The organism is Salinibacillus aidingensis, from assembly GCF_039522525.1.
GTDB lineage: Bacteria > Bacillota > Bacilli > Bacillales > Alkalibacillaceae > Salinibacillus > Salinibacillus aidingensis.
Genome location: NZ_BAAADO010000003.1, coordinates 288358 through 344215 on the forward strand (window position 1 = coordinate 288358; position 55858 = coordinate 344215).

Annotated in this window: 77 protein-coding genes (2 of these 77 running past the window's edge); 70 read left to right on the forward strand and 7 right to left on the reverse strand. The window is 38.3% G+C overall.

Translation table 11 applies throughout. From position 1 onward, the window contains the following. Positions 1-402: the 5' portion of an SCO family protein gene (locus tag ABD006_RS08195; RefSeq protein ID WP_343839650.1), read on the reverse strand. Its footprint begins 186 nt before the window's first position; only the first 402 of its 588 coding nucleotides appear in the window; its start codon is at positions 400-402; its stop codon lies off the left edge, out of view. A gap of 371 nt (positions 403-773) precedes the next feature. Between ABD006_RS08195 and ABD006_RS08200 the strand changes: the two genes are divergently transcribed. Beyond that, entirely contained in the window at positions 774-989 is a 216-nt protein-coding gene (locus tag ABD006_RS08200) for a competence protein ComK (RefSeq protein ID WP_343839652.1), read from the forward strand. Here the strand turns inward: ABD006_RS08200 and ABD006_RS08205 are convergent. The 3 genes from ABD006_RS08205 to ABD006_RS08215 form a co-directional block, all read right to left on the reverse strand. Further along, the gene (locus ABD006_RS08205) at positions 986-2422 is read right to left on the reverse strand and encodes a recombinase family protein (protein WP_343839653.1); all 1437 of its coding nucleotides are present in this window, start codon (positions 2420-2422) and stop codon (positions 986-988) included. The genes ABD006_RS08200 and ABD006_RS08205 overlap by 4 nt on opposite strands. After that, positions 2419-2877 (reverse strand): ImmA/IrrE family metallo-endopeptidase, encoded by a 459-nt coding sequence (locus ABD006_RS08210; RefSeq protein ID WP_343839654.1) that lies wholly within the window; start codon positions 2875-2877, stop codon positions 2419-2421. Before ABD006_RS08210 ends, ABD006_RS08205 begins: the two co-directional genes overlap by 4 nt. 96 nt (positions 2878-2973) lie before the next feature. Then, a complete protein-coding gene (locus ABD006_RS08215) occupies positions 2974-3315 on the reverse strand; it encodes a helix-turn-helix domain-containing protein (protein ID WP_343839655.1) in 342 nt (113 codons plus the stop codon). 191 nt (positions 3316-3506) lie between these two features. On the opposite strand from ABD006_RS08215, the gene ABD006_RS08220 reads away from it, so the two are divergent. The 58 genes from ABD006_RS08220 (at position 3507) to ABD006_RS08505 (ending at position 39845) form a co-directional block, all read left to right on the forward strand. After that, complete coding sequence (locus ABD006_RS08220) at positions 3507-3737, forward strand: helix-turn-helix transcriptional regulator (protein ID WP_343839657.1); 231 nt, start codon at positions 3507-3509, stop codon at positions 3735-3737. Positions 3738-3755: 18 nt separating this feature from the next. Continuing rightward, positions 3756-3905 (forward strand): hypothetical protein, encoded by a 150-nt coding sequence (locus ABD006_RS08225; protein WP_343839658.1) that lies wholly within the window; start codon positions 3756-3758, stop codon positions 3903-3905. A 174-nt stretch (positions 3906-4079) separates the two neighbouring features. Further along, positions 4080-4784, forward strand: coding sequence for an ORF6C domain-containing protein (locus tag ABD006_RS08230; protein ID WP_343839660.1), 705 nt, complete (start codon positions 4080-4082; stop codon positions 4782-4784). Continuing rightward, on the forward strand, positions 4784-4909 hold the full coding sequence (locus ABD006_RS08235; protein WP_343839662.1) for a hypothetical protein: 126 nt from the start codon (positions 4784-4786) through the stop codon (positions 4907-4909). The genes ABD006_RS08230 and ABD006_RS08235 overlap by 1 nt, the downstream gene beginning before the upstream one ends. A 90-nt stretch (positions 4910-4999) precedes the next feature. After that, entirely contained in the window at positions 5000-5287 is a 288-nt protein-coding gene (locus tag ABD006_RS08240; protein WP_343839663.1) for a helix-turn-helix domain-containing protein, read from the forward strand. Next, positions 5284-5574 (forward strand): hypothetical protein, encoded by a 291-nt coding sequence (locus ABD006_RS08245; protein WP_343839665.1) that lies wholly within the window; start codon positions 5284-5286, stop codon positions 5572-5574. Before ABD006_RS08240 ends, ABD006_RS08245 begins: the two co-directional genes overlap by 4 nt. 326 nt (positions 5575-5900) lie before the next feature. Further along, on the forward strand, positions 5901-6023 hold the full coding sequence (locus tag ABD006_RS08250; RefSeq protein ID WP_343839666.1) for a hypothetical protein: 123 nt from the start codon (positions 5901-5903) through the stop codon (positions 6021-6023). Positions 6024-6064: 41 nt separating this feature from the next. Next, complete coding sequence (locus tag ABD006_RS08255) at positions 6065-6238, forward strand: hypothetical protein (protein ID WP_343839667.1); 174 nt, start codon at positions 6065-6067, stop codon at positions 6236-6238. A gap of 14 nt (positions 6239-6252) precedes the next feature. Next, positions 6253-7206 carry a DnaD domain-containing protein gene (locus tag ABD006_RS08260; RefSeq protein WP_343839668.1) on the forward strand — a complete coding sequence of 318 codons (954 nt, stop codon included), beginning with the start codon at positions 6253-6255 and terminating at the stop codon, positions 7204-7206. Continuing rightward, complete coding sequence (locus ABD006_RS08265; RefSeq protein ID WP_343839669.1) at positions 7148-8020, forward strand: ATP-binding protein; 873 nt, start codon at positions 7148-7150, stop codon at positions 8018-8020. The genes ABD006_RS08260 and ABD006_RS08265 overlap by 59 nt, the downstream gene beginning before the upstream one ends. A gap of 32 nt (positions 8021-8052) precedes the next feature. Further along, complete coding sequence (locus ABD006_RS08270) at positions 8053-8220, forward strand: hypothetical protein (protein ID WP_343839671.1); 168 nt, start codon at positions 8053-8055, stop codon at positions 8218-8220. Next, positions 8198-8419 (forward strand): helix-turn-helix domain containing protein, encoded by a 222-nt coding sequence (locus tag ABD006_RS08275; RefSeq protein ID WP_343839673.1) that lies wholly within the window; start codon positions 8198-8200, stop codon positions 8417-8419. The genes ABD006_RS08270 and ABD006_RS08275 overlap by 23 nt, the downstream gene beginning before the upstream one ends. Position 8420: 1 nt before the next feature. Beyond that, positions 8421-8600 (forward strand): Fur-regulated basic protein FbpA, encoded by a 180-nt coding sequence (locus ABD006_RS08280; RefSeq protein ID WP_343839675.1) that lies wholly within the window; start codon positions 8421-8423, stop codon positions 8598-8600. A 136-nt stretch (positions 8601-8736) separates the two neighbouring features. Then, positions 8737-9354: a dUTP diphosphatase gene (locus ABD006_RS08285; protein WP_343839677.1), complete on the forward strand. Its 618-nt coding sequence runs from the start codon at positions 8737-8739 to the stop codon at positions 9352-9354. After that, positions 9354-9515, forward strand: coding sequence for a hypothetical protein (locus tag ABD006_RS08290; protein ID WP_343839679.1), 162 nt, complete (start codon positions 9354-9356; stop codon positions 9513-9515). The genes ABD006_RS08285 and ABD006_RS08290 overlap by 1 nt, the downstream gene beginning before the upstream one ends. Then, positions 9512-9940, forward strand: coding sequence for a RusA family crossover junction endodeoxyribonuclease (locus ABD006_RS08295; protein ID WP_343839681.1), 429 nt, complete (start codon positions 9512-9514; stop codon positions 9938-9940). The genes ABD006_RS08290 and ABD006_RS08295 overlap by 4 nt, the downstream gene beginning before the upstream one ends. Next, entirely contained in the window at positions 9940-10368 is a 429-nt protein-coding gene (locus ABD006_RS08300; protein ID WP_343839683.1) for a hypothetical protein, read from the forward strand. The genes ABD006_RS08295 and ABD006_RS08300 overlap by 1 nt, the downstream gene beginning before the upstream one ends. Then, entirely contained in the window at positions 10368-10532 is a 165-nt protein-coding gene (locus ABD006_RS08305; protein WP_343839685.1) for a hypothetical protein, read from the forward strand. Before ABD006_RS08300 ends, ABD006_RS08305 begins: the two co-directional genes overlap by 1 nt. A 33-nt stretch (positions 10533-10565) precedes the next feature. Beyond that, positions 10566-11300: an NUMOD4 domain-containing protein gene (locus tag ABD006_RS08310; protein WP_343839687.1), complete on the forward strand. Its 735-nt coding sequence runs from the start codon at positions 10566-10568 to the stop codon at positions 11298-11300. A 305-nt stretch (positions 11301-11605) separates the two neighbouring features. Further along, positions 11606-11923, forward strand: coding sequence for a hypothetical protein (locus tag ABD006_RS08315; RefSeq protein ID WP_343839689.1), 318 nt, complete (start codon positions 11606-11608; stop codon positions 11921-11923). A 36-nt stretch (positions 11924-11959) separates the two neighbouring features. After that, positions 11960-12205, forward strand: a complete 246-nt coding sequence (locus ABD006_RS08320; protein WP_343839690.1) for a hypothetical protein — start codon at positions 11960-11962, stop codon at positions 12203-12205. A gap of 64 nt (positions 12206-12269) precedes the next feature. After that, the gene (locus tag ABD006_RS08325) at positions 12270-12443 is read left to right on the forward strand and encodes a DUF3954 domain-containing protein (protein WP_343839692.1); all 174 of its coding nucleotides are present in this window, start codon (positions 12270-12272) and stop codon (positions 12441-12443) included. 14 nt (positions 12444-12457) lie between these two features. After that, complete coding sequence (locus ABD006_RS08330; RefSeq protein ID WP_343839693.1) at positions 12458-12808, forward strand: hypothetical protein; 351 nt, start codon at positions 12458-12460, stop codon at positions 12806-12808. A gap of 100 nt (positions 12809-12908) precedes the next feature. Next, the gene (locus ABD006_RS08335) at positions 12909-13082 is read left to right on the forward strand and encodes a hypothetical protein (RefSeq protein ID WP_343839695.1); all 174 of its coding nucleotides are present in this window, start codon (positions 12909-12911) and stop codon (positions 13080-13082) included. Positions 13083-13221: 139 nt separating this feature from the next. Continuing rightward, on the forward strand, positions 13222-13671 hold the full coding sequence (locus ABD006_RS08340) for an ArpU family phage packaging/lysis transcriptional regulator (RefSeq protein WP_343839696.1): 450 nt from the start codon (positions 13222-13224) through the stop codon (positions 13669-13671). Continuing rightward, complete coding sequence (locus ABD006_RS08345; protein ID WP_343839698.1) at positions 13668-14210, forward strand: site-specific integrase; 543 nt, start codon at positions 13668-13670, stop codon at positions 14208-14210. Before ABD006_RS08340 ends, ABD006_RS08345 begins: the two co-directional genes overlap by 4 nt. A 210-nt stretch (positions 14211-14420) precedes the next feature. Further along, the gene (locus ABD006_RS08350; protein WP_343839700.1) at positions 14421-15290 is read left to right on the forward strand and encodes a toll/interleukin-1 receptor domain-containing protein; all 870 of its coding nucleotides are present in this window, start codon (positions 14421-14423) and stop codon (positions 15288-15290) included. Between the two features lie 258 nt (positions 15291-15548). After that, entirely contained in the window at positions 15549-15710 is a 162-nt protein-coding gene (locus ABD006_RS08355; RefSeq protein WP_343839702.1) for a hypothetical protein, read from the forward strand. 387 nt (positions 15711-16097) lie between these two features. Next, the gene (locus tag ABD006_RS08360) at positions 16098-17123 is read left to right on the forward strand and encodes a Kiwa anti-phage protein KwaB-like domain-containing protein (RefSeq protein WP_343839703.1); all 1026 of its coding nucleotides are present in this window, start codon (positions 16098-16100) and stop codon (positions 17121-17123) included. A gap of 19 nt (positions 17124-17142) precedes the next feature. Further along, entirely contained in the window at positions 17143-17748 is a 606-nt protein-coding gene (locus tag ABD006_RS08365) for a hypothetical protein (RefSeq protein ID WP_343839704.1), read from the forward strand. A gap of 55 nt (positions 17749-17803) precedes the next feature. Continuing rightward, positions 17804-17947, forward strand: a complete 144-nt coding sequence (locus ABD006_RS08370) for a hypothetical protein (protein WP_343839705.1) — start codon at positions 17804-17806, stop codon at positions 17945-17947. Positions 17948-18021: 74 nt separating this feature from the next. Beyond that, the gene (locus ABD006_RS08375) at positions 18022-18345 is read left to right on the forward strand and encodes an HNH endonuclease (RefSeq protein WP_343839707.1); all 324 of its coding nucleotides are present in this window, start codon (positions 18022-18024) and stop codon (positions 18343-18345) included. A gap of 3 nt (positions 18346-18348) precedes the next feature. Beyond that, the gene (locus tag ABD006_RS08380) at positions 18349-18483 is read left to right on the forward strand and encodes a hypothetical protein (protein ID WP_343839709.1); all 135 of its coding nucleotides are present in this window, start codon (positions 18349-18351) and stop codon (positions 18481-18483) included. A 109-nt stretch (positions 18484-18592) separates the two neighbouring features. Next, positions 18593-18922: a P27 family phage terminase small subunit gene (locus ABD006_RS08385; RefSeq protein WP_343839711.1), complete on the forward strand. Its 330-nt coding sequence runs from the start codon at positions 18593-18595 to the stop codon at positions 18920-18922. Between the two features lies 1 nt (position 18923). Further along, a complete protein-coding gene (locus tag ABD006_RS08390; protein WP_343839714.1) occupies positions 18924-20573 on the forward strand; it encodes a terminase TerL endonuclease subunit in 1650 nt (549 codons plus the stop codon). A gap of 12 nt (positions 20574-20585) precedes the next feature. Continuing rightward, positions 20586-21716 carry a phage portal protein gene (locus ABD006_RS08395; RefSeq protein ID WP_425542201.1) on the forward strand — a complete coding sequence of 377 codons (1131 nt, stop codon included), beginning with the start codon at positions 20586-20588 and terminating at the stop codon, positions 21714-21716. A gap of 11 nt (positions 21717-21727) precedes the next feature. Further along, positions 21728-22480, forward strand: coding sequence for a head maturation protease, ClpP-related (locus tag ABD006_RS08400; RefSeq protein ID WP_343840291.1), 753 nt, complete (start codon positions 21728-21730; stop codon positions 22478-22480). 20 nt (positions 22481-22500) lie between these two features. Next, the gene (locus ABD006_RS08405; protein WP_343839716.1) at positions 22501-23697 is read left to right on the forward strand and encodes a phage major capsid protein; all 1197 of its coding nucleotides are present in this window, start codon (positions 22501-22503) and stop codon (positions 23695-23697) included. Positions 23698-23755: 58 nt separating this feature from the next. Beyond that, positions 23756-24031 carry a phage gp6-like head-tail connector protein gene (locus ABD006_RS08410; protein ID WP_343840294.1) on the forward strand — a complete coding sequence of 92 codons (276 nt, stop codon included), beginning with the start codon at positions 23756-23758 and terminating at the stop codon, positions 24029-24031. A gap of 4 nt (positions 24032-24035) precedes the next feature. Further along, complete coding sequence (locus tag ABD006_RS08415) at positions 24036-24404, forward strand: phage head-tail adapter protein (RefSeq protein ID WP_343839718.1); 369 nt, start codon at positions 24036-24038, stop codon at positions 24402-24404. After that, positions 24401-24793: a hypothetical protein gene (locus ABD006_RS08420; protein ID WP_343839720.1), complete on the forward strand. Its 393-nt coding sequence runs from the start codon at positions 24401-24403 to the stop codon at positions 24791-24793. Before ABD006_RS08415 ends, ABD006_RS08420 begins: the two co-directional genes overlap by 4 nt. Beyond that, complete coding sequence (locus tag ABD006_RS08425) at positions 24793-25167, forward strand: hypothetical protein (RefSeq protein ID WP_343839722.1); 375 nt, start codon at positions 24793-24795, stop codon at positions 25165-25167. The genes ABD006_RS08420 and ABD006_RS08425 overlap by 1 nt, the downstream gene beginning before the upstream one ends. A gap of 35 nt (positions 25168-25202) precedes the next feature. After that, positions 25203-25877, forward strand: coding sequence for a major tail protein (locus ABD006_RS08430; protein ID WP_343839723.1), 675 nt, complete (start codon positions 25203-25205; stop codon positions 25875-25877). Between the two features lie 14 nt (positions 25878-25891). After that, the gene (locus tag ABD006_RS08435; protein WP_343839724.1) at positions 25892-26962 is read left to right on the forward strand and encodes a hypothetical protein; all 1071 of its coding nucleotides are present in this window, start codon (positions 25892-25894) and stop codon (positions 26960-26962) included. Positions 26963-27002: 40 nt separating this feature from the next. After that, positions 27003-27356: a phage tail assembly chaperone G gene (gene gpG / locus ABD006_RS08440; RefSeq protein ID WP_343839726.1), complete on the forward strand. Its 354-nt coding sequence runs from the start codon at positions 27003-27005 to the stop codon at positions 27354-27356. Positions 27357-27391: 35 nt separating this feature from the next. Then, positions 27392-27538: a phage tail assembly chaperone GT gene (gpGT, locus tag ABD006_RS08445; RefSeq protein ID WP_343839728.1), complete on the forward strand. Its 147-nt coding sequence runs from the start codon at positions 27392-27394 to the stop codon at positions 27536-27538. A 15-nt stretch (positions 27539-27553) separates the two neighbouring features. Continuing rightward, a complete protein-coding gene (locus ABD006_RS08450; protein WP_343839730.1) occupies positions 27554-30838 on the forward strand; it encodes a phage tail tape measure protein in 3285 nt (1094 codons plus the stop codon). Next, positions 30838-32262 carry a distal tail protein Dit gene (locus tag ABD006_RS08455; protein WP_343839732.1) on the forward strand — a complete coding sequence of 475 codons (1425 nt, stop codon included), beginning with the start codon at positions 30838-30840 and terminating at the stop codon, positions 32260-32262. The genes ABD006_RS08450 and ABD006_RS08455 overlap by 1 nt, the downstream gene beginning before the upstream one ends. Before the next feature lie 16 nt (positions 32263-32278). Next, a complete protein-coding gene (locus ABD006_RS08460; protein ID WP_343839733.1) occupies positions 32279-32659 on the forward strand; it encodes a phage tail fiber protein in 381 nt (126 codons plus the stop codon). A 12-nt stretch (positions 32660-32671) separates the two neighbouring features. Further along, entirely contained in the window at positions 32672-34528 is a 1857-nt protein-coding gene (locus tag ABD006_RS08465) for a hypothetical protein (protein WP_343839735.1), read from the forward strand. Between the two features lie 235 nt (positions 34529-34763). Then, the gene (locus ABD006_RS08470) at positions 34764-35030 is read left to right on the forward strand and encodes a hypothetical protein (RefSeq protein WP_343839737.1); all 267 of its coding nucleotides are present in this window, start codon (positions 34764-34766) and stop codon (positions 35028-35030) included. 12 nt (positions 35031-35042) lie between these two features. Then, a complete protein-coding gene (locus ABD006_RS08475) occupies positions 35043-35183 on the forward strand; it encodes a hypothetical protein (RefSeq protein WP_343839739.1) in 141 nt (46 codons plus the stop codon). A 14-nt stretch (positions 35184-35197) separates the two neighbouring features. Continuing rightward, complete coding sequence (locus ABD006_RS08480; RefSeq protein ID WP_343839741.1) at positions 35198-35485, forward strand: hypothetical protein; 288 nt, start codon at positions 35198-35200, stop codon at positions 35483-35485. Positions 35486-35567: 82 nt separating this feature from the next. Continuing rightward, positions 35568-38189, forward strand: a complete 2622-nt coding sequence (locus tag ABD006_RS08485) for a phage tail spike protein (protein WP_343839743.1) — start codon at positions 35568-35570, stop codon at positions 38187-38189. After that, entirely contained in the window at positions 38182-38376 is a 195-nt protein-coding gene (locus tag ABD006_RS08490) for a hypothetical protein (protein WP_343839745.1), read from the forward strand. Before ABD006_RS08485 ends, ABD006_RS08490 begins: the two co-directional genes overlap by 8 nt. A gap of 4 nt (positions 38377-38380) precedes the next feature. Beyond that, positions 38381-38539 (forward strand): hypothetical protein, encoded by a 159-nt coding sequence (locus tag ABD006_RS08495; RefSeq protein ID WP_343839747.1) that lies wholly within the window; start codon positions 38381-38383, stop codon positions 38537-38539. Between the two features lie 38 nt (positions 38540-38577). Further along, positions 38578-38973 (forward strand): phage holin family protein, encoded by a 396-nt coding sequence (locus ABD006_RS08500; protein WP_343839749.1) that lies wholly within the window; start codon positions 38578-38580, stop codon positions 38971-38973. Beyond that, positions 38973-39845, forward strand: a complete 873-nt coding sequence (locus ABD006_RS08505) for a peptidoglycan recognition protein family protein (RefSeq protein WP_343839751.1) — start codon at positions 38973-38975, stop codon at positions 39843-39845. Before ABD006_RS08500 ends, ABD006_RS08505 begins: the two co-directional genes overlap by 1 nt. 266 nt (positions 39846-40111) lie before the next feature. On the opposite strand, the gene ABD006_RS08510 is transcribed toward ABD006_RS08505, so the two are convergent. Beyond that, positions 40112-40366 carry a hypothetical protein gene (locus ABD006_RS08510; protein ID WP_343839753.1) on the reverse strand — a complete coding sequence of 85 codons (255 nt, stop codon included), beginning with the start codon at positions 40364-40366 and terminating at the stop codon, positions 40112-40114. Positions 40367-40541: 175 nt separating this feature from the next. On the opposite strand from ABD006_RS08510, the gene ABD006_RS08515 reads away from it, so the two are divergent. From ABD006_RS08515 to ABD006_RS08535, 5 genes are all read left to right on the forward strand, one after another. Further along, entirely contained in the window at positions 40542-41378 is an 837-nt protein-coding gene (locus ABD006_RS08515; RefSeq protein ID WP_343839755.1) for a ParM/StbA family protein, read from the forward strand. Further along, positions 41375-41593 carry a hypothetical protein gene (locus ABD006_RS08520; protein WP_343839757.1) on the forward strand — a complete coding sequence of 73 codons (219 nt, stop codon included), beginning with the start codon at positions 41375-41377 and terminating at the stop codon, positions 41591-41593. Before ABD006_RS08515 ends, ABD006_RS08520 begins: the two co-directional genes overlap by 4 nt. Before the next feature lie 89 nt (positions 41594-41682). Continuing rightward, on the forward strand, positions 41683-42207 hold the full coding sequence (locus ABD006_RS08525; protein ID WP_343839759.1) for a hypothetical protein: 525 nt from the start codon (positions 41683-41685) through the stop codon (positions 42205-42207). Between the two features lie 137 nt (positions 42208-42344). Beyond that, a complete protein-coding gene (locus ABD006_RS08530; protein WP_343839761.1) occupies positions 42345-43016 on the forward strand; it encodes a hypothetical protein in 672 nt (223 codons plus the stop codon). 58 nt (positions 43017-43074) lie between these two features. Continuing rightward, positions 43075-43416 carry a competence protein ComK gene (locus tag ABD006_RS08535; RefSeq protein ID WP_343840296.1) on the forward strand — a complete coding sequence of 114 codons (342 nt, stop codon included), beginning with the start codon at positions 43075-43077 and terminating at the stop codon, positions 43414-43416. Positions 43417-43465: 49 nt separating this feature from the next. On the opposite strand, the gene ABD006_RS08540 is transcribed toward ABD006_RS08535, so the two are convergent. Then, entirely contained in the window at positions 43466-43843 is a 378-nt protein-coding gene (locus tag ABD006_RS08540) for a YhjD family protein (protein WP_343839763.1), read from the reverse strand. A 206-nt stretch (positions 43844-44049) separates the two neighbouring features. On the opposite strand from ABD006_RS08540, the gene ABD006_RS08545 reads away from it, so the two are divergent. Continuing rightward, a complete protein-coding gene (locus ABD006_RS08545) occupies positions 44050-44769 on the forward strand; it encodes a TVP38/TMEM64 family protein (RefSeq protein ID WP_343839765.1) in 720 nt (239 codons plus the stop codon). Positions 44770-44841: 72 nt separating this feature from the next. On the opposite strand, the gene ABD006_RS08550 is transcribed toward ABD006_RS08545, so the two are convergent. Next, positions 44842-46011 (reverse strand): MFS transporter, encoded by a 1170-nt coding sequence (locus ABD006_RS08550; RefSeq protein ID WP_343839767.1) that lies wholly within the window; start codon positions 46009-46011, stop codon positions 44842-44844. Between the two features lie 83 nt (positions 46012-46094). On the opposite strand from ABD006_RS08550, the gene addB reads away from it, so the two are divergent. The 5 genes from addB to ABD006_RS08575 form a co-directional block, all read left to right on the forward strand. Further along, the gene (gene addB, locus ABD006_RS08555; protein WP_343839769.1) at positions 46095-49586 is read left to right on the forward strand and encodes a helicase-exonuclease AddAB subunit AddB; all 3492 of its coding nucleotides are present in this window, start codon (positions 46095-46097) and stop codon (positions 49584-49586) included. Next, positions 49587-53324: a helicase-exonuclease AddAB subunit AddA gene (gene addA / locus ABD006_RS08560; protein WP_343839771.1), complete on the forward strand. Its 3738-nt coding sequence runs from the start codon at positions 49587-49589 to the stop codon at positions 53322-53324. It begins immediately after the preceding gene. 640 nt (positions 53325-53964) lie between these two features. Beyond that, positions 53965-54558, forward strand: coding sequence for a hypothetical protein (locus tag ABD006_RS08565; protein WP_343839773.1), 594 nt, complete (start codon positions 53965-53967; stop codon positions 54556-54558). 203 nt (positions 54559-54761) lie between these two features. Further along, the gene (locus ABD006_RS08570; RefSeq protein ID WP_343839775.1) at positions 54762-55250 is read left to right on the forward strand and encodes a hypothetical protein; all 489 of its coding nucleotides are present in this window, start codon (positions 54762-54764) and stop codon (positions 55248-55250) included. A gap of 142 nt (positions 55251-55392) precedes the next feature. Continuing rightward, positions 55393-55858, forward strand: partial view of a hypothetical protein gene (locus tag ABD006_RS08575; protein ID WP_343839777.1) — the 5' portion only. It continues 182 nt past the right edge of the window; 466 of the gene's 648 nt are visible here — the first part of the coding sequence; it begins with the start codon at positions 55393-55395; its stop codon lies beyond the right edge, outside the window.

Consider the following 55858-nt stretch of genomic DNA (forward strand, 5'->3'; position numbering starts at 1 on the left):
CAGACTGCCTCTCAAAAACGTCCAGCCATCATTTGGCTTAATTCCATAGCGTTCCATATAGCCGGTTAATGCCTCTCTCGTATCATTTTCCGGATCAATAGTAATAGAGACAAATTCAATGTTGTCTTTAAATAAGCCATCCTTCTCAAACTGCTTCTTTAAGTGCATCATCCGCTGAGTTGTAAGCGGGCAGACATCAGGACATTTGGCATAAAAGAACTCAACCAATCTTACTTTAGGTTCCATATCCTGAAATGAATAACTTTCCCCCGAAACAGTTTCCATGGTTACGTCCTCTGGAAGTTCGATCCCTGCATCGCGCCAGAATTCAATGTACATAATCCCTAATCCTATACCTATAGCAATAATAGCAGCAAACAGAGCATAATATTTTTTCTTCATGAAAATCTCCCCCAGAATCAATCAGATAGTGTAAAACTGCGATCAGTGGGATCCATTGAGGGCCACTGATTATGAAATTTCTATTTCATTCCATGATAAGGTAAATCAAAATGCGTAAGGCGGAGATTGTGTGAAGAAACTTCGACGATTGTTCATCTGTTTTGTGAATGGTATTAGCTAAGCCGAAAAAAACTTTAAAATTCATTTTTTGAGCAACTGAGAAGAACGGAAAACGAAAAATCTATCTGTAAAAATTCATTTTCCCATAATCTGTTCTGTGATTTTTTGAAGAAACAACCCTAAGGCCAATGTATCCATTTTCTTAATTTTGTGTTATATTATGGATATTAACAGGAGAAAGGAATGATAATATGAAATCTCAGAAACAAACTGAATATGAAATTTCCCCTTTTACTTTAGCTATTGTTCCAGATTATCAGGATAACGTGGTGAATGGTTCGATAGCGCTTGAGGAAAAGAATGAGTACAGGCTGTGCCAATCTCCCCGCAAAATGGTTGATGATGCCTGTAAGTACTTTGGAAGCAGCCTTAGAGGTCTCAAGGTTATGGGAGTGCTCAAAATTTAATAAAAATCCACACTTTTAACGTAAAATTCCTTATTCTCATCGTAACCATATTTAATTTCCTTTACCACTAATTGAACAAGGCTCTTTTTCTTTCGATCATCTAATTCAACCCAATTCGAATAGAAGTTTTTCAGTACGTTTTTTAATTCATCATGATCCATTGTAGTTTCTTCTTCAAGTTCCAAATGTTCTAAAATTTTTTTGGCTTCATCCTCAATTTGATTTTCTTCTCTCATTCTTTTCTCGAAGTCCGCATCTGTCATCATTTCATTTGCCCAGGCATATTGCCACTTCTTTTTCCGTTTCTCCACCTGTTCCAAGTCCTTTTTAGCTCGATTGATCTCAACACTATTATCCTTAATATCTATATTTTTATTAGATATTTCGTTCGCCTCACTTTCAAGGTTGATATTTTTCATGAAATTGATGAAGGCCTTCTCTAGTTTTCTTTCCGAGATCGTTTTAACCCCTGTGCATTGACCGGTTTTTTTATGAAGACACCTATAATTTTTATAGGATACCTTTTCACCTTTAGCATTTTTTATATATACTCGGTATCCTGTTAATGTATATCCGCATTTTAAACATTTCAGTTTGCTTGAAAAAATGTGGTCACTGTGAATCTGCATAGGAGACTGGGCCCTGCGTTTTTTGAGGGTCTGTTGGACTCTTTCAAATGTAGTTTTATCTATAATAGCTGGATGCGCATCTTCAATTTTTATTTCGTTTTCTGTACCTCTTAACCAAGTTGCTGTTCCCTTATAAGTAGGATTGCGCAGTATTTGGATTAAGGGCTTATCATTCCAAGTGTTTCCGTCTCTGGTAGTGATGTTCCTAGCATTTAAGTACTTACAAACACTATTGGCCCCTTTACCATCTAAATAAAGATTAAAAATAAGGCGTACGATTTCTGCTTCTTCTTCATTGATGGTTAATATTCCATCTTTGAGGTTGTATCCAAAAGGGCGCTGATTATGGGTATATTTTCCTTGCCTTGCTTTTTCTTGCAGACCCATGCTGATACGTTCTGCCATATTCTCACGTTCCCATTGTGCAAGCGCAGCAACTAACGTTATAAACAATCGTCCCATTGCTGTTGTAGTGTCATAGACTTCGGTAGCGGATTTGAATTTACAACTATACTTTTCAAAGGTTTCTAACAGCTTGTACAAATCTAATACAGACCTGGTCAGTCTGTCTAAACGGTACACGAGCACGCATTCTATTTCTCCTGTTTCTATATCTTTTAACATGCGTTTTAATTCAGGACGATTAGTATCTTTCGCTGATATTCCTTCATCAACATAATAACCAACTATATCCCAGTTTTGAGCAACACAATAAGCCTGGAGTCTCTCTCTCTGGGCTGAAATTGAATATCCTTCTTTTACCTGTTCCTCAGTACTTACCCTTATATAAATACCTGTTTTCATAAAACTTCACCTGCAAAAAATTTATTTTGATACATCTCTAACCGACGTGCCGCAAAACCATATTCCACATTAAATAATTTCATAATTTTATAGATATTAAGCTCAGTTAATCCTTCCAGCATAAATGTCGGGACACAAAAGTGATAAGAAAAGTAGTTGGCTTGCCATTCTTGCAGCTGCCTAAAAGGAAAGGGCATTTGCAGTTGATGGCCAACATGCCATAGTACATGACATAATTCATGTCCAAAATCCTGCCATTGTTTCTGTATCGAAGTATTAATGTTTAAAAAGATAATGTATTTTTCGTTTCTACTAATCGCTTCGCTGGTAAAATCCCAAAAATTCACTTTAACAGGGAGAGTTTCTAATAATTTGTTAATGGATAATTGAGTTGGATGAGTTATCTTTTGTGATAGGTAAAAGTGCTTAACATATTTCTCTGTTCGATTGTCCATAGAGATTTCCCCCTTTTGTTCTCGCGACAGGAACACACGTTCTGTTTTTAGTTATAAAATTTGGTGCACAATTATGTACACCTTTCTAAAATGCTGCTATTCCTCATCCTTAAAGGCTTCCCAAATCTTGCGGAGGCGTCTCAGATCTTCCTCCTTAGACTTAGGAAGCTCTTTGTACCATCTTTCTAATTCTGGATCATTAATAAATGCATCAAACGCTTCTTCCTCGGTCATCTCAGGATTGTCTGATCTACCTAATAGATAGTCTGTTGTAACCTCAAAAAAATCAGCTATCTTTTCTAATACTTCGTAATCCGGATTACGCCTACCTTGCTCATACATAGCGTATGTAGTTCTAGCTACACCTATCTTCTTTGACATTTCATCCTGGTTAAAGTTGTGTTTTTTTCTAAGGTAGGACAACCGTTTACTTAACATAGTATATTCCCTCTCACTACTGTAATTTTTATCTATTTGTCTCTATCAATTATAACGTCACAAAATGTGTCATAAAAGTATTTACGCAAATAGTGTATTTTTTTAATAAAATACATTGACATTACACTTTATGTGTCATATACTGATATCAAGAAATTACACGATATGTGTATAAAGGAAGGAGAAATCTTATGCGAAAATGGCTTCTCGACATCAGGAAAAAGCAAAATCTTACTCAAGCTCAGGTTGCAGAACAGTCTGAAATCGCTCGTACAACATACTCTATGATTGAGCTTGGAGAAAGAGGAGTCACTGTTGAAAACGCAAAGAAAATCTCATGTGTTTTAGGTTTTCATTGGACTCTTTTTTTTGAAGATAAAATACACGAAATGCATCAAAAAGAAAAACAGGAGGTGATCTAAATACCTACCATCACAGAATTGCAAGAAACTTACGCTATTGCAGCTGAAATCCTCGAAGTAGTTGACAGCTTAAAGGAAGATGCCAGCTATTCAAAAGAGGAAGCTGCGAACGATTTGGTTCAGGCTCTTCAAAAGCATAGTTTAATCCAGGAGGTGAAGGTCGAGTGAATTTCGATGATTTCAAAAATTTAACTGAAGAGCAACAACGCCACTTTCCACTTTTTGAAGGGTTGCGTGAGAGCTCTTGATGATGAAGTTAACAGAAAAAAAGGACAAACCTTTCAAGAAGCTTATCAATTCGCTTTGGATAGAAATACCTAAATACAAAGGGGAGTAATTAATATGAGTCAATTACAAGTTTTTGAAAATGAATTATTTAAAGTTTCTGCAAAAACGGAAGATGAACAAATTTTATTTGATGCAGAACAAGTTGCTAAAAGTTTAGGCTTTACTGAAACGAAAGGAAACAAGCTATATGTCCGTTGGCGCAGCATTAATGGATATCTGGATAAATATATTTCGCAACATCTTGCGAAAGGTGATTTCATCCCAGAGCCATTGGTTTACAAATTAGCTTTTAAAGCTTCTAACGAAGTTGCAGAAAAATTTCAAGACTGGTTAGCGATTGAAGTTATTCCAGCAATCAGAAGAACTGGATCCTATGAGCTGGAAAAACCTAAAAGCGAACTGGAAATCTTGCAAGGGACCGTTAATGAATTAGTGAGCCAAGATAAAAGAATCACAAACCTGGAAGAAACCATGCGCATTGATGGTGGACAAGAGTTCCAGATTAGATCTAAAGCAAATTCAGTTGTCATAGAAGCGCTGGGCGGCAAAGAATCAAGTGCATACAATCAATTAAGCAGAAAGGCTTTCACTGAGTTCTGGAGAGACTTCAAAAAGCACTTTTCTCTTCCAAGATACGGCGACTTGCCTAAGAAACAGTTTGAAGATGGATTGCGTTTTATAGATATGTGGCAACCATCAACAGGATTAAGAATTGAAATCGAAAACGCTAATAAACAACAAACGATGAGGGTGATCTAATGAAAGATGTCAAAACACCTGAAATCAGTCATGAAACCAAACTAACAATTGTTCAGTTTTTCGCTGAACATTCAGCGCCAAAAATATTGGCCAAAAAGAACAAGGACAAGAGTAAGGCTGTCTAAGCCTATAATTCTATGATACTAGCAATCTTTGATGAATACTGTGCAGCTCTTGCAATCGTGCACTAACTGCACATTGAGGAGGTGAAAAAATTGGAATATGGTCAAATGCTGCGAAAGATGCGGAAAGGGGCGGATTTAAGCCAGGAAGAGATAGCTGAGAGATTACATATATCAAGAAGCAACGTGTCGAGGCTGGAAAGCAACAAATTGAAGCTATCCTTTGAAGATGCAGTCAGGTGGGCAAGAACGACAGACTCCCAAGACATGATGGTTGCAATGATATGCAACGTAGATGTATCGGTAGCGAGCGACATGTTGAATCAGATCATTCAAATATCTGCCACAATACTATTTCCGTTTTTAGGAGGTTTATTATGAAAGAATTTGAAAAGCAATTTTTACCTCAAGATGTAGAGAGGGCAAAGAAGGAACGGGCATGCGGAATTTATCTCATTGAGCGTATGAAGTTGGAGTTTGAATACGGAAACCTAGAATCAGTTGAATACTTTTATCGCGATTTAAAAAATACGCTTAAAACCCTTAATTATATGCGTAACAACAAAATCATCAGTGAGCGTGAAAAGCATCAAGTGATGGTAAAGGCAGTTTCGGTAAATCCCATTACGGCGCAGCAACTATTAAAGGGGAATTTCCATGAGCGATAAATCGGTCGATCGTTGGATGTATTTATTCGGGGCATTGGTTCTCATCGGATTATATATTGCTTTAGCCAAAAGCGCATAAAAAAATCAGCAAGCTAAAAAGCTTACTGAAAACTCGTTGAATTAAGTTTACCAAAACTGAATATAAACAGCAAGGGTTTGGCCCTTGCTTCAGGCTCGGGAATGATATTCACCTCCTCCTTTTATGTTATAGATTAGCGTCTAGTTTTAAATGATCGAATGTTCCGGATTGCCCCTATCCTTGAATGTTGACAGCCATACATTCCTGGGCCTGAAGGTGGTGCCAAACACCAGAAAGGAGGGTAATTATGCGCTTGGAAGAATACTTAAATCCTAACAAATCAGGCGGTTGGAAAGGTTGGCTGGTGAACGCTAACAAAGATGTGATTGGCTTTGTAAAGACTAATGGCGAAATTGTTTTTAGCTGGTAACAAAAGGGGCGGGCATTGCTCGCCTGGTGAAAAGTGGATGGATGCAGATGATAGGAAACAATATTGCAAAAGTGCGCCTGCCGAACTGGATTTTCGAGCAGGCGCAGGATAAAGAGCAACTTAAACAACTTGTACTACAGTATATGCAGCGTTATCCAAATTATACCGTAAAACAGGTGAAAAATAAATTTGCAATTTGTGAGATTGCTAGGTGAGGAGGGGTGGTTAAATGGCTAGATATCGCCAAGTACACATTGATTTTTGGCAAGATGGTTTTGTTTTAGATCTGACTCCAGAAGAGAAGTATTTTTATTTGTACCTTATGACAAATAGCAAAACCACTCAATGCGGCATTTATGAGCTGCCAAAAAGGATTATTGAAACAGAGACAGGCTACAACAGAGAGACTGTGGAAAAGCTTTTAAATCGATTTACTGAATACGGAAAAATCATTTATCACGAACCAACGAGAGAAATTATGATGGTCAATTGGATTAAATACAATTGGATCAATTCGAAAAAGGTGTTTTCTTTAATCAGTAAAGAGCTTCATAAAGTAAAAAATCATGAGTTTATTAAGGTGTTCATTGAAAAATGCAAAGAGTACGGATACCGTATCGATACCCTATCCATACCCCATGCAAACGATATAGAAGAAAAAAACGAGGAATCGCTCAATGACAAGGGTTCAATACCGTATCAATACCCTACGGATAGTCCTTCCATAGACCTGGGGGAAGAAGTAGAAGAAGAAGAAGAAAGAGAAGTAGAAAGAGAAAGAGAAAAAGAAAGAGAAGTAGAAGAAGAAAACGCAACTTCTACTCCTTCTGATGCTATTCAATTCTATCAAAATAATTTTGGAGTGATTTCGCCTTACGTGTCCGAGGACATGATTTCCTGGATTGAAGATTTAGGAGATGAAATGGTTATTGAAGCCCTTAGACGATCATTAGAGCGAAATAAAGCAAGTTGGGGTTATGCAAAGAGTATTTTGCAATCTTGGTTTAAAAAAGGAATCAAATCTCTTGAACAAGCAAAGGCGGAGGAAGTTGAGTATAAAAATCAGCAAGCTGCTAAACACGAAAAGGTCGTAGAAATACCAAACTACAAAGAAGGTGGTCCTGATGAAAGAAGCAATGGACAACATTCTGAAGAAAGCGGGAATGTACGACTCTACAAGTAACCCAGAACCCGTGAAGTGCAAATATTGCGGAAAAGAAAAGCCTTTAACACAAATAAAACATCCGTTTACTGGAGAAATGAAATGGGTCGTATGCGCTTGTCCTTGTGAAATAAAAGAGTTAGAAGACTTTAAAAAAGAACAGGAGGCAAAAGAAAAACGAGTTCGAATCAATAGGATCTTGCAATTAAGCAGCCAGATGGAAGACATAAAATCTATGACCTTTGAAAATTATAAACCTCGTAAAGGGACTGAAGAAGCTTATGAGGAAATCAAGTCAGCTGTTCATAATTTTTCTAATCGAGGTAAACTGGGTGTTTTCATCTTCGGTGAAACCGGAAACGGAAAAAGCCATTTAACCGCAGCTGGTGGGAATGAGTTAATCAAACAAGGATATGCGGTTATCTATATTACCGAAAAAGATTTGTTCAGTCGGTTACAAGCCACGAAAGATTTTAAGAACAATGAATCATTTCAGGAAATCATGGGAGCTTGTTTAGATGCGGATTTATTAATTTGGGATGATTTCTTGAGTAGCCAGAAGTTAACCTACGAGGAAAAGGATTGGATATTTCAAATTATTAACGGCCGAGAACGTGCGAACAAACCTATATGGGCAACATCAAACATCACCCCACAAGAGTTTGAAAGCAATAAGATTGCCTACAAATTGGATGACAAAGGCCGGACCTGGTGGAGAATCATTGGGAATATGAATTGCGTGTTTAATCGTGCTTCAAATTACAGAAAATCAAAGGCGATGTCCAGGGCGTTAGGGATAAGCGTTGAAGAATATGAAAATGGAAAGGGGGATTAATAATGTGCCCACTATGCAACAGAAGAGGTGTGATGTGGAGTGAAGTTGTATCCGGATGTGTTCAGGTGGTGAAATGCCCTATCTGTGAACCAAAGTCCAAAGAGCAGCTGGACAAAGAATTGGCCGATTTTAATAAAAGAATACAAAATGCAATTCATCATCTCGAGGTGAAGAAATATGCCGGTTTACATAGCTCATGATGAACGTAACCTAGATTGGTGGCCGGATGAACTGGAAAGGTTTAGGAATCTTTGGAATGAAGGCAAGTCTATTTTTGAAATGGCACGTTTATTGAAACGTCCGCAAGTGGAAATAGCAATCATTATCTTAGATCAAGCTGAAGAGGGGTTTATTGAACAGAGGGAAGGAGGGATTTTTGGTAATGATTTTAAGAGATAAAGTGGAAGAACGTAGACAATATTTGATTTATGAATTGTGGAAGCATGGATATGAAACGACACCTGAGCCTGATGGTATTGAAACTAAGGATTTAACACTTACGGAGCTTGAACAAATTCATATCAATGTGAAGTGCAAAATTGGGAAGGAGATGCGTAAGCGTGAAAGTAAAAAAGTTTAATCCTTTTATGGAGAATTTGAAGAATACTTTAATGGTTGGGCTGAAAATAAGTCCATCGTTGAAACGATATGGGCAGAAGGAAGTAATTCTAAATCACTAATTGTCTTTTATGAAGATTGTGAGGAGGAACCAAAAATTGAATTTTAAAAAACTTTTCGATATGCAGCGACAGCTGGATAACCACATTATCAAAGAAAAAGGACTGGAAGGGCAGGATTTACTTGATAAAAAGATTCTAGCCTTGCAAGTGGAACTAGGAGAGCTTGCGAATGAAGCTCGATTCTTTAAGTTTTGGAGTAATGACCAGGAACCGAGGAGATGGTATCCGAACGAAAATGATGTATGCGAATCATGTAATGGCAACCCAATATTTATTGAAAATGGAAAAATCGTTGGGGAATGCAAGAACTGTGATGGCTGTGGAGTTCATTTTTACAACCCACTCTTAGAAGAATACGTTGACTGCTTACACTTTATTTTGAGCATTGGGTTGGATATAGGGGTAGAAATTCAATCAATTAATCCTCACCTACAAACTAGCGCTACTGACCAATTTGTAGAATTAAATTATCAATGCTATAGAGTGTTACAGAAATATGAGTGGGGTAAGAGTCATGCCAAATCAGAATGGATTTTACTTAGTGATCTATTCGTCGGTTTAGGCGAAATGCTCGGCATCACCTGGGAACAAATCGAACAAGCCTACCTATTCAAAAATGAAGTGAATCATGAACGACAGGAGAGCGGATATTGATGAATAAAGACTATCAAATGGCAACGATAGAGTCTGAGAATCAGAGGTTGAGAGGTTTGATTGATCAGTACCAAAAACGTGAGAAGAATCATTTTGTTAACTACGTGCTGTTTATCTTTTTAACGTTCCTGTTAGTGATTAGTTTGGGGATGATGATGTGATTAAGTTTACTGTTTTAGGAGATGCACAAGCGCAGGGGAGGCCGAGAGCGGGACGTACCAGGAGCGGACAAGTCAAAATGTACGATCCTCAATCATCAAGAACATACAAACAATACGTTAAGCTGGTTGCTTCTCAACATGCGCCAAAAAATTTAATTCTGGGTCCCGTGAGTGTTTCTATTAAAATTTACAGGCAAATCCCAAAGAGTATGTCAAAAAAGCTGAGAAAGCTCTCTTTGGATGAAATACACAGACCAACAAAGAAGCCGGATTGCTCCAATATAGCAAAAGGGATTGAGGATGCTCTGAATGGTGTAATTTACAAGGATGACAGCCAAATTGTGGAGCTTCAAGTTTCTAAGTATTACAGCGAAAAGCCGAGGGTTGAGGTCACTATTCAAGAGATTGATCAGGAGGTGTCTTGATGGTAGATAATCTTCCTAACAAAGTAGTGGAAATTGACCAGGTTAGGATTAATCGAGGGATTGAAAAGATATGCAAGTGCGATAATCGAAAATTTATGATTGATACGCAAAACAGACAAGTGAATTGTAGCAGCTGTGGAGCTGTTATAGATCCTTATGATGCCATGTACGAACTAGCCACAAATGGCGAAAAGTTAAGAAACCAGGTGGAGCAATTGCTGGAACAACGAAAGCAAATCGCAAATTATAAACCATGGTTAGTAACCATTAAACGGTTAGAAAAGCAATACCGAGGGAAAAAGATGCTGCCAAATTGTCCAAGATGTGCAGAACCTTTTTACTTAGAAGAAATAAAGCGCTGGACAGGTCGGTCATTTGCTGATGCAAGAATAACGAAATGGAAGGCCGAACATGGAGGTGACAACTAATGGCTGAATCTATGCACGGGCCGGTAATTACTTATTATCTAACGGATGAAGAGCTGGCCGAACGGCAGAAAGGTAGAGCTGCTAATATGTTTCATAAGAAAAAAGCGAAGCGGCAGCAAAGACAAGTGGATTATAGATGGCCGAAAGCTAGGAAAAATAAATAATAATTAGGTTTTTATGACTGAAGGTGATATTTTATGATTCAACTTTATGACCCTAAAACCAATTTGATAACAGAGACAACGTATGATTACTTAGAAAAACTAACAGGACTCACAAGAGGATCTTTGCAATCTGCCCGTTCAAGAGGCAGGAAAATTGGAACCATAGATTGCTATATTTTAAAACCCGATACAACCGTCCAGCAACGAAAGGAATGGTACTCAAAAATCAAATATCCGGATGAACATTGGCAAGAGATTGATGGCTCTGATGGTGAGTTCTTAATTTCAAATTATGGACGTTTTAAGAGGGTTTATAAGTATACCCATAAATGGCTGCTTCCTTTTCTTAAAAAGCGCCGGGGTTATCTCATGATTAAAGTTAAATTTAAAGGAAAGTACCAGGGTTATAAGATTTCAAAATTAGTGGCTCATCACTATTTGGGTGATCCTAAGCCCGGACAAGTGCTCAGGCACAAAAACGGGATTAAAACTGATAACTTTGCCGGGAATTTAGAGTATGTATCCAACTGTGAACTAGGTGAAAAAACAGGATACTTATCCAAAAGCAAACCGGTCTTACAGTTGGACCCTGAGACGGGAAAAATCATTGGTGAGTACAGATCCGCACGTGAAGCCGGTAGGAAAACGTATATGTCTTATACAGCTGTGTTAGATGTTTGTAATGGCATGAGAGAAGCGACTGTTGATGGGTTTGTGTTTAAGTTTGCTGAAGAGTATGAGGCGTATTTGACAGAAAATACGAAGTAGCGAGGTGAAGAAATGAAAAGGAAGTCGGAAATAGAGATAGAACATTTTTACTTTCCTTTTTGGTTTCTAGGCAGAAAAATAATCATCGCTTTTGTATGGGCTAAAAATAAGGGTGATTGGTGGTATAAAGGGGATGATGAATCAACAAGACGATTCTTTTGGATTGAAAGAAGTCGAAAAAGAGATATGACGCAGAACAATTTGTACTTCGGAAGATTAGCAATGTCTTTGATGGTAGGCAATTCATAGTCCGATTAAATTGCGCAACAGACCGAAAATGTGAAGTAGTTGAAAGGGTGATAAATGTGTACTTAGATACTGTTGAATGTCCTTATTGTGAATACGAAAATGATATGACAGAAGGAACTGTTGATTTACCTGATGATAATAAATTCGACCACGAATGCGAGAATTGCGAACGTGAATTTGAAGTGCATGTAGAGTTCAACCCTTCATACAGTAGCGGAAAAATTGAGTACGTTAATTGCGAAAAGTGCGGAAATGAAACAAGAGAACCAGCTAAAAGAGGAAAGATATTTCCTTTCCCTCAATCATTGGATGAAAACGTAGTGTGTAAACATTGTTTCTACAAAGGACACAATGAGGATTTTGAAAACGAGTAATGCACATTCTGAGGAAATAATGAAAAAGGTGATGATATGGAACAGGTCGATATTTACGAATACTTTGGCTTTGAAAGTGATCCGTTATTTCAGCAGATTAAACACCTGGATAAAGGGAGTTTTATAGAATTTCAACAAGGGATTATTAGAAAAAATGAAATGGGGATTCTGGAGTTAGAAACTGAGGATATCCATGAAGCATCCAAAGATCCATTTAGGCTTTATGAAAAGATAACAGCAATCATGAATGAAGATAGCATCTATGATGATTCAAAAAAATAAAAAAGCCGAAAGCGTGGCTCCCGACTTTACTCATCCTATATCCATTATACAAGGGGGCCACACAATGAACAAGGACAAGATGAAGGCTGAGATTAGTTTGAGTGAGAACGCTGTTTATCGTGTTGTGAACGGAAAATTGGATAAAGTAGATGTACCAGGTGAGGGGTTTGGAAAGCAAGTAATTACTTGGCAGAATGGTAAGCCTAGTCATTATGAGGTTTCATATACGAAAAAGTAAAAGGGGAATGGATAATGAAACGGATTGAAAAACGGAAATCAAATATTGATGAGTTACTTGAATTGATAAGGGAAAATCCAGATTTAGAAATTGTTCCAATGGTGGATACAGACATTATTGGTAGTGATGATTTTGCTTGGTGGGTTGCAAGCTGGGGTAGTGCAAGCATCGAAGAAATTTATAATCATGACGAAAGATGTTATGTCCGTTCAAAAGATGAGGACGAGGTCGGGGAATTGATTTTTGACAGATTAGAAATGAACAATCCTTCTTGGTCAGATTCTTACTTACAGGAACAAACGGACAAAGAACTAGCTGAAGTAGAATGGGAAAAGGTTATTGCAGTTAGAATAAACTTACCTTAGGTGTTGTGTTAAACAAATTAAATAAGCTACTGGAACAACCAGGGCACAGATTGAGCGTTCGCACGCTTGGTTTGTGTCCTTTTTTATTGGAGGTGTCGATATGTTTTGGATGAGTTTATATATCTTTGTTGGAGCTGCAGTCGCTGTATTACAGGATGATCCAGAGTACATCTACGAGGACGACACTGAAGAGACCATATGCATGTTTAAGCTGCTGTTTATCACAATGATTTGGCCAGTATATCTACTTTGGAAGTTGGTGAAGAAGTTTTGAAAAATATCTATAGATGGAAAGTTAGTCCATACCGCAAGGACAGAAGGAGAGGACCTGTATCACCTGTTAAACGAAGTGAATATGTTCAATCCTTATTTAAAGAAGCTGAGAGGTTTATAAAAGGGAAGGGGAATGATTGATGCAGATCTCATTTAAATTACCTGAAATTAACCGTGAAGATACCAAAAAGGCTGTGGAAGAGGCTCTAACAAAGTATCAAATGTTTTTGCTCATGGAACCAGAAGAGATATCGCCAAAAATAACGGCATCGTTCACTTTAACGCCACCATCAAACACCAATGAATTCCACTCTAAGACAGAGGATTTAGCCGTGAAGAGACTTGATCAGGAGATTGCCAGAAAACGTTACCTGAATAAGATAAGGAAGGCCGTGAACCGGTTAGCATACAATGAACGGTCCGTTATCATTAAACGATATTTGGGAAGTGATGATGTGTTTGATTATGAAGTTTATAATGAGTTGGGATTCAGCGAACGTAAGTATTATCGCTTAAAGTCCAGGGCTTTTTATAAGCTGGCATTCATTTTAAAAATCGAGGTGTATGAAGAGCAGGTGAAACCATCATGAATTTTGTCCAACCTATAAGAGATCCTGAAGTTATAAGGGCAATCAAACAATACTTAAAGGATAAGAGTGAACGTAACTACATGCTTTTCCTAGTGGGGATAAATAGTGGACTTAGAATTTCAGATATCCTGCCTTTACGTGTTAGTGATGTGAAAAGGCCATACTTTAGTTTGCGAGAAAAGAAGACTAGAAAGCAAAAACGAATTGACATGCCTCCTTCACTTAGGAAAGAGTTAAAAGCTTATGTAGAAGGAAAGGAAGACTTTGAGTACCTCTTTAAAAGCAGAAAGGGTATTAATAAGCCAATTGGTCGGAGCATGGCTTACAAGATATTAAGAGATGCTGCAGAGTATGTTAGTCTTGATGAAATTGGTACTCATACATTAAGAAAAACCTTTGGATACCACTTTTATAGACAAACAAAGGACGTTGCTATGCTCCAGGAGATATTCAATCATTCCAGCCCTTCCATTACCTTAAAATATATTGGGATTAACCAGGACAATTTAGATAAGGCCATGAAGGAATTTAAGATATGAGCTCATCATTCATTAGATGAGCTCTTTTATTTTGACTTTTTTCGCTATGAATCTACCAATTTATCCCTTTATCTTGTACAATGAAACATAATAAGAAGGTGTGTCATTCATTTTAGGGGATTTAATTCAAGTTAAGAATATCAAGGGGTTTGAGCGTTGGCTGAATGTAACACTTTATAAGATATGGGTAATTGATAGGGGGAATAAAAAATGGATAGCAGACCTAAAGTTTTTTTATCACATTCAAAAAAAGACAAAAAGATTATTGAGAAAATAGCTAATGATTTAAGAAAATATAAAATTGATTGTTGGTTTGATGATTGGGAGATCAATCCAGGAGAATCTTTACGTAAGAAAATATTTGAAGATGGTATTCCTTCATGTGATTTGTTTTTTGTTTATTTAACAGACAACTCAATTGATTCAAGTTGGGTTAAAAGAGAATTAGACGCTTCATTTATTGAACAAAGTAGAAATAAAGGTTTTAATATTGTTACATTTGTAGACAAGGAGGAAACGAGAAAAAATGTTCCATTAGATATTGCTAGTTTGCACTTAGCTATAATTAATGATGAAGAGTATGTGGATGGTTTATTAAAACTTGTATCAAGTGCATATCAATATAAAGTTAATTCAGTGATACATAAAAAAGATTTAGCTTACGAAAACCAAATTCTTGAGCTTAAAAATGAAATAAACAATTTTAAATTTCATTTGCAAAATTTAAATAATAGTAATGAAACCTTCGACAAAGTACAAACAATTCTAGATGTGGAAACTGCAAACATTGAGGGGAATTTTGAATCAATTAATAAATTATTAAAAATTCTCTACCCTTCACTCACATCTGGTTTAACTAGTATTGGCATTACAAACATATTAATTCAAAAATTAGATTTATTTGGCTTTATTGAAGATTATCCAGAAAGACGGGAAGCAGTGGATGAACTTATTACGCCTTTGGTTTTACATTCCATAATTGACGTTGAACGTCAAACAGAACAGTTAAGTACTATGTATTATTTATCGGAATTTGGGGTTAAATATGTGAAGCACATGAATGATAATGGGTTATGGTGAGAATAATTAATGGCAGACTTTTGGCAGAAAAAAGGCAAGTAAAACACACCAAAACCGTGTTATGATGTTAGTGAGTTAAAATAATGAGTTCATCGGCCACTTATCCATAGGATGGGTGGTCCTTTTTTTTAATTGCTTACTAGATACTCGGCGCTGTTGGCTGGGTGGTTATTGTGATATATTAGGTGTAAGAATAACAAACGGCGGAGGTGAGTCTGAATTTCTACTGAAACTTTTATTTGGGGTAGTTTATTTCAGATGGGTGCATTATTATTTGTTATTGTAGCAGGGAGAGAAAACATTTTTATTCCATACGAACATCAAGGTAAAACCAAATTAAAGGTTAACAAAGGTGCTCTGATTGGACACATTATCATGTATTTTGTTGTATTTGGCGGGGTATATTTTTATTTATTTTAAACATGTCATTTTTTAAGTCGTGTTACCATGCTATTATGTGTTAAAATATTTGAGTTTAGTAGTTCTATTTCTATTTTTGATGGTGTTGAGAGCCAGACATGAGAATCCTCCTTAAGAGAATCACTTATCCACAGGGTAGGTGGTTCTTTTTTATGGTCAAGTTTTTGATACGATATTCTTAGAGCCCAGCCAGTTTCAAAAGTATAGAGGAGGAGTGTGTTGGGGATTAATTATGGATTAAGTTAATTAACATTATAATTATTATTAGTGAATATAAAGTAGGAGTTATCCGAATAAATTACATTTTGAATTTTTAATGTTTAGAAGGAAATATTCTCCTTTTGTCGAATGTTGTAAAATGAGAAGTCGACAGAGGAGGAATTAGTAATGGACATAAACAACGATAATCATATTGTGAAAAAACTAATTGCTTTAAAAGAAGAGGATTATGAAAGAGTTGCAGTTTCGGCATATTTTGTTTGTAAAGATAATAAGAAAAATGATTATTACTTTTCAAAATCAGTAGAGTTGGATGACTCAATCACAAATTTCTTAAAAGAACATATTATTAAGAAAATAAGTGAATTTATGGATGCTGAAAATAACTTCGCAGTTCAAAATTATAATCAAGAATTTAAATTAACTGGATATATTGGAAGGTTCAATACTAAATCTTACTCTCATAGTAATAAGGCAGTAACAAATTTTGAATTACTTAGAAAAGCGTTAATTGATGATGAATTGGAAAAAATACAGATATCAAATTTCCAAATAATCACTTTAACATTAGAAGATGAACAAGTTAGTTTTTGCTTTTATAGAAGTGTGAAAAAACAAGCAAAAACTAAAAAGATAGCAATATGGTCATCCGAGGAGTTTAAAGCTGTTAGCAAAGATTTAGTAGAATTTGGTGGTAATTTTTCATTTTTTATGGATGATAAAAATATTTATATAGTAGATCCGAGACATTTTGAATGGGCTTTTGATTATAAAGATCATATAACAGAAAAAAGCAGAATTAATATGGAAAGATTAACTTCAATGAGCTTCTTTTCTGATGACACAACAAAAGAAGCATTTAGGAATGCATCAAATCATCATCTACTAGTAAGAGGTATTGCTAGTATGGATGAAAACATTATTAGTGAAGTTGAAGAGCATTTTAATGATAGAGTAGATGAATTAAAAAAAATTCGAGATAAAAGGGAAAACATTAAAGATGAAGATAAATTAAAAAGATTTAAAAGTGAAATTGGTGAACTTGATGATTTGATTAATTATATTGACTTTGATAATAAAAAGGTCATTTTTAAAGAAAATGATAACCCAACACCATTGTTACATTTTTTTCAAGACAAAATAGTAGAATCTTTTTTAACTAAAAGAATAAAAGTCGCAATGAGTTTGGGTTAAATAGAAAAGAGGGAGATACATGTGGGGTAAACGAGCCCAAGGTATCCTATGGTTTGTATCTTATACACCTGTATTTATGATAGCTATTTACAGGTATTACTTCGAAGACATCGTTAAAGGAAAAAATCTTTGGAATTATAATATTCCAGAAAATTTATTGCATGTATTCTTTATTTTAATTTTATTATTCTTTTCTATTGGCATATATTATTTCATCCCAAAGTTGATGTTTCGTAACATTGAAAGAAAGATTTCGAACTATGATAAAGGGAAAGATATATATATTAAAGAATTTAAAAAACCAAGTTTAAATGATTATACTTTCTTCTTATTAACCTTAATCTTACCTTTAATTACAGTGGATTTTAAATCTATAGTGAGTCTGACTATATGTATTGCAGTAATCTTATTTATAATCTTACTATTAACTAAAATTGATTATATTATTGCGTGTCCTATATTTTTCGTCTCTAAATATAAGGTTTTTAATGTTAGTTTTGTGTTCATTACAGATAAAGAAGAAAAATATAAAACCAAAGGATTCGTAATTACGAAACATGATGATTTGTACAACAAAAAATTTAAAATTGTAAAGCTTATAAAAAATGTATACTACTTGAAGTAAAGACATCTCAAAAGAGGTGTTTTTTTATATACAAAATTTTCAGGAGTGTAATAAAATGAAAAATTTAAAATGGTATCTAAAACAGCTGTTACCATTAACCTATCGCACCCAATATGAATCCGGTGGGGAAAAATATTTCACAGTTTGGAAGATGTGGCTTGGCAAGATCTATGTTGATAGTGTTGTAGTGAAGGAATAATAAATTTAAAGGACTGGTAATGGACCATTGATAGAACGAATAGGGGCAAGCAAACTTTAAGTTGGTGATTAACCATGCAGCAATACCAAACAAAAGAACAACAGATGAAGTTTTATAAGAGTAAAGCCTGGCGACAGCTGAGGCTTTTTGTTTTGGAAAGAGATAATTACGAGTGCCAGGAATGCAAACGTAATGGATATGTAAAGCTTGCTGATAATGATAAACATAAGTCATTGGATGTGGATCACATTAAGGAGCTGGTTGATTATCCGGATCTTGCAATGGATCCCGATAATTTAGAGACACTTTGTATCAAGTGTCATAATCGCAAGCATGGCAGGTACTTAAAAGGGTTTGAGCGAAAACCGAATAAGTGGGAGCATGATGAAAGGTGGTAGAAGATGAATATTATAAATGTTTGCAAAGACTGTGGTGAGTTGGCAGAGGTGAACGAGGAAAAGAGTAATGAAAACTGGATAGTATATGACACTGAATGCAAACACTGCGGCGGTAAAGTTGAAATGAAATTTAAATAGACCCCCCGCCTAAAAATTTTGACTTATTTTTCCGACCGGGGAAACGGTGCAGGGGGCTCGACTTTCCACTTTTTTTATATAAATATCACGTGAGGGGGGGTGGGATGATGTGACAACCAAATTCAGAACCGACGTAAGCATTGATAAAATCAAGGATTATCTGATGTCGAGGATTGATACCAGCAGTCCTGTTGAGGTTGAAAAAGTTGGTAGGTATTTGAAGCATGTTGAGATGTATCGGAGGATGGAACGAACAGTCAAAAAAGAGGGGGTTTCCACCAACGTTAAAAACGGAAATCAGGAGTATATTAAATCCCACCCTCTGCTAAATGAAATGAACAAAGTTAATTCATCCATCATAAATATTGAGAAGACATTCAACTTCATCGATGAGGACGATGATGCTAAACCAAAATTCACCGCAAGCGATCTGATCTAATATGAAATTAAAAAATAAGCACGTACTGTATTATATGAACCAATACGAAGCTGGAAAAAATAAAGTCAGCAAGTATTTGGTTCTTTTATTTTCTTATTTGAAAAATCACGTCCTCAATCGAGACGATCTCTATTTTGATGAAGTCACCCATGAACGATACATCGCTTTTACTGAAAAGAATTATTTTGAGCTGCAGCCATTTCAGAAGTTTATAACAGCATTTGTCTTTTTGTACTACAAGGAAGGCAACTATCCGTTCTTTGAACAGTTCTTTTTATATATGGCCAGGGGAGCTGGTAAGAACGGTTTAATTTCATCCCTTGCTCATTTCTTTATTAGTGAGCTACATGGTATCGACAAATATAATATATCGATTGTGGCCAATAGTGAGGAACAAGCCAAAACATCCTTCAATGAAGTATATGATGCTATTGATACAGATGGTAAAGGCGGCGTGCTGCAATCGCTCTTTAAACACACAAAGTCAGAAATTAAAAGCAAGGCTAATGGAAGTGTATTAAAGTATCACACTTCAAACGCAAAAACGAAAGACAGCTTACGTGATGGTTGCGTTATCTATGATGAAGTTCATGAATATGAAGATTCAGATATTGTTGATGTGTTTTCATCTGGATTAGGAAAAGTCAGACACTCAAGAGAGTTTTTTATCACTACTGACGGATTTGTACGTGGTGGTTACCTTGACGATTTAAAAGAACGGGCAATCCGCGTACTTAAAGGTGAAGCTCCAGAGGACCATATATTTGTTTTTATGGCTTGTTTGGATGATGAAAAGGAAATGGATGATGAATCGAATTGGCAAAAGGCTAATCCGATGTTCCATAAGCCATTAAATGATTATGCTCATGAACTGTTTAGAACAGTTAAACGTCAATATATATCACTTGGTAATTCGAAGCCGTCTGCACGGATCCGTTTCATGACTAAACGGATGAACACACCAGCAACGGATTTAACAACATCAGTTGCGACATGGGAAGAGATAGAAGCTACAAACAGGCCATTCCCTGATTTGGCACACCGCACAGCCGTTGGTGGATTAGACTACGCATCTATTCGAGATTTTGCAGCTGTAGGCCTTCTTTTCAAAGTTGGTGATGACTATGTTTGGAAAACCCATTCATTCATACGGAAAGGCTTCCTGGATAACGTTCAATTAAAGCCCCCGATATATGATTGGGCTGAAGAGGGATTATTAACCATCGTTGATGAGCCTGTGATCAATATCGAGCATATCGTTGATTGGTTTGTAGAAATGAGGGAGCAATATGGGGTGAATCGAATTGTGGCTGATACATTTAGGTTGGACCTGGTTAAAACAGCTCTGGAAGCAGAAGGATTTGAATTAATTTATATTCGTAATCCTAAAGCCATACACAGTAAGCTGGCTCCTAGAGTGGAAACGATATTTGCTAATCACAATATTATATTTGGCGATAACCCGTTAATGCGCTGGTACACCAATAATGTGTACGTAAAAATCAAGAAAGACGGCAATAAAGAGTACCTGAAGAAAGATGAAGTACGTCGTAAAACAGATGGGTTCCAGGCATTTATCCATGCATTGTTCGAGGCTGATAATGTGCTGGAAGAAGAAGAGGATTTCTTCCTGGATGATATTGCTTTTTAAGGAGGTGAGGCATTGGGATTATTCGATCTATTTAAGAAACACAGTGAATTGGAACAAATGTATGATTTGGATTTAATTGAAGATACATCGGACCGTATCTATTACAAGAAACTGGCTATAGCAACATGCGTGAACTTGATTGCCAGGACCATCAGTCAGTCGGAGTTCCGGATAAAGAAAAAAGGTATAGTGCAGCATGATGAATTCTACTACAAAATGAATGTTAAACCTAATCGGAACCAGTCTGCAAGCGAATTTTGGGAAACGTTTGTATACAAATTAATTCATGATAATGAGGTATTAATTGTTAAGACAGATACCGACGACCTGCTAATCGCTGATAATTTTTATCGGAATGAATATGCCATGATGGATGATGTTTTCAAGGATGTAACAGTCAAAAACTACACATTCCGCCGGAGCTTTATAGCAAGCGATGTTATTTATCTTGAGTATAGTAATGACAATTTATCCCGGTTGGTTAATAGTCTGTATACTGACTATGGTGAACTATTTGGCAGGATGCTAGAGTTCCAAAAACACAATAATCAAATCAGGGCTACTGTTGATACTGAAAACGTTAATCCAAAGGATCCGGAAAAGCAAAGCAAAATGCAAAACTTCATTGATAATATGTATCAAGCGATCAAAAATAAAGCATTTGCTATAGTTCCACAACAAAAGGGGTTCACATATAATGAACAATCCGATAGAGCTTCATCGAGTGTGGAAGAAATAAATAAAATCACAAATGGATTTTTGGACCATGTTGCCAGGGCGCTAGGAATTCCCCCAGCTTTAGTAAGAGGGGAAATGGCAGATGTCGAGAAAAGCACACGTAATTATATGACTTTTTGTATCGATCCGTTACTTAAAAAGGTGAAGGATGAATTTAGCGGAAAGTTTATTGAGAAAAAAGACTACATGAATGGAGAACGATTGGACATTAGACGTGTTTCTTATCGTGATCTATTTGACCTTGCGTCTGCTGTTGATAAACTTGTATCTTCATCCGTGTTTACTGGAAATGAAGTGAGGGAGGCTGCTGGCCATGAAAGATCTGATGATGAATTGCTGGACAGGCATATTATCACAAAGAATTACACCGAATTAGAAAAGTTATTGGAAGGGGGTGAAAGTTAATGCCAAACGAACTGAAAGAACAGATCATGAACATGATGAACAAGAAAACAGATATACGTTTTGAAGCAGGGCAAGGAAAAGAATATTCTATGTATATTTATGGTCCAATTAGTGGATTTTCTTTTAGCAGTAGAAGTGCAGAAGGTATCCGGAGGCAACTATCAGAAGTGGATGCTGAAAAAATCCACGTGCATATTAATTCACCAGGTGGATCTGCATTTGATGGTGTAGCCATTAGTAATTTGTTGAGGAATCATAAGGCAGAAATTATTGTCCATGTTGATGGTTGGGCAGCATCAGCTGCAAGTGTTATTGCTATGGCTGGTGACAAAGTGATCATGCCCGAAAACACCATGATGATGATTCACCGTGCATCTACCATTGAGTGGGGAAATGCAGCACTCTTTGAAAAGACTGCTGCTGATTTGAGAAAAATCGACTCTGCTCTTGCTTCATCATACAAAAAGCGCTTTGTCGGAACACAAGAGGAACTAGACCAATTATTAGATGATGAATCATTTCTTACAGCAGAAGAAGCTGTTGCTTTTGGATTAGCTGATGAAGTTGGTGAAGAAATTGAAATCCAGGACCTCGAAGATTTAGATGATGATGATGACGGTGAGGAAGAATACGAAAACTTTAAAGACAAACTGGTTGCTAAATATGCAGCTCAAGCAAAACCAAATAATCAGAAACCACCAAAACAAGAGCCTACTCCTGCTGAATCAAAGCAGAATATGAGTAAGCTCTTTTTAAATTTATAGAAATAATGGAGGAATGAGAAATGACAATTAAGTTTAATAACTTTGAAGAGAAGAAAAAAGCATTTGCTGATGCTACTACAAATGGAACAGAGGAAGAACAGTCACAAGCACTTAATGAGATGCTTGAATCCTTAGCTCAAGATGTACAGTCAGACATCTTGAACCAGGTTAATACACAAATGGCTGATAATGTGGCTTTGCAATCCCGTGGCCAAAATGTATTAACTAGTGAAGAGACTAAGTTTTTTAATGCAGTTATCGAAGAAGGTGGATTTAAAGAAACTGATACGTTACCAAAGACAACTCAAGAGCGTATCTTTGAAGAAATCGTAAAAGATCATCCTCTTCTAAGTGAAATCGGCATTCAAAATTTGGGAGCAGTTACGGAATTTATTTATTCCAATGATCCATCTGGTCAAGCAGTATGGGGAGATCTATTTGAAGGAATTAAAGGTCAGTTAAATTCTACATTCCGTAAAGAAAAGATTACGCATTTAAAACTTACAGCGTTTGTACCAATCGCAAAAGATATGTTGAAACTTGGGCCTGCATGGATTGAACGTTATGTTCGTACAATTATCCGTGAAGCTATGCGAGCAGGGTTAGAACGTGGTTACGTTGCCGGTCGAGGTGCAGCACAAAGTGAACCTATCGGACTACTAAAACATGTTGATACAGAAACTGGAGCTGTAACTGATAAGACAGCTGTAGGAACCCTAACTTTTGAGCCTGGTCGAACAGTCATCAACGAATTAAAAGGTGTGGTGAAAAAGCTTGCAGAAAAATTAAAATCAGATGGAACTGTAGCGGATCATCCTCGTAAGGTTGCTGGAAAAATCGTCATGGTTACAAACCCATTTGACACGTTCGATATCCAGGCTAACGCAACGGTCCAAAACGCAAATGGAGTTTATGTTACAAACTTACCTTTCAATCCAATCATGACAGAATCTGTTTTTGTACCTGAAGGCAAAGTACTATTCTTTGTTAAGGGAGAATACATTGCTGCTGTTGGTGGCGGTGTACAAACTAACCGTTATAAAGAGACCCTGGCTTTAGAGGATGCTGATGTATTTATCGCTAAGCAGTATGCAACTGGTAAGCCAAAAGATAATAACGCTGCACAGGTTTATAACCTTGATCTATATGGTACGACAACAACAACTACTTCAAGCACAACAACAACAAGTACAACTAGCACAACCACTACAGCATAATGAGGTGATGTGATTGCAGGAAATTACAACGACATTTTTAGAAGAGTTCAAAAGTCGGATGCATATCACACACAGCGGAGAGGACAGCAATTTAAAAAGATTGTTGTCCTTTTCTGTTTCTGCTCTTAAAAGCCAATGCGGTGAGTTTGATATTTATGGCAATACCGAAACTGATAACAGAGCAAAAGAGCTTGTGTTTGAGCGTGCTCGATACGCTTATAATGATGCCGTCGAATATTTCGAGAATAATTTTTTAAGTGAAATCACCAGTTTAGGAATTGACCTAATACCTAGCACTACAACGACAACAACAACCACAACTTCTGGAGGTTGATGATGTGAGGAAATTTGAATATAAACCACCTCGAGTTCATTCTGGTGAATTAAGGACACCTGTTACATTTTATGAGTATGTGCCCAAAGAAGGTCCTTATCCAGGCGAGAAAGTGAAGAAAGTACTTTATAATGCCTGGGCTAAAATTGATGAGATTTGGTTAAGAGATGTGGAACTGGCTAAATCAAACGGAACCTTATCTGATATAACTATCATTATTAGAGACCCACAAGGAGACTATATTCCTACCAATAAGCACTATGTTGAAATCGATGCTCCGGAGTATAAAAATAAACATTATAACGTTACACAAGCTCAACCTGATATGCAGAATAGAGACTTTGTGAACGTCATTGCGGAGCTGACATCATGAGTGTTGAAGTTAATGGATTAGACAGGTTGCTAAAGGATTTGGAAAATAGGTTCGGCCAGGAACAGATGCAACGAATAAGTGATAAAGCTTTAAATGATGCAGCAGATGTATATGTCCGGGAATTAAAAAGTCAGTTTAAACCTTGGGCTGATACGGGAGCATCTATTGAAGAAATAACATTGAGTAAACCATATTGGGAAAACGGGGCACGAACGATCAAAGTATATTGGAAGGGACCTAATGATCGTTATCGCATCATTCATCTAAATGAGTTTGGAACAGTCAAAAACCCTAATCCAGACGGTAAAGGTGCTATTGCGCGTTCTTTGCGCAATTCCGAAAAAGCATATCATAACGCAATCCGCCGAGCAGTAGAAAGGGGGATGTGATGTTAGATCAAATTTATGAAGCTTTAATTGCTGATACATTAATCAATCAAAAAGCAGCTGGACGAATAAAGTTTTATGAATATCCCGAGACCAGCAGCATGACTGATACACACATCATCATAGACCCCTTAGATACACCTAGACCCAGTGATTATGCAGACAACAAATGGCTGACGGAAGATTTTATGTATCAAATCGAAGTGTGGTCTAAAAGCATAACAGATCGTGATGCTATCGCTAAACGAATCCAGCATATCATGTGGGATTTGAACTTTTTCAATGATGGCGGCGGTGTTGATGAATGGGATAAGGATTTAAATATATACCGTGACGCCAGGAGGTATCGCGGAAAAACTTATGTAGACACTGTTTAGAATGTCTATTTATTTTTTTATGAGGAGGAAAAGTTATGAATAAAGAAAAGCTGTTAAAGTTAAATTTGCAGTACTTTGCAGGAGAAGAAAAAAACTACAAAGCGTCAACGGGTGTAGATGAATTTTATTATGGAGTGTTAGACGAAAAAACAAATACTGTTAGTTCAATTAACCATGTGAAGTTTTTACAAGACATCGAAGTGGCCATGACATCGGAAATTGCACGAGCACATGGAGATAACAAGGTCGCTGAATTAGGAGTGTCACAAGGACCTGTAACCGTAAGCGGTAATTTTCATTCGATTCCTCAATCAGACAAAGATACATTGCTGGGGTTAGAGGTCTCTACAAATGGGTTATCTGCTCACGGAAGCACAGACAATCCTCCATACGTAGTGGTTGTTTTTGCTAAAACATATGAAGATGGATCTAAGGAATACGTTGGATTACCAAAAGGCAAATTCTTAAAGACTAGTATTTCCGGCCAATCAAAGCAGGGTTCTACAACGTTTAGTCAAGATCCGATTAGTGCGGAATTCATGGATCGAGAAGTTACAGGATTTAAAGAAGAAAAATCTGTGGTAACCGGTAGAGATGCAAAGGCAGAAAATACTAAACGTGATGCACTTTTCCAAGCAGTATTTGGTCAAGCATATCCAAGTACCACAACAACTACTTCTAGTACCACTACAACCACAACGGTTGCGTAAAGAGGTAATGTATTATGAAGTATATCCTATGTCAACCAGCCATTAAACGCTTTGAGTGGGAATTAGAAGTTTGTATAACCAGACTACAAAATTTAGGCATCCGGAACATTGTTCTGCTGTTTACACGGCAGGACGACCGGGTGCCTATTTATTTGGAAGAAAACTATGGTGTGGAAACGCATGTATACAACGATGATCGTACTGACAAAAGTTATATTCCGTCTGTTAAGCCATACTTATGGATGAAGTACCTGGAAGAGGATGCTTCAAGAGAAAATGATACTTATTTTTATTTGGATAGCGATGTGCTGATGAGAGATGTTCCGGATGTAAAACCAACAGAGACGACCTGGTATGCATCAGCTTGTGAAAGCTATTTGAGCGTTGATTATATCGACAGTAAAGGTCAGGATTTATTAGAGCGAATGTGTGAAGTCATAGGTATTGATGCTGCACTCATTCGTGAAAAGAATCCGATAGGTGGAGCTCAGTGGATTATCAAAAATCCAACATATGAATATTGGAAAAAGGTGTACGAGGATTCGGTCAAGCTTTACCAATTTTTAAATTCCGTGGAGGGTGAATATGTCCGAAAAAATGATACAAATTATACGCCGATTCAAAAATGGACAGCTGAAATGTGGGCTCAACTTTGGAATGTATATCATTTTGGAAAGACAGTTAAGACCTCCACCGAATTAGATTTTTCTTGGCCGACAGACCCGATTGAATTATATCATCAAACTAAAATATTCCACAATGCCGGTGTCATTAATGACCATCAGAATCTATTTTTCAAAGGGAAGTACGTGAATAACACACCTTTCAGAGATTCATTTGAACATATAGATAAAAGTAAAGCATCAATTGAATATGTGAAAGCTATTAAGGAGGTGCGACAAATGGATAAATATGAAGTTATTGCCGGATTCCGTGACAAAGAAACTGATAAAGAGTATTTTGTTGGCGACAAGTTTCCAAAGCCTGCAAATAAAAAAGTGAAGAAAGAACGTATCGAGGAATTGATGTCCTCCAATAACAATGCTGGGAAACCATTAATCAAAGAAGTGAAAGAGCAGGAATAACGAACCTGCTCTTTTTAATAAATAAGGGGAGGTCAGATACATGGCTGATATGAAACGCAATATGATAGAGCTTGTTAAAGAAGTGAAACAAGGAGAGCTAGTAACCGAAAAATATTTAACCCCACTTTTTATCCCAATGAGAAAAGTTTATGAAGCAGTTGATATGCTTGAGTATATTCAAATGTCTGCCGGCACATCAGAGGCCGAAAAGGAATTAATTGATAAATTATTAATATTTGTTGTGGATTTATATGACAATCAATTTACAAAAGATGAATTGTTTAATGGCCTACACGGCCCTGGTGCCGTAAAAAAATTGCAGGAACAAGTTATTTTTGTTGCGCGAGGTGTCCAGGACGAAGATACAAAAAAGTATCTAGCGACAGCGAGGTAGGTGATGTCTATACACCAAAACAACAGAAACAGGATATGGATGGATTGATTCTGAGAATGATGAAAAGCGGAAAGGACATTAACGAAATCCTTAACATGCCTTATTATTTTGTTGCTCAATTGTTTAAAAACGAAAATAAACCCGAAAAGAAAACCTCATTAATTGCTGCATTTGGTGGATAGAAGGGAGGGTAAACAATGGCGCGAAGAGTTGAAGGGTTATCCATCGATCTTGATTTAAATACCCAAGCCTTAAACCGAGGATTAAAAGGTGCTAAAGATAGCCTGAAAACCGTTAACAGTGAAATGAAAGCCAATATGTCTGCTTTTGACCGTGCTGATCAATCCGTTGAAAAATACGAAACACGGATTCAGGGTTTAAATAAAAAGTTAAAAGCTCAAGAACGAGTGACATCTGAAGCACGTAAAGAATATGATCGAATGATTGAAAAGCACGGGGAAGGTTCTAAAGAGGCAGAAAAAGCAGCTAGAGAGTATAACAAGCAAGCGGCTTCATTAAATAACCTGGACCGATATGTGAACAATGCAACAGAAGAATTAGAGCAAATGCGTCAGGAACAACGTCGAGCTGAGTCCCGTTTAGGTAAATTATCTAGTGGACTGGACACCTTTTCAGGAAATCTTGATAATGCTGGGCAAAAAATGACCAATTTTGGACAAACCATGTCTGCGAGTGTAACAGCTCCTATTGTTGGTTTGGGAGCAATGGCAGTGGAATCTACAAGAGATTTTCGCGTTAATATTGCTCGTCTTGAAACAAACGCAAAGGAAGCCGGTCTTGGCGTGGATGTGCTGCACAAATCTATGAAAGACTTGAATGGCATTACTGGCGAAACAGATTCAAACGTTGAAGCCCTCTCTAATCTTATGGCAACGGATATGAACAGTAATCAGCTGCAACAAGCTGTGGATGATTTGTCTGGTGCTGTCGTCAAATTCCCGGATACGTTAAAAATAGAAAGTTTGGCTGATGGTTTACAAGAAACAGTAGCCACAGGTAAGGCTGTTGGACCATTTGCTGAGCTATTAGAACGTATGGGCGTTGACTTAGAAACGTTTGATGAAGGTTTAGCTGAAGCGAAGGAAAGTGGAGATGAGCTTAATTATGCTCTGAACGAATTAAATAATTTAGATTTATCCAAAGTGAACAAAGAGTTTCGGGAAACGAATAAATCGTTGGTTGAAGCCAGGGAAGAACAATATGACTTCCAGGAATCCTTTGCAGAATTAGGAGAAAAATTAGAGCCTATTGCTACTGAGTTAACAGAACGCGTGACCGATATTGTAGATGCCTTTAATGAATTGGAACCTGAAACACAAGATAACATTATCAAGTTTGCTGGACTTGCCGCAGCTGCTGGACCTGCAGGAATTGCTTTGGGCGGTGTAACGACTACTTTTAGTAATTTATCAAAAGGCGCAAGCAAGCTCACTGATATGCTAGGCAGGGGTAGCACCGGTGGAAGAGGATTGCTCGGGCGAATTATGAGTCTAAGCCGTGGTGGTGTCGTTGGTCTTGCTATTGGCGGTGTTGCTGGGTTAGGTCTCGCCATTAACGGATTTATCAAAAAAACTAATGAGGCCGAAGAAGTAAATCTTGATTTTGCTAAATCTATGAGTGATCAAGCAGCTAACCTTGAAAAGAATGTTGCTACATTTGAACGTTTATCCGATAAGGCAAATGTAAGTAATGATGAACTGGCTCGATTGAATGACTTGAACAAGCGTATTTCTGAATCAAGTAATCCAGGTGAAATTAATGAGCTGCAAAAACAATACAATAACCTTGCTCGAGAATCAGGATTATCAAAAGAAGAACTACAAAATTTATTTGATGCCAACAAAGATATTATTGAACAGTCTCCAGACGTTCAAACGTCTATATCAGAAACGGGTAATAAGTTTGTTGAAAGTACTGAAAAAGTAAAAGAATATATTGATAAAATAAGAGATTATTCTGAAACAGAGCTTGAAATTGAACGCGCCAAACTATTAGATCAGCAACAGGAAGCTTTGGATACTTTGACTAAAAAGAAAAAAGAACAACAAGCAATAGATACTCGTATCAACAATATATTAGATGCTAGGGAAATGACTAATGAAGAAATAACAAAAAGCATGGGTGAAATTGAGGAAAAGCTTCGTGATAGTAAACTTTCGGAACAAGAGTGGAATGAGCTAAAGCAAAAACAAATAGACCTTGCTGATGTGAAGAATGGCAAGGAAATTGATCTTCTTGAAGAGTTGCAGAATCAAAGGAAGGAAATTAAGAAAAATATTGATCAAGAACAAGAAAAGATTGATAAATTACAAGCAACAAACCAGCAACTGGCAAACATCTATTTAAAAAATGTCGGCATCAATGAAGAAGGCGAAAAAGGATTAAAAGCTCTTGATAAATCCATTGAGAAAAATAAAGAGGAAATACTAAAACTTCAGGAAAAACGAAATGAAAAAGGTAAACTAACACAAGAAGAACAGAAAAGGTTAGAGAAATTAAGAGACACAACGGCCGAACAAGAAGAACAAAAACTAAAAATCTTTGAAGAACTCGGCATCTATAAAAATATCAATTCTTTATTAGATGCAAAATTATCAACTTTATCCAAAGAAGAAGAGCAAAAAATCATAAATCTAGCCAGAACAAGAGATATCAAAGTGGAAGAAGGAAACATCCTTCAACAACTTCAAAAAAAGAACGATAAACTTTTGGAAGAAAGAAATAACCTTATAAAAAATCTGGAAAAACAAGGTGCTACTAAGTATGAGATTCGTGAACAGGTTTCTGAATTAGATAAAAAAATACTGAAAAATGATAACGTCATTAAAGAAATTCTTAAAGAAACTGGGCTATGGGAACAGGTCAAAGATGAGATTAATTTAGGCCGAAATGCTATTGATAAACAGTCAGAGGGAATTGACAATGTAAAGGATAATATTAGGGACTCAATCGGATTGGCCGGCGATCTTAATGATAAACTTTCTGAACCAGTTTGGAAAACAGTATCCTTACAATATTCCAATACCGATGGTCCTCCACAAGGTCATCACGTACCAGTCGGATACGCAGTAGGTACAAATTTTCATCCAGGTGGTGTGTCTTGGCTTGGCGAAGAAGGACCTGAATTAGTTGAACATAATAACAAGTGGTCATTAGCTGGGTTTGGTCTTTTTGATGTTCCTCGAGGAGCTCACGTTTATACAAATGATGAGTCCAAAAAAATCCTTAGTGCTTTAAACAATATACCTGGGCATGCTGAAGGAGTTAGTCCAACTGGGGAAGTTGACCGTATTATTGGGCAGTTGAATAATCAATCACCTGCAACAAGTGAATCTGTTGTTTATATAACAATGGTTAATGAGATTAACGGAAGAGAATTAAGTCGTCAAACCTTTGAATATGACTTGGAATTCCAGAAACAAAAAGAAATGAGAGATATGAGAGCAAGGGGGATGGAATGATGGGTGCGACATATAGAGGTAAACACTCAAGTGATTTTGGCTTAGCTGTACAAACAAACCCACATATTCTCCCTGATTTTAGTTTGAGGACGACAAATATTCCTGGTATGCCTGGTGCTCACTATCAGGGCAACGAATATGGCATGAGACGAATCCCTATTACAATTGGCTTTATTGGCAAGGACGTACAAGACTATGAATCTCGTTTACGTGCACTGGCGGATTGGCTACGTCCAGACTTAGGACCTGGCGTTTATGTATCGGACAACGAACCAGATAAATTTAACTATGCGGTATTACAAAGTGTTAGTTTTGGGAGATTTAGAAGAATCGCAGAAATGGGTGAAGGAGATCTTGTTTTAGTTTGTCCTGACCCATTCGCTTATGAATCCAAAGAACAAAGTAAGGCTTTACCAGCAAACATCGTGTATGACGGTACAGCTGATACTTATCCAATCATTACAGCAAGATTCAACCAGCCGACTACCCACTTATCAATCATGAATGGTGACCAATCTATTGATTTAGGGAAACCTGATAAAGTTACGGAAACGGCTGTAGCTCCTGAAACTTTAGTGCTGCACGATACGATGGAAGATACCTCACTCTGGCAAACAGCAACCGAAGTAGACAACGGTTCTGTGACAGGTAGTATGACCGATGCAGACGGCCCCGGTTTTTCGGTGTCAGATTATGGCACTGTGATTACGCCTCATGAATTCCAGGGCCCTTCTTTACAAAGAGCCATTGGCGCTTCATTACAAGACTTTTATGCGGATATACTTGTACACCAATTTAATTTATCCGGAAACACAGGCATTATCGAGATTTATTTCCGAGACGCAAACGGCAACAACATTGCCAAATTTGGTTTTGGTGACAGTCATATTGGATTCCAGAAAAATGAAGGTGTGCTTCAGTTAGGTGGTACAAGTGGCGTTCGGAATCCATTAGAACCAGATGATCGTAGCGAATGGAATAATTTTAACGGAATTATCCGTGTACGCAGATGGAATAATCGTTGGCTGGCTTATTTGGCGCAAAGGGACGAAAACGGGAATTACAGAGGAGAAAAGAGTGTATCTTACTTAGAACCTATTTACACCACACCTGTCGACACGATTCAAGTGGCTATACGTAAATGGGGCGATACTACACCAAATGACCAGGGGATAAGCGAAATTAGAGTTTATCAACTTAATGATACATCGGGGGCAAATGAGGTGCCGGAAATTGCTGTTGCTGGGGATGAAATCACAGTGGATACAGCTACCGGTGATGTAAGAAAAAATGGTGAACCCAGAATGGATTTAGTCGGGTTATCTACGGATTTCTGGGCTTTAGAACAGGGAGAGAATATTATTGATGTGCAACCTTCAGGGGTTGCTGATTTAAGTATGAAATATCGAAATCGTTATCTATAAGAAAGGAGTGCTGATATTGTCATTCAGTAATTATCTTGAACAGAAAGTATTAAACGATAATCTTGTTAACGCTACGGTCTACCTAGCGTTATTTACTTCTGCACCCGGAGAAGATGGAACAGGAACAGAGGTGAGTGGAGGGGGATATTCCAGGCAACCTATTACTTTTGGCGCACCAACTGATGATGGAGCAGGTTCTATGCAAACGTCTAATAGTGCAGCTGTTGAGTTTCCTATCGCCTCAGCTGACTGGGGTATTATTACTCATATGGGTTTATATGATGCTGAAACTGGCGGGAACTTACTAGATTTTGGCTCTTTAAATTCCACAGCAAATATACAAGAGAATAACCAGTTTTTAATTAATGTCGGTGATTATACGGTTAAAATTAACTAAGGAGGTTACTATATGGCTCGATTAAATGCAGCTAACAATGCTATAACAACAATTTCTGAAGCGATGGACGCTACGCAAACAACTGTAAATGTAGTAGATCCATCGCTTTTTCCATCCCCTCCTTTTCGAGTAACAATTGAAGATGAAATCATGGAAGTGTCAAATGTTAACAGTACAACTTTGACTGTAACTAGAGGAATGGAAGATACGGCATCTACCTCCCATGATAATGGAACGGAAATCTCAAACAACTTTACTGCTGGCACACAAAACGAACTTGTTTCCCAATCAGAATTTGATACACACGTCCAAGAATTTAATGAACATAAGGCTAATGAAGTGTCACAAGCTGAAGTCCACGGCTTACGTGCTACAAACGGAAAATTAGAATATTACGACGGAACAGAATGGAAAACGGTAAGCGGTGGTTTGCCCGTTGGCAACGTGACTAATTTCGATGTACAAGCAGGAAATACAGAAGTTACTTTAATGTGGCAAGACCCAACAGATGTAACACTTGACGGTGCTACTTTAGCGGAGTGGAAAGGAACAAAAATACTAAGAAAAACAGGAAGTTATCCTGTAGATGAAAATGATGGTGTTCTGGTCGTAGATAGTAGTGTTCGAGATCAATATGCTACAGATGGGTTTGTTGATACTGGATTAACTAATGATACAACCTATTACTATTCTGCTTTCCCTTATACAACTGAGGATGTTTATGATAAAAAGTCTGACGCACAAGCTACACCACAACCTTATCATATTTATGGTGTAGCAATAGATACAACGAACAGCAACCCAGAAACAGCAGTCACTTACACAGACGATGCAACAGGATTTACGCCAGCAAGCGGTAATGATGGTGCGTTTAGTTACGGTTCATGGCAAGATAAGTTTCCGTTTAATCAAATTAAACCATGTGTATTCTTAAATGGTGCAGTCAATTATTACCTTGACCCTAACGATTACAGCCTAAAAGAAGACGGCACAACAGCCGATATTACGAGCGGAGCAGATGGTGACGTAATGATTGAGTTTCCAAAAATATGGTGGAAATTTGAACGTAGTGGGGATTTTCTATATATCCGATACGCAGATGCTCAAATTGATTCCAGTTATCTTTCGTTAGCACATACAAGAGGGACAACAGAAAAAGACAAGATTTATGTCGCTGCATATTTAGGGTATGACGACGGAACTTCTTTACGGTCTTTGAGCGGACAAACACCAACCGCATCAGAAACTATCGGTTCATTTAGAAATAAGGCGCAGGCGAACGGTACTGGGTATGAACAAATGCCATTTTATCCGTTGACTATGTTACAAATATTAGCTTTAATCATGTTTAAAAATAGAGATTTACAGACAGCACTAGGCGAAGGGTACACAGATTCCAATAACTCATCGTCAACCACAACTGGTGCTACGGACACAAAAGGGATGTTCTATGGATCTACACTAGGAACAGAACAAGTTAAGTTCTGTGGAATTGAAGATTTTTACGGAAACTTACGCTACTGGATTGATGGTGTGTTGTATGATACTAACTACGATATGTTAATCGGTAATGACGGTTATAACGATGCAGGCGATGGTTATACAAACTATGGCGCAACAGGATGGAATACTGATGAAGGTGGTTATGTTGATACTATTCAAGGTTCAACAGAAACAGGATTTATACCCGCATCTATTAACGGGAGCGAAACCACTTATTATGCCGACTATGGATATATCGGGTCGGATCGCCTGCCGTATTTCGGCGGCAATTGGGATACTGGGTCGGATGCGGGTGCGTTTCATCTGTATTCGGGTGCGGCGTCGGGTTCGGGTTCGTCTCTCGGTGCGCGCGCTTGCTTTGTATAACTAGGACATGGGCAAAGTTCAGGTCGGATCACCTACCGAATTTCAGCAGCAATTGGAATAATAGGTCGAATGCAGGTACGTTTCATCTGTATTCGAGTACGGCGTCGGGTTCGAGTTCGTCTCTCGGTGCGCGCGCTTACTTTGTGAATAATAAAATGATGAATCTTTGCCCCAGCGCTTGCTATTGAACCAGTGATACCATATGCAGATAAATACTACAAGGAAGTGATAAAAGGTGAGAGTAAGAGGGACACAAAAAGTCGTGAAGCCGGTTGAGGTTAATGTAGATACGGTATATGTAAGGACAAATATTACTCAGATTTCCGAGCAAGATTTTGAAGGATGGGAATATGATGAAGATACTTTTTCTGCAAAGGAATACATCGAACAACTATCTAATGCGGATGATTTATCATCTATTGCAACGCTTGTTTCCAATTTGATGAGCGAAATCGATTATTTAAGAAGCAGAGTAGAAACATTAGAAACTTATCATAATTAAGGAGGTATTATAATGGCTGATTATTCATATTTAAATCAATATCTTTTAAACATGTACGTTACAGCAGTTGATACCGGGAGGTTTACGATTGATTTTGTGCCTTTTATGTATCGACAAGCGGTAGCTGACACGCTAGGAATAACACTAAATTAAGGAGATGTATTGCGTTGAAACGGTTTTCAGATTTCGCTAAAGACTCTAATGTTATGATAGGCGATAAAATGAAAATAGAAGATGTTCTAGGAAAAGAAATTGAAGTGATTGGATGTAAAATAAATGACAGTAAACAGAAATCTGGAACAAAAGTATTAACGTTACAATTTAGGTGGGATGGAGTTGAACGCATTCTTTTTACTGGATCTAGTGTTTTGATTGAACAATCGGAACAGTATAAAGATGAAATGCCTTTTCTGGCTAAAATTGAAAAAGTGAATAAGTTTTATACTTTCACTTGATGAATAATAGGAGTATTATACGCAGTAAACAGAAGCACCCAAAAAGAGGGTGTATTTTTATTGAGAAAGGAGGTGTGCCTTCTTGTTTAATCGCACCTATAACTTTGTCTATAACTCAACAAAATTAGATGCTGCGGTTAAGTCCGTTACAGTAACAAAATCAATCGTTAAATCTCGAATGATTATCCGTAATAATGTTACATCAAATACGCATACGAAAACTGACGCAAATGGCTCGGTTAAGGTTATCCGGAAAACTGGAGATACGATATCGGTTGTTAATACTGATAGCTTCGTTAAAGGTGTCATTGGTGTCACTTCTAGCCTTACCACGAAAGCGACAACTATGACAATATTGGATAACAGTATACGTAATTATGCTCCGTCTATACCTTACAAAAAATCTGAACCATCACCAATATGGATATATGACCGTAATGAGCAATTAAAGACAGTATTGATGCCTAAGCAACAACATAAAAGAAAAGCAGTCCCATATTGGAATGGTTGGTACGTTGAACAATTAAACGGCAAGGTAACACTAGATTTCGAGACTGTATCCGATATTCCTGAGTCTGAATTTATCGAGCCAGATGGACGGGCTGTTATAAGGGATATGGACGGTAATTTGGTTGAGTTTATCATTCGTAGTCCGGAAGATGTAGACGATAGAAATGGTACTGTAAAAGTGGTTTATGCAGAAGGCGGTATGTACGAGCTCATCGATGAATGGCTATCTGGGTATACCGCAGCAAATGTAGACCCAGAAACCGCACTTAGAGCCATACTTCAAGGCACAAGATGGGAAGTAGGTCATGTCGATACGTTCGACAACCAGAGCGTGGATTTTGAAGATATAACCGTCAAAGAAGCTGTCCATGAATTGGCTAATATGTTTAGTGGAGAATTACGCTACCGGGTGGAAGCTGACCATAATACCATTACAAGACGGTATGTAGACCTATTGCAAAAGCGTGGAAAACGTACCATGAAACGCTGGGAAATGGGCAAAGATGTTGAATCTTATAGACGTACCGTTGATACTACAGGCATTAAGACAGCTCTATATGCTAAAGGTAAATCAACGAAGAATGACGGCCCTCGGGTTACTTTTGCGGATGTAGAATGGTCGAAAGCGAAAGGTGATCCGGTTGATAAACCTTTAGGAGACATCTATGTTGCTGACCCTGAAGCGCTACATCAATGGGGGTATGACGGAGGAACAAGACATAGAAAAGGATTCTATGACGGCCAGGAAGGTGACCCAGCCACCCTGTTGTTAAATGCATGGAAAGAACTACAAAAACAAAAAGATGCGGTTTATACGTATGATTTTAATGTTTTGCTATTAGAAAAGCTAACGGGGTACTCTCATGAAAAAGTTAGGCTGGGTGATACAAATGCAGCTATTAATCACCGGGTACATCCGAAAAGCGAAGTAGAAACATCAGTAATTGAATTCAGGCAAAACCTGAACGATGAAACCTTATCAGAGGTCACACTTGGTGCTTTTAGACGACAATTCGATACTAATTCCAGGGTACGAAATGTAGAAAAAGGCTACAACCGAAATAAAGGTAAATGGGATGAAAAGGAAACGCCAGAAGGAGCACAATCAAAAGCTGACCAGGCACTTGCCACTGCACGGGAAGAAATTGATGCAGCTGAACAACGAATTAGTCAAGCGGAAACGGACATTTCAAGCGCTCAATCCATCATAGACGAGGTTACAAGCGAAGATTCATCCGGACAGCATGTACTTAATGGAACACTTATAACGAATGAAATCATTGCTGAAAATGCTACTTTGACTGGAACACTTACAGGAAGTAACGCAACTATACTGAATTTAACTACCGATAACATGACCGCCAAAAATGCAACCATACAAGACGCTACTATTACAGGAGACTTTGTGAGCGGTAGTATAAATATAGGAGAAGATGCCACGGTAGGTCAAAACCTTACAATAGGAAATAATGAAAGTACAGGTTCTTGGTACAGCGCTAGTTACCTTAGTTTTGGCGACTATGCGAATATATACGCATCAAGTACAGGTGACATGAGTTTTAACGCAGATAGTTTAAACATATATTCCAACGATATAGTATTACCCCAAATTGTCGAATCATATCCAAATGGAACTGATTTCAACGGAGGTTTTTTCTTTAGTCAAATATCCTTTCAAGGGATAGATAATAACAACAGAATTTACACAGATACAGCCGACAACCAAAGAATGAAATTAGAAACTGACGATACAACTAATAAGACTCAAATATGGGTAGACCCTGCAAGAACCAATGTTTATTTTCTTGTTAACGATATTGTGAACCACACTTTCTATGGCAGCGGTAATAAGGATGGTGGTTCAATAGAGATAGACGGAATTCGTTACGGTATGTCACCTATTGATTCACCGCAGACACTTATATTTGACTTAATTACAGACATTCAAGTAAACGGGGAGACAAAGATTTACTTAGATTCAATCTTATCAAAAGCACTAGAAAACTTTGCTGTATTTCCTAATAACCCAGATGTCAAAGTGATTCAAAAAGGTACAGATTACTTTGTTGTGGATGGAATCGGGTTAGCTGATTTTCAAGTCATAGGTAATAGGATAGGATTTGAAGATGCTTACTTCACAAACCTAACTAAAATGTCAGAAGATTTACAAGCAAAGGAGAGCTTAAATGGTTAATGATTTAGAGTATAAGTTCAGCAAGCCTAAATTAATTGAAATGTCTGAGATTGATAGTGGTGGATGCTTTTTACGAACTGTTCTCATCGAACAAAATCATCCTAATGCAGCTGCATTAATCAAAGGTAAACCACCAGATACATTAAACAATCCCAGATGGATAAATGGTCAATGGAAGGAGGGTTGATATAATGGAAGCCGAAAAAGTATTAAAGTATATGCGAGCTCAAATTGCGACTTTATCGCAACAAAACGCTATTGCAAATGCACAACTAGAAGAAAAAGAAGCCGAAGTCAAAAAACTGAAAGAAGAAAACCGCAAATTGAGAGAGTCTGAGAGCGCCGAATAAGGCGTTATTTTTATGTCTAAGAAAGGAGATTTATTTTAATGGAAAATTTTTTCAAAACAATAGTAGCAGTAGGTGGGGCGGCTGCCTCATTCTTATTTGGGGGTTGGTCGTCCTTGTTAAGTATCCTATTAGCATTTGTATTTATTGATTATGTGTCAGGATTTATTGCAGCTGGTGTAGACGGAAAATTAAATAGTCACGTTGGATGGATAGGGATTGCTAAAAAGGTAGCAATCTTTTTTATTGTTGCTGTAGCTCACATGGTTGATGTGGCTTTAGGTGGAGATACACATATGGTTAGAGATGCTGCAATTTTCTTTTATTTAGCCAATGAAGTTCTTTCAATTACAGAAAACGTGGGGCGTATTGGCATCCCTATTCCAAATAAGCTTTTAGATACTGTGGAGGTTCTTAGAGGAAAAGGTGATAAGTAATGGAACACTTCAAACAAATTCCTAAGTTTAAAAATCTACGAGGGGAAACGGCTCACGATGGTTGGTATAATGTCTATCCACTTACAGTAAAGACAGATATAGCTATCCATCATTCACTAACCGAAGAAGGTGACTCATTCTCATTCGCACGTTACCACGTGTATACGAAGAAGTGGCCAGAGGTCGCTTATCACTTTGTCATTCTTAAAGACGGTACTGTGGAATGGAATCATGATCTCGGGGTACTAAGTTATCATGTGGGCGATTCAAACTATCGTGCGGTTGGTATTTGCCTGGTCGGTGACTTTAGAACTGAAGAACCAACTCAAGCACAAAAAGAATCATTGTACAACCTGCATGAAGCGCTCAAAAAGGACCTTCCAAACTATAAACGCACCAGGGGCCATGATGAATTTCCGGGGTATGCTTGGAAAGCATGCCCTGAGTTTGATTATAAAAAAGTCATCAGTGGTGAATTTAAAAAGGATGGTGATTTAACCGTGTCTCAATACGAAGAGTTAAAGGCAGAGATTAATGAGTTGAAAAAGGCTCTACCTAATACTAAAGCTAAAGAGCCTGGAGACTCCCACAAAGATAGCTGGAAGTGGTTAGAGGATACCGGAATCACGACAGGTGTACGTCCTAAAGACCATTTAACTCGTGAACAGTTTGCAACGCTTCTCCATAATTATTACCAGAAAAACGAAAAGTTACCTGGCTGGATGTATGATGCCATTGTTAAAGTGTTTGACGGGATTGCAGATCAACTAGAAAAGCCGGATGAGTGGAAAGAGCGTATCAAAAACCACGATGTTAGTGTACCTGAATTGCTGGGAATGTTTTTCCTTGCATACCTGAATGATAAGAAATAAGCAAAAGCCTCACCTTAATCGGTGGGGCTTTTTTTATTCCTCATAAAAATTTTCTTCACTCAATTCATATCTATCCTCGTTTATGTATCTGCGGACAGAAAATAAGTATTCTTGCAGCTCCTTATCCCTAATTTTTTTTACTTCACTTTGAAAGTAATAGGAGTATGTGCAGTTTTCAAAGTCAAAGATCAAAATTTCAATATCGTTGTATTTCCTTTCAGTCGAAATGAGCTTATATCTTGGGTGAAAAGGTGGCGACTCCCATGTCATTTTTCATCATCCTCGTATAGATCATCTAAACTAACTACAACTTCTTTCTCCAGCAGCTTTTTTAACTCCACAACCTTTACAAATGGTATTGGCGTTTCTTCATTCATCCATCTCCGAAATGTAGCCTGAGAAGCGTTTAGTCTCGTAGCAATGTGCATCTTTTTGAATCCACTCTGATCTATCAACTCATTGACCTTCTGAGCATTAAATCGAATTCCCATAACATCACCTATATAATCTTTTCCACTCACTTACGAAAACTCCTTCAATCAAAAATGAGCGTTAAAATGTGCAAATATGGAATATTGTCTATCCGGCATACATAGGTATTTATTACAATCGCAATAAAGGAGGGTTGGTATTATTGCATCAGCAATAAAATTCGTATGTGTTTTATTACATCTGAAATAAAAAGGAGGAATCGAATTGATTCTAGGCATTGATGCTGGGAACCACAGAGTTAAAGCTTCTGGTCCATTTGGAGTGAGGTCTTTTTATTCAAACATCTGCGATTGGTTTGAACGTGAAGTAGATGAACAATTTGGAGCCGATGATATGGAATTTGAATATGAAGGGAGGAAGGGGTTTGCTGGCTCTATTGCCATGTATGAGGATGAATTTGGCGGCGGTAACATGATGGGAGATACTAAAGCCCACGAAGATGCGATTATAAGGATTCTCTTAGCTGTGCACCGTTATTGCCCTAACTATGAAGATATCTACCTGGTAACAGGACAGCCGATTAAAAAACATAAAGAACAAGAAAAGCGATTTATCAAAGAAGCTCTTTTAGGATCCAGAAAAATAACTGTAAATCATGAAGTCAAGCAGTTTAATATTCAAGGTGTAGAAGTGGCTCCAGAAGGTTCAGCTGCAATTTGGGCTAAACCTACAAATGGATTAGTAAGGGTGTTAGACGTTGGGAGTGGTACCGTTAACGCAGCCACTCTTCAGGATATGAGACATATTAACACTCAAAGCGATACGTTTCATTTTGGTGTAGAAACAGTACGGAATAAAGACTATGGAGCCATGGCCAGGGGTATCATTAAGAACCTCTCTAAAAAGTGGAATAGGGATGATGTTGTATATATTGTAGGTGGAATAGCAAAGTTGATCGCACCATTCATTCAAAGATACTTCCCTAATGCTGTTGTTCTCCAGCCTGAAATCCAAAAAGCAAACAGACTAACACTGGTAGAGCCTGTATTTTCAAATGCGGTGGCGTTTAACGAGTTAGCCATAAGGAAGTTTTCAGCATGAGAAAGTGTAAGACTGCAAGCTTTGATTTAGAAGATAAGTATGAAACGGATTTGCTTGAGTTTGCGGAAGACCAGGGGAAGTTTAGCAAGTATGTAAAGCGCCTTATTGCTGCAGATAAAGAAAAGAATAGCCAACCTACCGTCATTCAAACTCAGAATCATATCCAGGAACCACAAGAACCAGAAACTGAAGGGGATGTAGACAGCTTTTTCTAGTCCCCCTCTTCCCCACCTGCAGGAATCTATAAGTCTGGGACTCTTGTACTGAGTCCTAGGGATAAATTGATAAAATGGAGGTTTCATAGATGAATAGAGTGGGTGAGCTGAGAAAAATTCGAAGTGATAAAAAACAGGACATCAAACCCCACATTCCGTTTTCTTTGTATGATCTAATTGATCGACTATCCTATATCACTCGAAAGCCGATAAAAGATATTGGTGAGCTTTTATGTATCAAAGGCTTAGATTCATCATTTGTATTAGATAGCTTGTCCTTGTATTTTACGAGGGACTATTCCAGCCAGGGTACCATTTATATAGCTCAATCAGACGATAGCTCCAGGCGAATAAAAATCAAAGCGAAAAAGAGACGTATCAGCCTACGATTTAACCCACATGATCATAACCGACTCATCAACCTATCACACGCCCTGGGATTAACAGTCGCTTCTACAACATCATTGCTCCTCATTTATGCTGCTACAGATATTCACATCATTCAAAATATTGTTCAATCTGAAGGTCATTTAGGTAACAACCGGGTAAAAGAAGCACGTTATGTACTTAAGAAAGCAAAGAAGGGAGTGTGGAAGTATGAAGCAACCCGATAAAGAGTATGCAGCTGGAGCATTTTCAGCTTTATTAGTGATCGGTGGGATTATTTTTTCCTTGTACATTTAAAGTAGGATTTTACCAAAATGTGTAGAATAATGTTAGGTGTGAATAAATAAATATAGGGGGAATCAATTTGAATAAGGAAAAGGCGATGTACTATTTTAAATCAAAATGGGTATGGGCTATTGCTGGGGCTTTTCTTTTAATCGTTATTAGCTCTTCATTCTTTTATCTACAAGGAAAATCAGTAAGTGTCGCGAAAGTTGATGAAAAAATGGTTACTTATGACGAGCTTGTTGAAGAAATTGATATTAAACAATCCAAGTTAAATGCTATAGAAACAACTATCGACGAAAAAACCAAGGAAAGAGATCAAATTTCAGATGAACTTGAAGACAATCAAGAAAAATATGATCGCTTGAATAAAATAGCCAAAAATGAAGAAGAAATCCAAACAAAAATTGAAGAAAAGAAAGATGAACTAACTCAATTAAAAGCTGATATTGTCTCGAACAAGAATAAACTACAAGAATTACAGGGAGGTGTAGAAGAAGCTAAAGGTGAACCAATCAAATTAGGTGCTGGACATTATACAGTTGGAGATGATCTTCCGCCTGGAAGATATAAAATTGAACCTACCCAAGGATCTGGTAATGTATTTATTGACGGTTGGGATGGTTCTTCCAAATTATCAGAAACACTAGGACCAAACCCTGATTATCATATACCTAGTTATGTATTCAATGCAGAAGTTGATGATACTATGGAAATTAATGTACCAGTTAAATTTACGCCGGTAGAATAAATTAAAAAAGGCAGCAATCTTTAATGAGTTAGCTGCCTTTTTATGTCCCTTCATAACTCTGAGAGGCAGACAGGAAGGCACGAAAGGTGTATGCGGAATTACCCATAAATCCCCGATAGCGATAGATCCTCACAGTGGTATGTTTTTCTTCCCGACTACATCTCCCAATAACCCTACATGCGCATGGATTGCCCATTCTCACATTGCACGTATTCATCCATTGGATAAAGGAAGAACAGTCATTGAATTTAAAACAGGACAGGAGATTATTGTTGCTGTATCCCACGGCTCTATGATGAATCAGATTCAGCGTACAGCTCAGTTTCGTTATAAGCTGACCGAGCGTTTGCATTATAAACGGAATAGTGATCATGAGCAGGTGGCTGAGCCTTTTATTTAAGAAACAAGACAGGCCCTGCAGATGCAAGGGCCTGTTTCAGCTAATCCTATTATGTTCCATTTCGCCTGGTGTGCATGGCCCGATACATCAGTTCATATAATAGATTCTGCACTTTTTTCCGTATGGCCGGGTTAAAATAGCGTTTTTCTTCTTCATAGCCATTTCCCAGAAACAGATAAGTGGAAAAGGTATCATTCTTCTGTATAAAGATGACCTGGAGATTTTTCTGCTTCATTTGTTTTTGCAGGTTTTTACGCTCCATACGTGCTTCGTGCTCCATCCTTCTTAACAGTTCTACATAAGGTTCTTTTATTTTAAAATTTCCCGATTCAACGTTCTTAATATCCTGCTCCAATACGACAATGGACATGGTAAGAAATAAAAACCTGGATGCCGTTTTAAACTCTTCCTCATTTAGATATCTCATTTTTCGTTCCCCCACAACCATAATCGAACATTTGTTCTTATGATTATTATATACAATGATCGGCCATTTTAAAACTAAAAAAATTTGGGAACAATAAAAAAGAAATGCAACTAAAATAAAAAAATTCCGAATTATGTGGGCAAAAAGGTCGTTTTTCTTTAAAATGAAAGATATAATAAAAGAATAGGCGACATGTTAGGAGCAGAATGATGATATTTAGTATTGAAAATTTTGATGATATACAGAATATGTTTGAAAATAATACATTTGATGAGTTCATAAAGAAGCTGCTGGAAACGTATGAAAGCTTTGGGCCTTTACCCGGGCTGATTCTTCCTATGCTGGAGGCCCTGTTGCCCTTTTTGCCATTGTTTGTTTTTGTGCTGGCCAATTCTATGGCTTACGGCCTTTTCAAAGGTTTTCTTCTATCATGGATTGGATCAGTAATGGGAGCCATTATTGTCTTTCTGATTATTCGAAAGCTGGGAAATACAAGACCTTTAAAATTTATTCAGAAAAACAAACAGGTGAAAAGAGTGATGCATTGGCTTGAACGACATGGCTTCGGTCCGTTATTTTTACTGCTATGCTTTCCGTTTTCACCCTCATCGGTTATTAATGTCGTTGCAGGTCTATCCAGAATACACTTTCAACAGTTTGTATTAGCCGTTATCATGGGTAAGGCTGTCATGATTTTTACCATTTCGTATGTTGGAGAAAGTATTACATCGTTTGCTCAGCAGCCTGTTAAAACGATTATTGTTGGTGTCTGTATTGCCCTTTTCTGGATTATCGGAAAAATCGTTGAACGAAAGCTGCAAAAGAAATCAGAAGAAGAAGAGGAAGTCATTAAACTTAGCGATCAGACAAATCGTAAGCAGGATGAAGATCCCTCTTCCAAGGCTTCAAAACAAGCCTATAAATAGCGTTTTTCATCTGTGCTGTGACTGATTTTCACACATGGCTATCGCTTTAAAAGGATGAGGCAGTAGAGGTTCCTATCCATTATGATAGGAGGCTACATCCACTGCCTGATCCTTTTTTAGTGTATGGGTGATGAATGCCAATCCGGCAAATACTGTCACAATCCCCAGTATCATCTCCTGAAAAGGTATAAAGGCTGCACAGACACTCCCGATACTTGCCCCAGTTAACAGCGTAAAGGAATATAAAGAAATTGCCCGCCCTTTAGCTTCACCTGCAAATCGTCCGACTAACAGAATCACCATAGGAATGGTCAGGGAAGTGGAACCAATCATACAAATGGACGCGATGATTAAGGTCCATTCATGTAAATAGAAAATCGGGAACAGAAATCCTGCTGACATGAGTAAAAGGTTTGTGACCAGAACAGATACAGGTCCAAATCGTACCTCCAGCCGGCTGGCAAAAAAGGCTGGAATGATTCCGATAAGCCCAATAAAGCGAAAGGTCTGCAAGGAGAACGGGAAGGTTTCATTTCCTGTTGCAAGAAAAATCTCAAATCCACCATAGAAGAGCATAACGGTAAACAGCAGAAAAAATGTAGTGAAATATAATTTTCTAAGGGTCTGATGTCGAATAAGTGTTACAATATGAAGGAGGAGATGGTTCCGGCCACTCTTCCTTTTTTTGGAATACTTTAATGTGATCAAAAGTAAGATAAAACAAGTGAAATAGATCCCGCTAAAGGCGTAAAATAGAGTATGGAATGAAAATGAAAAAACGAAAAAGGCTGATAAAATCTGTCCGAAAATCCCGGCGAACAGAAATCCTGTATTAATTAAAGCAATGGAGATCGTCTGGGTTTTTCCTTCGAAGTTTCTGAAAACATAGCTGAAAGCAGCTGGGGCAAAGCTTGCAGCTAGAATTCCCTGTAAAGCTCTTGCCGCCAAAAAGAAAGAATAGGTGGGAGCAAATGGGATGATAAGAGTAAGAATACTTAAGATCAGCATTCCATAGGTGAGAATCTTTTTTTCATCATATCGGTCAGCAAGGATTCCGAAAGTCAGCAGACCCCATGCATAGAAAAAAATAAAACAGAAGCTGGCCATAGAGGTGGCTTCTAATGAAATGAAATAAGTATCAGCCAGGTAAGCTTGAATAGGAAGCATTGTATAGAGGTTGCTTGCAATAAAAATGCCAGCAACAATAAGTACAGTGCCAGCCGCTCCTGGTTGTTTCAGCATTGGCATCACCCCTGTCATTCTAAAATATAGTAACTAGCCTATGCAGGTGATGCCGGATTGGTTAAGGGAAGGGAGGAGCAAACATGACATTACAATTCATATTAGGCCGAGCAGGTACGGAAAAGAGCCAGCATACATTGGACAGCATTCAAAAACAGTTGAACGATTCTCCTCATGGACCTCCTATTCTATATATTGTTCCGGAGCAAATGACCTTTGATCAGGAATATGCTCTTCTCAAACAGAGCGGGATACAGGGCTCCATCAGGGCTCAGGTGTTCAGTTTTTCAAGGCTTGCCTGGAGGGTCTTTCAGGAAACCGGTGGAGGAATTAAAAAATTTATTACTTCAACGGGTGTTCAGATGATGCTCCGGAAAATTACCGAGGAGCGCAAGGGTGACTGGAAGGTATTCCAGAAAGCGATTGAAAAGCAGGGATTTATGGAACAGCTTGAGGGAATGATTACGGAATTCAAGCGTTACAGGGTTTCACCAGATGAATTAGTGGATCTCACGGAGCAGATGAACGAGTTTAAACATTCCTATCCTGGTGAGAAGACACTGCAGTATAAGCTGGAGGATCTTGCTTATATTTATGAACAATTGACAGAAGCATTAAAAGAGCACTATATGGATAGCGAAGATCAATTGCAGCTGCTGGCAGAAAAAATAGGGGAAGCAGATTTTCTGGAAGGAGCAGATATTTACCTGGATGGCTTCTACCGCTTCACCCCACAAGAGCTGTACGTTCTGGAAGCACTCATGAATAAAGCAAATCAAGTGACGATTTCTCTGACCGTAGATGAAACGCCAACGGGTGAACCAGAAGAGCTGGACTTATTTTACCAGACGAAAAGGACCTATGAACAAATTCGGGAAATGGCCCGGCAAAATCAAATTCAGGTAAAAGAGCCATTCTGGTTACAGCCTGAAGAGGAGAGGTTCCTGGATCGCCCGTACTTTGCCCATTTAGAGCGTTATTTTGATGAGCATCCGGTTGCCCCTTATCAGGAGCAGGTACCGATAAAGCTGGCCCAGGCTGTTCATCCGAGAGCAGAGGTGGAAGGGGTTGCCCAGGAAATTCTTCATTTAGTTCGTGACGAGGGCTTCCGCTATCGTGAATTAGCCATTCTTATAAGAGATGCTGATATTTACCATGATTTAATTCAAACCATTTTTTCAGATTATGGTATTCCGGTGTTTCTTGATGAAAAACGGACGATGCTGAATCATCCATTGGTGGAACTTATCCGTTCGGCATTAGATATGGTTGAGGGACAATGGCGTTATGATGCGCTGTTTCGTGTGTTAAAAACCGACTTTATCCCATCAACCGATCAGAAGACGCCGTTATCCCAGGAGAATATTGACGAGCTGGAAAATTACGTTCTGGAATATGGCATTCGTAATCGTAACCGCTGGCTGGAGGAAAATGATTGGATTTATCAGAAGTTCCGCGGCTTTGATTCTAAGAGAAAGACGGATGAAGAGAAAGAAAAAGAGCAGCGGATTAATCGGCTTCGTAAACAGGTAACCGCATCTCTCGCCTCTTTTGATGAACAAATCCGTTCCCGCCGTACTGTGAAAGAACGATGTATGGCTATTTTTCAATGGCTTGAGGATATTGGGGTACCGGAGACACTGGAAGCCTGGCGCAATGAGTATGATGAGAAGGGGCAAATTGAACGGGCACGTGAACAGGAGCAGGTGTGGGACGCTGTCGTTCAACTGCTGGATGAAATGGTGGAAATGATTGGGGACGAGGAGATGAGTCTCTCCATTTTCCGGACGACACTTGAAACCGGATTTGAGTCCTTAAGCTTTGCGCACGTTCCGCCGAGCATGGATCACGTGATCGTAGGGGATGTGGATCGGTCCAGAATTTCCAACGTTAAGGGCGCCTTCCTTTTAGGGGTTAATGAAGGAACTTGGCCTCTAAAGCCTGCAGGAGAAGGAATGATTTCGGAAGAGGAACGGGATTTGTTGTCTGAACATGGATTAGCCTTGGCTGAGAGCAGTTCCAGACAATTATTGGATGACCGTTTTTATGTTTATGTAGCGTTTACCGCACCAAGAGACTATTTGTGGGTCAGCTATCCTTTAAGTAATGAAGAAGGGAAGACAAAAACCCCTTCCCAGCTGATAAGCCGGATGAAGGAAATGTTCCCGGAAGCAGAAGAGAGATTGCTTTTGGAAGATGAAGACGAAGAAGATCCGATGCGGTTTTTAACGGTTCCGGAAAAAACCCGGGCTGTTTTAACATCACAGCTGGCGCGATATTTACGGGGCTATCCAATTCAGGATGTATTTTGGGAGGCTTATCATTGGTTTGTCGTAAATCATCCGAAGATCAGCAGCTCCCGCAAGGTTTTCCTGAGTCTGTTTTATGAAAATAAGCCTGTGAAGCTCTCTAAAGAAACGGCTCAGAAGCTGTATCCTGAACGGGTAAATACCAGTGTATCCCGTATTGAATCCTTTTATCGCTGTGAATATCAGCATTTTGCTCAATATGCGTTAGGACTGCAGGAGCGATCGGTATATAAGCTGGATGCTCCGGATATCGGTCAGCTCTTTCATGAAGCGCTAAAGCAAATCACCGACTGGATCATTCAGGAGGGCAGAAGCTACCGGGACTTATCTCCGGACGAGGCGGCAGCCTATGCAAGGCGGGCGGTTCAAAAGCTTTCGCCGATCTTGCAGCATCAGATTCTATTCAGTTCAAACCGTTATCAGTATATTTTGCGTAAGCTCGAAAAGGTCATTGGCAGAGCCGCAAATATTCTGGCTGAGCAGGCGAAACGGAGTGAATTCTCACCGGCTGGCATTGAGCTTGGCTTTGGTCCCAAAGAGAAGCTTCCACCTATGAATCTGCCACTTCCGGATGGCTATGAGCTTGTCCTTCGGGGCCGAATTGACCGGGTGGACCGGGCTGATATAGGGGATGACCTGTACTTACGAATTGTCGACTATAAATCAAGTGCCAAAGACTTGAATTTAGAAGAAGTGTATTATGGTTTATCCCTGCAGATGCTCGCCTATTTGGATGTCGTTTTAAGCAATGCAGAACAATGGCTTGGAAAGGGTGCGAATCCTGCCGGTGTGTTATATTTCCACGTTCACGATCCCATTATTTCGGATCCCGCTTCTTTAAATAGAGACACGATAGAAGCAGAAATCTTTAAAGACTTTAAAATGAAGGGGTTGTTGCTGGAGGATGAGCAGGTGGTCCAGCAAATGGACCTGGACCTTTCTACAGGTTCAAGTCCTGTTGTCCCGGCCGGCCTGAAAAAGGATGGTACCTTCCAGAAGTATTCTAAGACATTAAATCACGCTCTTTTTGACCGGTTAAGGACCTATGTTAGATCACTGTTAACACAGGCCGGAACGACGATGACCAGCGGAGAAATCCATTTAAATCCATTCCAGGATGAACAGAAGGTCGCCTGCAGTGTGTGCCCATTCCGGTCGGTTTGCCAGTTTGATGCAACCCTGGAAGAGAACAATTATCGCATTCTGAAAAAGCAGGACCAGGATGACATTTTGGCTGAGATGGAACAACGAGAGGAGGACCAGTAGATGAAGTGGACAGAGGATCAGGAACGGGCGATTTATACAGATGGGACGGATATCCTTGTTGCTGCGGCAGCAGGGTCCGGGAAAACGGCTGTATTAGTCGAGCGGATTATTCAGAAGCTGCTCAACCAGGATCATCCGGTCAATATCGATGAACTATTGGTCGTCACCTTCACAAATGCAGCTGCCCAGGAAATGAAAAACCGGGTTGGGGAGGCGCTTGAGTCCGCATTAAAGGAACATCCTAATTCCAACCATTTAAAGAAACAATTATCCCTGCTGCAGCGGGCACAGATTTCAACCCTGCATTCGTTCTGCTTAAATATTGTCCGTAAATACAGCTATCAACTGGATATCGATCCAAATTTCCGGCTGGCAGATGATCTGGAGGCTGACCTTATACGCCAGGAGGTTTTAGAGGATCTGTTTGAGGAATGGTATGGAAAAGAAGGAGAAGAGCAGGAAAAGTTTTTTGCCCTTGTAGACCGGTTTTCCAGTGACCGCAGTGATGTGGAAATTGAGTCGCTGGTCACAAAGCTTTATGATTTTGCCAGACAAAATCCGTCACCTGAAAACTGGCTGATGGATAAGATGGACATGTATCAGGTAACAGAGGATACAACTCTGGAGGATTTTGACTGGATGAAACTGATTAAGTCCGAAATCGAACAGCAATTGAATGCCATGTTCAAGGAAACCGATTTAGCTTTAAAACTCACCAGGGATAACGATGGACCTTATCACTATGCAGAGGTCATTGATGCTGACCGTGAAAAAATTCAGGAGGCAAAAGCCCGTATTCATGCTCCATGGGAAGAGCTGCAGCAGTTTTTCCAGGAGAACGGAAAATTTCAGGCTCTGTCACGTAAAAAAGTGGTTTGTGATGAAGAGAAAAAGAAAAAGGTTCAATCCTATCGTAAGAGCTACAAAAAACGATTTGAGGATTTGCAGAAAAAATGGTTTTCCCGCAGCCGGGAGTCCTATTTGAAGGACCTGCAGGAGCTCTATCCGGTTATGAAGCAATTGGCGGCCTTAGTACTGGACTTTCACCACCGTTTTCAGGCTCGTAAAAAGGAGCAGGCCCTTGTTGACTTCGCTGATTTAGAACACTTTGCCCTGCAGATTTTAATGGAGAAATCCGAGGAAAGTCAGACTGAACCCTCTGAAATTGCCACACAGTATCAGCGACAGTTTCGGGAGATTTTAATCGATGAATATCAGGATACCAACCACGTTCAGGAAATGATTTTGAAGATGATTACCGCTGGAGAGGATGCCGGCAAGCGGTTTATGGTTGGAGATGTGAAGCAGAGTATTTACCGGTTCCGTCATGCGGAGCCAAGTCTGTTTATTTCCAAATATAAAACATTTGCTGAACAGGATAATGAGAATGTTCGAATTGATTTATCCCGTAACTTCAGAAGCCGCTGGGAGGTCCTATCGGCGACAAACTTTATTTTCCGACAGATATTAGATGAGGAAGCAGGCGAGATTAATTACGACCGGGAAGCTGAATTGATTTACAGTAATAAAATCTATGACGAGCTGATTTCCAACGACACAGACAGTGAGCTTTTGCTGGTGGATAATGCGGATTGGGATGAAGCCCCGCCGGAACCGGAGGGAGAAGAGGATTTCCGCGATTTAAAGAAAGCGCAGATTGAAGCACGAGCTTATGCAGAAAAAATTAAGGAATGGATTGGTGCCGGCGAAAGCTCACCCATGCAGGTAGTCGACAAACAGACGGAAAAGCTTCGCAGCATACAATATCGGGATATCGTGATTTTGATGAGATCCATGTCCTGGGCACCAACAGTTGTTGAAGAATTAAAACAGCAGGGGATTCCGGTTTATGCCGAGCTTTCTTCCGGCTATTTTGAAGCAATTGAAGTCAAAATTATGCTTAGTCTGTTAAAAGTGATCGATAACCCGCAGCAGGACATCCCGCTAGCTTCTGTTTTACGTTCACCGATTGTAGGACTGAATGAGGAAGCTCTTGCGCAGATTCGTTTGGCAGCCCCAAAGGATAGCTATTACAAAGCGTTAAAAGCCTATGTAAAAACAGCAAATGGAGAAACAGCAGAAGCCGCCCAACAGTTTTTAGAACAGCTTACAAATTGGCGTCAGCTTTCCAGACAAGGGGCGCTGTCAGAACTGATCTGGCAAATCTACCGGGAAACGGGATACTATGATTTTGTCGGGGGAATCCCGGGCGGAAAACAACGGCAGGCCAATCTCCGTGCCTTATATGACCGTGCGCGCAGCTATGAAACCACCTCATTCCGGGGCTTGTTCCGCTTCCTCCGCTTTATTGAACGGATGGAAGAACGAGGGGAAGATCTTGGAGCTGCCCGGGCATTGGGAGAACAGGAAGATGTCGTCCGCATTATGACCATTCACAAAAGCAAAGGCCTGGAATTCCCGGCTGTTATTGTGGGTGCCATGGACAAAATGTTTAATGAACAGGACTTGAAAGCCAAGTATCTGCTTCACAAAGATTACGGAATGGGCATGAAATATATTGATCCCGACAAGCGGATTATGTATACAACCTTGCCCTATAATGCCTTGAAAATAGCTATGCGCCGGGAAATGATTGCTGAGGAAATGCGGGTATTATATGTGGCTTTAACCCGGGCGAAGGAAAAGCTTGTCATGGTTGGGAATGTAAAAGATCTGGCAAAACGAAAAGAAAAATGGCAAACCATTGCCGAAGAACAGGAATGGGTATTGCCCCCTTATTTCCGCCTGGAGTCTACCAATTACTTAGACTGGGTGGCTCCCGCCTTAATTCGTCATCAGTCGGGGGGTCCATTGCGTGGTGAGGATGAGACACCTTCTGCTATCCCTGAAGAGATTTGGCAGGATGAATCAAGCTGGAGAATTACGATTCATCATGCCAGTGAGTACGCCAATCCGGAAACCATTACAAAGGATCGTGAGGATCATTTGAAGAAGTCCGTCATGGATTGGGAGCCGTTGGATGATCAGCGAGGCAGCTTATATGACGAAGTAGAACGCAGGCTAACCTTTTCGTATCCTTATGAGAAAGCAGCCTACCATCGGGCAAAACAGTCGGTAACAGAGTTAAAGCGTCAGCGGGAAATGAAGGATGAATACAGCGGCGATACTCTGGTCCGGAGTTTTCAGCACCAGCGTCCAATCATGAAACGCCCGCGCTTTATGCAGGAAAAGAAAACCTTGACCGCAGCTGAAAAGGGAAGTGCCATGCATACGGTCATGCAGCACCTTCCATTTGATAAAGCATTATCTGAAGAGGAAATCGAAACGTATGTACAGAGCTTTGTTTCAAAAGAGCTTCTGACAGAAGAGGAAGCACAGGTCATTGATCTAAAGGCCATTGCTTATTTCTATCAAACCGAAATTGGTCAGAAATTGATTGAATCCAGTAATGTTGTACGGGAAATTCCCTTTAGTCTTGGCTTGCCGGCCGAAGAAGTGTATGCGGATTGGAAGAATAGTGAAGAGCAAGGGGAAAAGGTTCTACTGCAGGGGGTTATCGACTGCCTGGTTCAGGATGATGACGGCTGGATTCTGTTAGATTATAAAACCGACCAGCTGCCAGAGGAGTTAAGCGAAAAGGATAAGGAGAACTATAGAAAGAGATATCGGCTTCAGTTACAGATGTATCGCCAGGCAGTGGAGCAAATCTGGAATCAGCCTGTGAAGGGAGCCTATCTTTACTTCTTTGATCAGGCTCTGCTGCTTGAGGTTGATTAAAGAGAGTTGTAATGAATATATTGTATTGAAGCCCAAATCGTTGGTGATTTGGGCTTTATTTTTAGCTTCACTTTTAAAAACAACAAAAAGAAAATATCGATAAGCTCTTAGGGAATGATTGATTAAAATAGGACTATTTTTGAACCCAAAGCCCCCCTAATAATTATAAAAACAAATCTTAACATCCAAAAAATGTATTAACAATTTAATCCAACTATGCTACTATCATAATAAATAAATGTATGAACGAGTTGTTGCTACAACAATTTGGCCTTATGTATATCATTACTCTAGAGCTAGGTATGAGTCATGGACTAGCGGAGAGATCATAGGTGATAGTGGAAGGGTTTGGGGATGGGATCAAACGGAAGCTAGAAGCGGATATGCTCCGACTAACTTCTATACAGCACATACTTATTGGGGGCGTTAACAATAAAGAGATAGAGATAATCAGTTTTGATTATCTCTATTCTTCTTTATTAATTTAAATATGATTAACAAAAAGTTAATGAAACTAAACGTTCAATATATTATTTATCTATTCTTTATAAATGTGTTTTGTGCCGGAGCATTTTGGGTGCTATCATATTTAGATTACATAAATATGGTGAATAACGGTTATATAAATGAAGATTCGATTATGTTTACTGTAGAGGAATCCTTATCAATTGAGAAAACGGATAGCCAATATATATTATTTCAATTCAATTCAGAATCCTCTAATTTAAAGCACGTTTATTTGAGTGATGATGTCCAACTTCCACGTATTAATTTCCTTGCCTCATATAATTTAGATTTAAATAATTCTAACATTGCTGTGATTGGAAATACAGTAGATAAAAATGTGGTCCCATCAGATTACACAATTATTGGATATTTCAATCATCCAAATTCATATCAATTAATTGACGATGTGTGGCTAATTTCAAACCAAGAATCAGTTAAACTAAATAATGGTAGAGAGTTTATATTTTCTACTCCAAATCCAAATACAAACAAGACTTTAGAGGAAGCTATAAATATAGATTCGTACACAGAAATGAAACGTGAATTATTCGGTACTTATTCGAAGCGTTCAAATCAAATGATCATTATTGGGTTAAAAACAGCTATACTATTTATGGTTATAATATTTCTTGTAATTAGTACAAACTGGTTAATGAATGAAAAATATCTCATAAAAATACTGTTCTTATCAGGTATTTCAAACTACACGATTTATTACACGATATAAAAACATAAGTTGATTCCTTATGTTTTTATATCGCTTCTTTTACTAAGTATTGCATCCTTATACAATCATTTTATGAGTGAGTTTTGGTCAGATGTTTGGTTATCAAATTTCATTATTTTAATCATTGGGTTTATTGTTTATTTATGTATAACTAGCATAATCATAGTTTTCTATTATACGGCAGGAAAAGGCGGGAAATAGTTTTGAAAACCTTACAAGTTCTTTGGAAGCAAAACCGTTTTTTAAATTTATTATATATTCTGGTTTGCATTGGTTTCTTCTCTTTAATCTATGTTTTAATTATTAATTTAAATCATGCAAACATAGAGTCAAAGACTGCCAGAAATTTTGAAGGAAAAAATATATATCAAATATCTGATAATTTAATGGGCGAGAGGGAATCTGATTTTTTTTTAGAAGATAGAGGATATAACCTATTGTTTAACTTTTCTAAATCATTATCTACTTACTCAGGTTTAATCTACTATTCTGCCAAATTACAACCAATGGGTGTGGAAAATTTTCAAGGAACTCAACAGTTCGTTCCTTATTATAAAAGAGGGCAATCTAACCTTTCTAATAAGAAATATACTATGGTTTTGACTATTCAAGCTAATCAAAATGTATTTGAACTTAATAATTTAAAAGTCCATAGAGGTCGGCTCTTTAAAAAAAAACGAATATACGTATGAGACAAATAACACTACAATACCAGTTATTTTAGGAAGTGACTATTCTGGGATATATCAATTAGGGGATAAGCTGGATCTTTTTTTATATAATAAAAGTTTCAGAGGAGAGGTAGTTGGATTCTTGGCTCCTTCTCAAGTAATTATGGGTATGAGTGAACCAGAAGTCCATTTAGACAAATATATAATGATGCCTGCCTTAAATTTTACTGATGAAGCTGTAAAGGAGTTATTACAGGATCCTTCAAATGAATTGTTTGTAAGGGCTACACTTTTTTCCAGGGTAAATAGCCTTCTAATTACTGAAAATTCTCCTCTGGAAACAAAAAAGTTGTTGGATAAGATATCAACTAATACTGAATTTTATGATTATGAAATTATTGGAGCAGATGGTGTCACTATGGATGTCTTAGTTAATATGACTGAAGCTAATCTATATTTAATCATTATCCTTATCTTTTTATTATTTTTCGTTACATTGTGTACTTTAATTTATGTGTTAAAGCTAAAGGTTAGAAAAAATATTGATACCTACACTGTTTTTCTAATTAGTGGTGCTAATATTTTGGATATAACGAAACTTATTCGAAACGAGTTTATACTCTTGACCT

Excerpts from the sequence above, each read along its gene's own strand:
- ABD006_RS08270 (WP_343839671.1), top strand. The coding sequence starts at position 8,053 with ATGTGGAGTGAAGTTGTATCCGGATGTGTTCAGGTGGTGAAATGCCCT.
- ABD006_RS08245 (WP_343839665.1), top strand. The coding sequence starts at position 5,284 with ATGAAAGAATTTGAAAAGCAATTTTTACCTCAAGATGTAGAGAGGGCA.
- ABD006_RS08410 (WP_343840294.1), top strand. The coding sequence starts at position 23,756 with ATGCATATCACACACAGCGGAGAGGACAGCAATTTAAAAAGATTGTTG.
- ABD006_RS08420 (WP_343839720.1), top strand. The coding sequence starts at position 24,401 with ATGAGTGTTGAAGTTAATGGATTAGACAGGTTGCTAAAGGATTTGGAA.
- ABD006_RS08565 (WP_343839773.1), top strand. The coding sequence starts at position 53,965 with ATGTTTACTGTAGAGGAATCCTTATCAATTGAGAAAACGGATAGCCAA.
- ABD006_RS08355 (WP_343839702.1), top strand. The coding sequence starts at position 15,549 with ATGGGTGCATTATTATTTGTTATTGTAGCAGGGAGAGAAAACATTTTT.
- addA (WP_343839771.1), top strand. The coding sequence starts at position 49,587 with ATGAAGTGGACAGAGGATCAGGAACGGGCGATTTATACAGATGGGACG.
- ABD006_RS08490 (WP_343839745.1), top strand. The coding sequence starts at position 38,182 with ATGGTTAATGATTTAGAGTATAAGTTCAGCAAGCCTAAATTAATTGAA.
- ABD006_RS08390 (WP_343839714.1), top strand. The coding sequence starts at position 18,924 with ATGAAATTAAAAAATAAGCACGTACTGTATTATATGAACCAATACGAA.
- ABD006_RS08290 (WP_343839679.1), top strand. The coding sequence starts at position 9,354 with ATGAATAAAGACTATCAAATGGCAACGATAGAGTCTGAGAATCAGAGG.
- ABD006_RS08320 (WP_343839690.1), top strand. The coding sequence starts at position 11,960 with ATGGAACAGGTCGATATTTACGAATACTTTGGCTTTGAAAGTGATCCG.
- ABD006_RS08370 (WP_343839705.1), top strand. The coding sequence starts at position 17,804 with ATGAAAAATTTAAAATGGTATCTAAAACAGCTGTTACCATTAACCTAT.
- ABD006_RS08255 (WP_343839667.1), top strand. The coding sequence starts at position 6,065 with ATGCAGATGATAGGAAACAATATTGCAAAAGTGCGCCTGCCGAACTGG.
- ABD006_RS08345 (WP_343839698.1), top strand. The coding sequence starts at position 13,668 with ATGAATTTTGTCCAACCTATAAGAGATCCTGAAGTTATAAGGGCAATC.
- ABD006_RS08475 (WP_343839739.1), top strand. The coding sequence starts at position 35,043 with ATGGCTGATTATTCATATTTAAATCAATATCTTTTAAACATGTACGTT.
- ABD006_RS08365 (WP_343839704.1), top strand. The coding sequence starts at position 17,143 with ATGTGGGGTAAACGAGCCCAAGGTATCCTATGGTTTGTATCTTATACA.
- ABD006_RS08350 (WP_343839700.1), top strand. The coding sequence starts at position 14,421 with ATGGATAGCAGACCTAAAGTTTTTTTATCACATTCAAAAAAAGACAAA.
- ABD006_RS08450 (WP_343839730.1), top strand. The coding sequence starts at position 27,554 with ATGGCGCGAAGAGTTGAAGGGTTATCCATCGATCTTGATTTAAATACC.
- ABD006_RS08505 (WP_343839751.1), top strand. The coding sequence starts at position 38,973 with ATGGAACACTTCAAACAAATTCCTAAGTTTAAAAATCTACGAGGGGAA.
- ABD006_RS08435 (WP_343839724.1), top strand. The coding sequence starts at position 25,892 with ATGAAGTATATCCTATGTCAACCAGCCATTAAACGCTTTGAGTGGGAA.
- ABD006_RS08455 (WP_343839732.1), top strand. The coding sequence starts at position 30,838 with ATGGGTGCGACATATAGAGGTAAACACTCAAGTGATTTTGGCTTAGCT.
- ABD006_RS08545 (WP_343839765.1), top strand. The coding sequence starts at position 44,050 with ATGATGATATTTAGTATTGAAAATTTTGATGATATACAGAATATGTTT.
- ABD006_RS08220 (WP_343839657.1), top strand. The coding sequence starts at position 3,507 with ATGCGAAAATGGCTTCTCGACATCAGGAAAAAGCAAAATCTTACTCAA.
- ABD006_RS08330 (WP_343839693.1), top strand. The coding sequence starts at position 12,458 with ATGAAACGGATTGAAAAACGGAAATCAAATATTGATGAGTTACTTGAA.
- ABD006_RS08305 (WP_343839685.1), top strand. The coding sequence starts at position 10,368 with ATGGCTGAATCTATGCACGGGCCGGTAATTACTTATTATCTAACGGAT.
- ABD006_RS08210 (WP_343839654.1), bottom strand. The coding sequence starts at position 2,877 with ATGGACAATCGAACAGAGAAATATGTTAAGCACTTTTACCTATCACAA.
- ABD006_RS08430 (WP_343839723.1), top strand. The coding sequence starts at position 25,203 with ATGAATAAAGAAAAGCTGTTAAAGTTAAATTTGCAGTACTTTGCAGGA.
- ABD006_RS08200 (WP_343839652.1), top strand. The coding sequence starts at position 774 with ATGAAATCTCAGAAACAAACTGAATATGAAATTTCCCCTTTTACTTTA.
- ABD006_RS08205 (WP_343839653.1), bottom strand. The coding sequence starts at position 2,422 with ATGAAAACAGGTATTTATATAAGGGTAAGTACTGAGGAACAGGTAAAA.
- ABD006_RS08250 (WP_343839666.1), top strand. The coding sequence starts at position 5,901 with ATGCGCTTGGAAGAATACTTAAATCCTAACAAATCAGGCGGTTGGAAA.
- ABD006_RS08325 (WP_343839692.1), top strand. The coding sequence starts at position 12,270 with ATGAACAAGGACAAGATGAAGGCTGAGATTAGTTTGAGTGAGAACGCT.
- ABD006_RS08375 (WP_343839707.1), top strand. The coding sequence starts at position 18,022 with ATGCAGCAATACCAAACAAAAGAACAACAGATGAAGTTTTATAAGAGT.
- ABD006_RS08465 (WP_343839735.1), top strand. The coding sequence starts at position 32,672 with ATGGCTCGATTAAATGCAGCTAACAATGCTATAACAACAATTTCTGAA.
- ABD006_RS08230 (WP_343839660.1), top strand. The coding sequence starts at position 4,080 with ATGAGTCAATTACAAGTTTTTGAAAATGAATTATTTAAAGTTTCTGCA.
- ABD006_RS08235 (WP_343839662.1), top strand. The coding sequence starts at position 4,784 with ATGAAAGATGTCAAAACACCTGAAATCAGTCATGAAACCAAACTAACA.
- ABD006_RS08495 (WP_343839747.1), top strand. The coding sequence starts at position 38,381 with ATGGAAGCCGAAAAAGTATTAAAGTATATGCGAGCTCAAATTGCGACT.
- ABD006_RS08360 (WP_343839703.1), top strand. The coding sequence starts at position 16,098 with ATGGACATAAACAACGATAATCATATTGTGAAAAAACTAATTGCTTTA.
- ABD006_RS08380 (WP_343839709.1), top strand. The coding sequence starts at position 18,349 with ATGAATATTATAAATGTTTGCAAAGACTGTGGTGAGTTGGCAGAGGTG.
- addB (WP_343839769.1), top strand. The coding sequence starts at position 46,095 with ATGACATTACAATTCATATTAGGCCGAGCAGGTACGGAAAAGAGCCAG.
- gpGT (WP_343839728.1), top strand. The coding sequence starts at position 27,392 with ATGGATGGATTGATTCTGAGAATGATGAAAAGCGGAAAGGACATTAAC.
- ABD006_RS08540 (WP_343839763.1), bottom strand. The coding sequence starts at position 43,843 with ATGAGATATCTAAATGAGGAAGAGTTTAAAACGGCATCCAGGTTTTTA.
- ABD006_RS08425 (WP_343839722.1), top strand. The coding sequence starts at position 24,793 with ATGTTAGATCAAATTTATGAAGCTTTAATTGCTGATACATTAATCAAT.
- ABD006_RS08265 (WP_343839669.1), top strand. The coding sequence starts at position 7,148 with ATGAAAGAAGCAATGGACAACATTCTGAAGAAAGCGGGAATGTACGAC.
- ABD006_RS08310 (WP_343839687.1), top strand. The coding sequence starts at position 10,566 with ATGATTCAACTTTATGACCCTAAAACCAATTTGATAACAGAGACAACG.
- ABD006_RS08520 (WP_343839757.1), top strand. The coding sequence starts at position 41,375 with ATGAGAAAGTGTAAGACTGCAAGCTTTGATTTAGAAGATAAGTATGAA.
- gpG (WP_343839726.1), top strand. The coding sequence starts at position 27,003 with ATGGCTGATATGAAACGCAATATGATAGAGCTTGTTAAAGAAGTGAAA.
- ABD006_RS08550 (WP_343839767.1), bottom strand. The coding sequence starts at position 46,011 with ATGCTGAAACAACCAGGAGCGGCTGGCACTGTACTTATTGTTGCTGGC.
- ABD006_RS08500 (WP_343839749.1), top strand. The coding sequence starts at position 38,578 with ATGGAAAATTTTTTCAAAACAATAGTAGCAGTAGGTGGGGCGGCTGCC.
- ABD006_RS08335 (WP_343839695.1), top strand. The coding sequence starts at position 12,909 with ATGTTTTGGATGAGTTTATATATCTTTGTTGGAGCTGCAGTCGCTGTA.
- ABD006_RS08525 (WP_343839759.1), top strand. The coding sequence starts at position 41,683 with ATGAATAGAGTGGGTGAGCTGAGAAAAATTCGAAGTGATAAAAAACAG.
- ABD006_RS08340 (WP_343839696.1), top strand. The coding sequence starts at position 13,222 with ATGCAGATCTCATTTAAATTACCTGAAATTAACCGTGAAGATACCAAA.
- ABD006_RS08275 (WP_343839673.1), top strand. The coding sequence starts at position 8,198 with ATGCCGGTTTACATAGCTCATGATGAACGTAACCTAGATTGGTGGCCG.
- ABD006_RS08215 (WP_343839655.1), bottom strand. The coding sequence starts at position 3,315 with ATGTTAAGTAAACGGTTGTCCTACCTTAGAAAAAAACACAACTTTAAC.
- ABD006_RS08300 (WP_343839683.1), top strand. The coding sequence starts at position 9,940 with ATGGTAGATAATCTTCCTAACAAAGTAGTGGAAATTGACCAGGTTAGG.
- ABD006_RS08405 (WP_343839716.1), top strand. The coding sequence starts at position 22,501 with ATGACAATTAAGTTTAATAACTTTGAAGAGAAGAAAAAAGCATTTGCT.
- ABD006_RS08260 (WP_343839668.1), top strand. The coding sequence starts at position 6,253 with ATGGCTAGATATCGCCAAGTACACATTGATTTTTGGCAAGATGGTTTT.